The following is a 55,906-nucleotide window of genomic DNA, read 5'->3' on the forward strand; positions in this document are numbered from 1 at the left end:
ATTGTGAATGCCATTAAAGAAAACGGGTATGAAATCGGGAGCCATGGCTTCAAGCACGATAATTACAGCACACTCACCGATGAGGAAATACGCAAGCAGATTTCTTCGGCACATACTATTTTAACCGCAATGACCGGACAAGAACCCAAATTAATACGGATGCCTAACGGGGATTTTGACAAAAGAGTGCTCGGTATAGCCCAAAGTCTTAACTACACGGTGATCCAGTGGGATACCGACTCCAGGGATTGGAAGAATATCGGCGTCGACAAAATTGTGGACCGCGTCGTCTCCAAAGCGCATCCGGGAGACATCGTGCTAATGCACGCCAGTGACTCTGTGAAACAAACCCATGAAGCACTCCCTCTCATCATCAAGGAACTTCGTAATAAAGGGTATGAGTTCGTTACGGTAACCGATCTGCTTCAACAGGGCAGCACCCAAGGCACTGAGGTTCGTGATCACGCATCATTGCAAAAGAGCATCGAGGATGCCGGCGGACTATAGAGCCCTGTAATTGAATAATGCTTAACAAAAAAAGAGCTAAGGTGTTAGCTCTTTTTTTCGTCTTGTGTAACTTTATGAAGCGTCAGAATTTGGTATGCATTACAGATCAGCAATGGTACCACCATAAAGATTGTGGCATTGCTGACTCCAATTTGCAGTACACCGATAATCTCCACAATGGAAATCGCCATCATAAAGAAGAGGGTAGGAATCCATGCATTAGCATTTGTACTCTTCACTTTGAGATAAGCAACAACAACGGCAATCACCAAAATGGAAATACCCAAAATCAAATCTTGCTGCAAGCTAGTGGATCCGCCCACAAAGGTACGGAAGAACATCAGCTCCAGCAAGGCAAGAACGGCCAACACAATCTGAATGTATTGCCAAGTCTTCCTGCGGAATATGCCTATCCCCATATAATTCAAAGTCAGGTATGCAAAAAAGCCCATCTGGGAATATACGCTCACCAGTGCCCCAGAGCCCAACAAAATCAGCGGGTATATTAATAAATCGGCCATTCCCGTGAATTCGATCGCGCCATTAAACAACTGTAGGATCAGACCTACGATTAATGCCGCCACTGCCCCAACGAGCAGCGTTTTCAAAAACAATTTAGACCACTTTCGTAAGCTCAACTAACTTCCACCCCCACAGATCATTATTTTACCAACGTTCACAATAAAAAACCATTCTGAATCCGACATATTTCTGCAAATCCATCACATACTATGCGAAGAAACGTAAGAAAAACATCTGTCGGCGTACTTTCACATAAGACAAACCCGCATGCAGAGGATGTTTTTTTTACGATTATCGAATTTGTTCGGCTTCGCTGAAAACTTATAAATTCAATGATTTTGAAAAAAGGAGGACAACGGTAATGAAATGGCCGTTATTTCGTTTATGTATTATCGTCTTCGTTGCTGCCGTGATGCTTACCGCATGTGGTACAGAACAAAGCTCGTCCCCGCAGCTCGGATATAAAGAAATCAAATCCATGGTGGTCGACATTCTGAAAACCGACGAAGGTAAAAAAGCGGTAGAGGAAGCGATTAGCAGCGGATCCGGTTCCTCCGGTGGTGGCGGCTCGATGGGGATGCGGATGATGTCCGCCCAATCAGGGGATCAAATTCGGGTGGCTGTTAAGGATACACTGGTGTCGGAGGAGTATAAAAAAGAAATTGAAAAGATTATGACCGATCCGAAATTCGCTGGTGATTTTGCCAAAGCCATCAATTCCGAGAGCAAGCAGCTGCATATGCAGCTCATCAAGGACCCGACGTATCAAAAATCGATTCAGGATATGTTAAAGTCTCCCGATGTAATGAAATCGTTTCTTGAATTGACCAATACCCCGGACTATCGCAAACAGTCCATGACCGTGATGCAGGAAGCTATGCAGAATCCGCTTTTCCGCATGGAGGTAATGGAACTGCTCAAAACGGTTGTGAAAGACGAACTTCAGCCTAAAGTGGAGAAGAAAAAACAAGGCGAGGGAAAAGGACAAGAAGAGCAAGGCGGTGGTGGTGACGGTGGCGGCGGTGGCGACGGCGGTGGCGGTAATGAAGAAGGCAGTGGCAGCTAGGCCATTTTTCACAAACAAAACAAGCTCCCTACACAGGGAGCTTCTTTCATAATATATGGACCTCGTCTAAACGGATTCCCCAAGCTTGGCTGCAATTCTTGCAGCTATCTCATCGTAGATCCCTGCGCTCTCGGTACCTGCCTTATACACAGATGGGGAGAAATCCGGCTCTGAAGGGTGGTTATCCGGCGCTCCTAATGGAAGCTGCGCGAGGAGCTCGGTATGAAGCGTCTCGGCGAGCTTCCCTCCGCCTCCACGACCAAATACATAATCCTTCTCCCCGCCATGGGAGCAGACATAATAGGACATATTCTCCACGACGCCCAAGATTTCATGATCGGTCTGCAAGGCCATGGCACCCGCTCTGGCAGCAACAAAAGCCGCCGTAGCATGCGGGGTGGTTACAATGATCTCTTTACTCTGAGGAATCATCTGATGCACGTCAAGAGCTACATCGCCTGTTCCTGGCGGGAGGTCAAGCAGCATGTAGTCCAGATCCCCCCAAGCGACATCCGTGAAGAATTGACGCAGCATTTTGCCAAGCATCGGTCCGCGCCAAATCACCGGACTATTCTCGCGGATGAAGAAGCCCATGGACATTACCTTGACACCAAAACGCTCAACCGGATGGATGACGCCCTCTTCGCTTACGGATGGCCCCTCTTCAATGCCCATCATGTCCGGTACGCTGAAGCCGTAAATATCCGCGTCAATCAAACCGACCTTCTTGCCTTGGCGTGCCAAAGCTGCAGCTAGATTCACTGTAACAGTGGATTTACCGACGCCGCCTTTGCCGCTTGCAATCGCAATGAAATGAACGCCGGACTGCTCGCTAAGAAGCGTATTCTGCTCCATGCCGGCAGCATGCCCTTTTGTCAGCTTCTCGCGATCGTTAGCTTCCTCCTGGGCTGCTCCGCTAACGGCATTGTCTAGAGGACGCATGCGGATATGGATATCCTCCGCCCCCATAGCTTCAAGAATTTCTCTGATCTGCGCTTCCAGGGAAGCGCGTACATCTTCACTACTGTACGTCACGGATAATCGGACCGTGCGTTCCTTTACAACAATATCTCGAATACGCTGGAGCTCCATCAGGCTCTTCCCGGTTTCGGGATCGCGTAAAGGCTGGAGTATCTCTTGTACCGTTTCTCTAGTCAGCATATAAGCACCTCTGCTCTATGTAATGGAATAGACAATGTTTCGATATTTCCTGTCCATTATACCATTACTCTGCAGCTTGTGACGACTCGCTGGCGGACTCTCCGGAGGTATACCGCAAAATGCCATTATATACGGAAGCTGCGACCTTTCTTTGATACTTCTCATCACGCAGCAATTCGGATTCCTCGGGATGGGACAAGAAACCGACCTCTACCAGTGCAGATGGCATGCGTAGGGCTTGAAGCAAAAATACTTTGTCATCCGTTTTGGCCAGACGCTGCGTATTCTCCAGGTTATGTCTGATTTCAGCCTGAATCAATTCGGCGAGTTTTTTACTCTCCCCGTTATTCGGAGGAAAAAAGGTCTGCGCCCCTCTCCATCGATTAGATGGAATACTGTTCAGATGCATGCTGATAAACAGATCCGCTTTACTATCCTCGATCATCCGTACACGTTGTTTGAGGTCTTCCGTTTTCCGCTTGGAATACCCCTTTGTGCTTTCTGCAGCCAGGTCGTAATCTCCTTCTCTTGTCATAATGACGAGCGCACCTGCCTGCTGCAAATAATCACGCAAATACAAGGTGATGGCCAGGTTTACATCCTTCTCTATAACACCTTGTCGGCTTACCGCCCCGCCATCTGGCCCGCCATGTCCTGCATCAAGGGCAATGACTTTACCGGCAAGCGGTAAACTCCAGGTATTCGACGTTTTGGCAGAGGGGATTTCGTATGTCACAACGATAATGAGCAGTGCCAGAAGCACAGCTCCAATCAGGGTCTGCTTAATTCTCTTCAACGATATCCACAACGTAACCTTATCCGTTCTCCGCCTGGACATAACAAAACCACCTCGTCCCATGAGTTGTTCTACTCCATCATATGGGACAAGGTGGCTAATTATGCCTTGGTTATACCGTAATCTGCTCTTTCATCCCTTCGATCAGTACTTGCGCGACTTCCGGGCGCGTAAATTCCGGCGGCGGACACTGCCCTTCGCGAAGCAAGCCACGGACCTTCGTACCGGATAAAGTCAAATGATCTTCCTTAGGATGCGGGCATGTTTTGCTTGAGGCCATGTTTCCACAAGTGGTGCAGAAGAAGCTGTGCTCGAAGAACAGCGGGGTAATACCCAACTCTTCTGCAGTGAAATTTTTAAAAATTTCCTGTGCCTCATAGGTGCCGTAGTAGTCACCGACTCCTGCGTGATCCCGCCCCACGATAAAATGGGTGCATCCATAGTTTTTACGAACCATGGCATGGAATATGGCTTCCCTAGGACCCGCGTAACGCATGGCAGCCGGAAATACGCCCAGGAAGGTGCGATCGGCGGGATAGTAGTTCTCCAACAAGATCAGATAGCTCTTCATTCGCACATTGGCAGGAACGTCATCCGATTTGGTCTCTCCTACAAGCGGATTGAGGAACAGTGCATCTACGATTTCCATTGCACTCTTCTGAATATATTCATGTGCACGGTGAACCGGATTACGTGTCTGAAAGCCTACAACCGTATTCCAGCCCTTGGCTTTGAACTGTTCGCGAGTCTCTGCCGGATCAAAATAAAACTCGCCAAACCGTTCCGGTTGTGGACGATTCAGTACTTGGATCGGTCCGCCTACATAGGTCGAAGGACGTTCAAAGAGCTTCTTCACGCCTGGATGCTCCGGATCATCCGTCTTAAATACTTGAACAGCCTCGACTTGCTGATCCACCTGGTAGACGCTCTCTACATCGATAACGCCATAGACGACACCATCTTCTTCGCCTACAAGTGCCGCCTTCTCGCCGACGACAAGTTTAGCCGCTGTAAACTCATCAACAGCCAGTGTAACCGGTATGCTCCAGACCGTACCGTCCGATAAACGCATAGAGGAAACCACAGACTTGTAATCCTGCTCGTTCAAAAATCCTTGCAATGGCGAAAATGCCCCGACCCCGATCAAATCCAGGTCCGAGATGCTCCAAGCGTTTACAGGGATCTTATGAAGAGTGTCGACCTGTTTCAATAAATCTTCACGCTCTGCTCCTTGGGCTACCCGCTGTACCAGCGTGCCGCCATGAGGGAGTATGGCTGTCATGAATAATTCCTCCTTCTTATGCTGTAACTGTACGATCTTAAGTCAATCATGATTGGTTTATTTATGAAGTCCGCATTCCGTCTTCTCATGGCCTGACCAGCGTCCAGCACGTGGATCTTCTCCTGGCATCACCTGTCGTGTGCAATATTCGCAGCCAATACTCGGATAATTCTGATCATGCAGCGGGTTGTAGATGATATCGTTAGCTCGGATGTAGTTCCACACATCCTCGCTAGTCCAGCCTGCGATCGGATTGAACTTCACCAACCCGAACTTGGTATCGTACTCAATCTTCTTCGAATTAGCTCGGGTAGGCGCTTGATCTCTTCGTATCCCTGTAATCCAAGCCTCATATTGAGACAGAATCCGAGTCAATGGTTCTACCTTTCGGATGTTGCAGCACTCAGTGGGGTTGACGCTCCATAATGCTTCACCATGCTGAGCCGCTTGCTCTTCCGGCGTAATGAGCGGAGAGACCCGCACGAATTCCAGGCCGTAACGTTCGGCCATACGATCCCGCGTTTCGTATGTTTCTGTGAAATGAAAATCGGTATCCAGGTAAAAAATATCCGTCGACGGGCTAATCTTTTGAATCATATCCACCAATACCACATCTTCTGCTCCAAAGCTGCAAGCAAACGTTATATTGGGAAATGTCTTGATCGCAAATGCGATGACTTCCTCAGCTGATGCATGCTCAAGCTCTTCTGCTTGCACTCGGATCAATTCCTCTTTCTCCAGCAAATTCATGATTGGATGCCTCCCCCGATATTAATCCCGATAATCCTACTGAAATAATATGAATTAAATACAGTATAAAACATTCCTAATAAATGTCAACCATCAAATCGATACCATGAAAAACGAAAAAACCCTTCCTGCATAAGCAGAAAGGGTCTTCTGTCTCTTCGATTTCCAAACATTTTGACAAATACCAATCTTAGTCTGTTGTTGCCACCGATACCTCTTTAACTTTAGTAGCAGCTCCGGCACTTTTCCCTTCCGAATCCTCGGGTTTGGGAGCAGGTGTCTGATTCGACGTCCGCAGCGGAATCTCCTTCAAGAAGAATACGAGCAGCAATGCAACGACGAGCACTAACGTGCCTGTGAGAAACACCATCGATAATGTATTTCCAAGTGCATCGCGGATACTGTCGATCATTTGCACGAATAAAGGCTGTACATCAGCAGGAAGACTTGCCTGCGTCTGCTCGATCAGCGGTTTATTCATCAGTGTCTGTGGATTAGCGAAGGAGAGCATCTTCTGGGCTAGCTGCGGATCCACAGCGCTAAAATCCGGTGCATTAGCCGACTGAAGAGATTCCTTCAGGTTCTTCGTCAGGTTATTCGACATAACCGTACCCATAACCGCGATCCCGATTGTACCGCCAAGATTACGGAACAATTGGGATGAAGCCGTTGCTACACCAAGCTCATTGTGGGGTACCGCATTCTGCGTAGCCAGCGAAAATACAGGCATACCTAAACCAAGACCAATACCGAAAATAATGGTACTAACCACAGTGAGCCAGATGTTGTCCATGAACACCATAATTCCCATGCCGACCATCATAATTGGAACTCCAAGAAGTGCGTAACGTTTATACTTACCACTCTTAGCAATAAGCTGACCTGCTACGGCACTCGTACCCATCATGAAAATCGACATAGGTATAGTTACATATCCCGCATAGGTTGGTGAAATGCCAAGTACACCTTGAACGTAGAAGGAAATATAAATCATGGCGCCCATCAGACCGAAGTTCATAAAAAATCCAATCAGATTGGAAACTGTAACGACACTATTTTTGAACAAACTAAGCGGCAGTACCGGTTCCTTCGCTTTCATCTCAACAAGGATAAAGATGAGGGCTGATACGACCGAAGCCGCTATGAGGCCGATAATTTGCGGTGATCCCCAAGGATATTCCGTACCTGCCCAAGAGAAGGCGAGCAGTAAAGGAACGATAGACGTTGTAAGGAACAGGGAACCCAGATAGTCAATGGACTGACCAGGTTTGCGCTCGACCTTGGGAAATAACGTCCAGATCATGATAAAGGCTACTACACCCAGCGGCAGGAAGATCCAGAATAACCAACGCCATTCGATATTATCGACCAGGTAGCCGCCCAGCGTAGGACCAAGGACACTGGAGAAACCGAATACCGCTGTCATCAGCCCCATCCACTTGCCACGTTCCCGCGGTGGGAACAAGTCACCGACCGACATAAATGCGGTTGACTGAATAATACCGGCACCAATACCTTGAATACCACGATAAATAATGAATTGGTACACGTCTGTTGATGTACCCGTTAGGAAAGCCCCTAACATGAAAAATAATATACCTATCAAAATAAACGGCTTACGTCCGAACATGTCGGACAGCTTACCTACCAGTATGGTTGCGATCGTTGATGTTAACAAATAAATATTGATGGTCCATGTGTAATAATCCATGCCATCCAGAATGGCGATAATCCGCGGCATTGCGGTGCTCGTTATCGTCTGGTTAATGGCTGCGAAGAACATCGCAGCCATGATTGCTATCATAATTGAAACTTTACGTTTAAGCGTTAAATGCTCCATGCTATATGCTCCACCTCTACCCTTTGTTGTGATTGTCTTTATCTAGGTTTGACAGCATCAAGGAGAAGATTCTTCTCAAATGCCGAATGTCTTCCTCAGCGAGGATATTAAAAAAACCCTGAATCATTTCCTTCTGATCCTTCTTCACTTTCCTAATTACATCCAGACCCGGTTCCAAGAGTGTAATGTTGACAACTCTCCGGTCATCCTCAGCACGCTCTTTCTGTAAGTATCCTTCCGCAACCAATTTGTCTGTTAGACCAGTTATAGCCGGCGGTGTCAAAGACAAAGCTTCGGCAAGCTCCGATACCTTCAGAGGCCCCCTCAGCTTTAATACATACAGCACCTGAAATTGAGGAAAGCTTAAATTGTATTTCCCGGCACTCGACTTGTTCCACTCTTGAGAAATGTTCTTCAGCAGTGCCCGGAACATCGACGACACCTTGAAAATCTCTTCATTGCGATCCAACCATATCCCCCCTTCTCTGCTTCTGTGCTCCGAAAATTACTTATTTAATTAATGTTTAAATATTAATTATTTAAGTTGTTAATTAATTCGCAATTAATAATATATCTCTATTTACATATGAAGTCAAGTGGTTAACGATGTAAGTTCATCCATATGTTCATCCTTCTATCCGCAGGTTGTGCACATGGTGTGCACAACCTGTTCAATTGTGGCGACCGAATTCCACATGTGTTGTCAATGATGTGCATATCTTTGTGGACAAACTACGTTCGGATAGCATAAAAAAGCCCTTGACCATAATGGCCAAGGGCTTGGTAAATCGTAAATATTAACGTTTGGAGAACTGAGGAGCGCGACGAGCCGCTTTAAGACCGTATTTTTTACGTTCTTTCATACGTGGGTCACGAGTCAGGAATCCAGCTCTTTTCAGAGAAGGACGGAATTCTGGATCTGCTTTCAGAAGAGCACGGGAGATACCGTGACGGATTGCTCCAGCTTGACCGGAGATACCGCCACCGTGAGCGATGACAAGCACGTCATATTTGCCCAGTGTTTCTGTCAGATTCAAAGGTTGTTTAACGATCAGTTTGAGTGTTTCCAAACCGAAATATTCATTAATATCACGTTTATTGATGACAATGCGTCCTTCACCCGGTACGAGGCGTACACGTGCTACCGAGTGTTTACGACGACCTGTCCCATAGTATTGTACTTGTGCCATGAAACTGTCCTCCTTTTTAATTAACCGCGAAGTTCGTAAACTTCTGGTTTTTGTGCTTCATGTGGATGTGCTGTGCCTGCATATGCTTTCAGTCTCAGCTTCATTTTCTCGCCCATGCGAGTTTTAGGAAGCATGCCGTGAACCGCGCTTTCGATTACACGCTCTGGGAATTTCGCAATCAGGTCTTGAGCTGTAGTTACTTTCAATCCACCTGGATGCATGGAGTGACGATAGTATTTTTTGTTCTCCATCTTTTTGCCAGTGAGGTGGATTTTCTCGGAGTTGATAACAACCACGAAATCCCCTGTGTCAACATGTGGAGTGAATTGAGGCTTATGTTTGCCGCGGATCAGAGCCGCAACTTCACTTGCCAAACGGCCAAGCGTCTTGCCTTCGGCATCAACGATGTACCATTTGCGCTCAACTTCATTTGGCTTCGCCATATAGGTGGTACGCATGTATAGTTCCTCCTTGTATTCGTCCGAAAATCATCATTAATTTTCATTATTTATCTTCGTTCATGTTTAAAGCATTGTCATGTTATTGCAGTCTTGCATTCGGCATTTTCTTAACCGGGGCTGTGGGAGAGCCGTTAAGAAAACACAACTTATATAATACAGGATTACGCCCACATCCGCAAGTGTTTTTTGGTTTTCCACCTTACACCATGCGTGTTATTCAAACAAGCCGCCTATCACAGCCATAAGGAATTTCTTCTTTTTGTTGTGATAGCCCTTTCCGTGGTCTGATATCAACGGTCATTGAGATTAATCGTTTCCGGTGATATCATACTCCACTTCCCATAACATCAGGCCCTTGCCCATGGCTGTTGGACCGGCTGCTGCCCGGTTTTTGGCTTCCAGTATGACCAACATGTCATCCGGATGGCGCTTGCCTTCCCCTACCTCAATCAACGTCCCCATAATGATCCGAACCATATGCTGCAGAAACCCGTTCCCTGATACGTACGTATGAATGACTCCTTGATCTCTCGTACCCGGACGGCACATGGACGTGTCCTTCTCGATCCAAGCATCAAAAATAGTACGAACGTGGGACGGCTTCGTCGACTTCCGTGACGCAAACGTTGTATAGTCATGCGTTCCGATCAGATGAGAAAGTCCCTGCTCCATCGCTGCGATATCCAGTTTCCCATGATGGTGGATCTGGTACCGCCGGTTGAATAGATCCGGATATTGGTTTGCATTGATGGTAAAACGATAGGTTTTGCGTTTCGCTGCGTGGCGGGAATGGAATTCCATGGGTACCTCCATCGCATCCGAAACCACGATATCTTCCGGCAGCCAGGTGTTTAATGCCATACACCAACGCTCGACGGGAATTGGAGAAGCAGTGTAGAAATTGAATACTTGGGCACGAGCATGCACCCCAGCATCTGTCCGGCCAGAAGCCGTAATCTTGAGCTGTTCACCAGACAAACGGCGGATCGCTTCCTCCAAATAATCCTGAATCGTGTGGCCACCGGGCTGGGTCTGAAAGCCGTTATAATCGGTACCGTCGTAACTGACCTTCATCAGAAGATTACGCATTGCTGACCTCCTGAGTGCTTTCATCGAAAAACACTGCGCCAACGAAAGCCTGTACACATTATAAGAAAAACTTCTATCGACGTACTTTCACAGATGACAGACCGCATTTAGCGGAAGTTTTTCTTGCGATAACAGGAAGTCACAAGCTTCGAAGTTTATACTTTCTGATATCTTAAGAAAACCTCTATCGGGGATTTTACTGATAACTTATAATTCTATATCCATCAAAAAAGAGCCCCATAGGAGCTCCTTTTCATCATGTTAAGCCGAACCCTTCGAGTCAGCCACATGACTAGAAGGTCCCCGTTATTATTGCCCATGGAGTAGTCGAGACGAGTCGAACCAGATGATCGACTATATCTCGCACCACTTCCCGTTCATGGCTCTAAGAATAAACATCTACAGAGCCGGGCATACATAACTACAGTCACTTCAATGGAACAAAGCTAATTTACGCGCGATCTACCAGTTCCAAGTAAACCATTGGAGCTGCGTCACCACGACGAGGACCCAATTTCAGGATACGAGTGTATCCGCCTGGACGCTCGGAGTAACGAGGAGCGATTTCGGAGAACAATTTTTGGATTGCATCTTGTTCACCGTCTACTGTTTCACGACGCACGAATGCAGCTACTTGACGACGAGCGTGAAGATCACCTTTTTTTGCTTTTGTGATCAACTTCTCAGCGATCGAACGAACTTCTTTCGCCTTGGCTTCAGTCGTTTGAATGCGCTCATATAAGAAAAGGTCGGTTACCAGGTCACGGAACAACGCTTTACGCGCACTGGAATCGCGGCCCAACTTTTGGTATGCCATGTGTTTTTCCCTCCTTTGCTAAGCTAAGCCGAATCTATGCTATTCTTCCGTACGAAGTCCCAGGCCCAACTCTTCAAGCTTCTCTTGAACTTCCTCCAAGGATTTGCGTCCGAGGTTCCGAACTTTCATCATATCCTCTTCGGTTTTCGTGGTCAGCTCCTGTACCGTATTAATGCCGGCACGTTTCAAGCAGTTGTAGGAACGAACGGAAAGATCCAGCTCTTCGATCGTCATTTCAAGTACTTTTTCTTTCTTGTCTTCTTCTTTCTCAACCATGATCTCTGCATCCTTCGCTTCGTCGGTCAGACCTACGAAGAGGAACAGATGCTCAGTCAAGATTTTCGCGCCGAGACTAACAGCTTCTTCCGGGCGGATGCTGCCATCCGTCCAAATTTCAAGCGTCAGTTTATCGTAGTTGGTTACTTGACCAACACGCGTATTTTCCACGCCGTAGTTAACACGGCTAATCGGAGTATAGATCGAATCGACGGGAATGACGCCGATAGGCTGGTCATCGCGTTTGTTCCGATCCGCCTGGACATAGCCACGACCGCGACTGGCAAAAATACGCATATGAAGTCTTGCACCAGGGCCGAGCGTTGCAATATGAAGATCTGGATTCAGAATCTCCACATCACTATCCGCACGGATGTCACCAGCAGTAACAACCCCTTCACCCTCCGCATCAATCTCGAACACTTTCTCTTCATCGGAATGAATTTTCAGAGACAAAGCTTTCAGGTTCAGGATGACCTCGGTCACGTCTTCCATGACACCCGGAATCGTGGAAAATTCATGCAGTACGCCATCGATTTGAATCGATGTGACTGCTGCGCCCGGTAGTGAGGATAACAAGATGCGGCGAAGCGAGTTCCCCAGCGTCGTGCCATACCCTCTCTCCAGAGGCTCAACTACGAATTTCCCATAGGTTCCATCTTCATTGACATCAACGGTCTCAATTTTCGGCTTTTCGATTTCAATCACGCAAGTACCCCTCCTTCAAACGTCGCTCCTATATGAAACTGTCATCTTATCCAGTAATCCATGTAGTAGTATGCCTAAACAACCATTATTAGCAGATTGCAACGGATTTATACCACATTAACAGGATGACTTCATTATACGCGACGACGTTTTGGTGGGCGGCATCCGTTATGTGGAATTGGTGTAACGTCTTTGATCAGGTTTACTTCGAGACCTGCTGCTTGCAGAGAACGAATTGCTGCTTCACGACCAGCACCAGGACCTTTAACCATTACTTCCACCGCTTTCATACCGTGTTCCATAGCCGCTTTGGCAGCTGATTCAGCAGCCATTTGCGCAGCGAACGGGGTCGACTTACGGGAACCTTTAAATCCAAGGCCGCCGGAGCTTGCCCAAGAAATCGCGTTTCCGTGAGGATCCGTAATCGTTACGATTGTATTGTTGAATGTGGAGCGGATATGAGCCACGCCACTTTCAATATTTTTGCGGTCACGACGTTTAGTACGTACGACTTTTTTTGGTTTAGCCATTGTCTATTATCCCCCTTTCTTATTTCTTCTTGTTCGCTACGGTACGACGAGGACCTTTACGTGTACGAGCATTCGTTTTAGTACGTTGACCACGAACAGGCAATCCACGACGGTGACGAATACCGCGGTAGCAGCCGATCTCCGTGAGACGTTTAATATTTAAGGAAATTTCACGACGCAGGTCACCTTCTACCTTAACCATACCGTCGATCGTTTCGCGCAATTTACTGACTTCATCTTCTGTCAAATCACGGACACGAGTGTCTGCATTGATTCCAGTTTCTTTCAATACTTTCTGGGAAGTCGTTTTACCGATTCCGAAAATGTAAGTCAAGGCGATCTCAACGCGTTTGTCACGTGGTAAATCCACACCAGCTATACGAGCCATTTTACGCTACACCCCCTTCTTTAACCTTGTTTTTGTTTGTGTTTCGGATTTTCACAGATAACCATTACGTTCCCTTTGCGGCGAATGACTTTGCATTTTTCGCAAATAGGCTTTACAGAAGGTCTTACCTTCATGCTAATTACCTCCTCCAAGTTTTACGTTGTAAAACCAGCTTCGAAACTAAAGTAGTTTGTTACCGCTGCTGAGTTTTACGTCAGTAAAACCGCTTCGCAGCTTTCCTTGATTCCCCAGGGGAACCTTAAATCTATTTACGGTACGTGATACGACCTTTGGTCAAATCATACGGCGAGAGTTGTACAACCACTTTGTCTCCTGTAAGGATACGGATAAAGTGCATCCGCAACTTTCCGGAAACATGAGCGAGAATCTGATGACCATTCTCCAGCTCGACTTTAAAGGTAGCATTCGGCAACGGCTCAATGACCGTTCCTTCGACTTCAATGACATCTTCTTTAGCCACAGTTAGTCTCCTTTCTGATCTGCTTTGGATTTATCGGATACAAACCGGTCCAGTGCGAAACGCAGTTTACCGTTTGTAACCCGACCGCTTTCTTGCAAACTGTTTACCACTTCACTGCTAATGTAGGATTGAGGTTCAAGATGAAGAACGTTCTTCTTCTTGGCCCCGTCAAACTTGCGTTTGTCCCCATCCGCGATCCACACGAACCTGCTGTCCTCAATCGAAACGATAACGGCATACTGTCCGGCATCTCTGCCTTTCAGTATCTTAACAATCTGACCGGGTTGAAGCGTGAGTTCATTATTCAATTTCATCACCCTATTCCGGCAGCTTCGTCAAAATTTCCATGCCATCCGGCGTGACTGCTACCGTATGCTCGAAGTGAGCACATAGTGAGCCGTCTACCGTTACAACCGTCCAGTTGTCTTCCAGCGTCTTGACATTTCGCTTACCCGCGTTGACCATCGGCTCGATCGCGAGCACCATGCCCGGTTTGAGTCTTGGTCCACGGTCAGGGATGCCATAGTTCGGAATTTGCGGATCCTCATGCAGTTCGGTACCCACACCATGACCAACGTACTCCCGGACGACAGAGAAACCTGCATCCTCGATATGACGCTGTATGGCATGAGAGATTGTAAACAAGCGGACATCGGGTTTGATTAGCGCAAGTCCAGCATAGAGCGATCCTTCCGTTACGTCCAGCAGACGCTGGGCCTCTTCGGAAATCTCTCCTACCGCGTAGGTCCATGCCGAGTCACCATGGTAACCCTGGTACTGTGCACCGATATCAAACGTAACGATATCACCCTCGATTAATTTGCGTTTGCCTGGAAATCCATGCACCAATTCTTCGTTGACTGATGCGCAAATGCTGGAAGGAAATCCGTTGTAGCCTTTAAAAGATGGCACAGCGCCTTGGCTTCGAATGAACTTGTCGGCCATAAGGTCAAGTTCCCCGGTCGTAATGCCCGGTTCTACATGAGCGGCAAGGAGTTTGTGGCATTCTGCCACGATCCTTCCTGCTTCTCTCATCAAGCTCAGTTCCGTTTCGGATTTACAAATGATCATTATACTTAACCTCTCAGTATAGACGCAATTTGTGATGAAACCGCGTCGATTTCCTGATCACCATCGATTTGACGCAAAAGACCTTTGTTCTCATAAAACGTGAGGAGTGGTGCTGTTTTGTTGATATATTCGTCTAAACGAATGCCGACGCTCTCTTCGTTATCATCGGAGCGCTGGTACAATTCGCCGCCGCATTTATCACAAATGCCTTCCTGTTTAGGAGGATTAAAGATCACATGATAAGTCGAACCACAGTTTTTGCAAATCCGGCGGCCAGTAAGGCGAGCCAGAAGCTTTTCCCGATCAACTTTCAGGTTGATGACGTGATCGAGACCAGTATTCAAGCGGGCGAGAATGTCATCCAGCGCTTCCGCTTGCGAAAGGGTTCTTGGAAAACCGTCCAATAAAAAACCTTTTTCGCAATCGGACTGCTGTAGACGCTCTTCCACAATACCAATCGTTACGTCATCCGGTACCAGCAGACCTTGATCCATGAATTCCTTCGCTTTAATCCCGATGGGAGTTCCTTGTTTGATCGCGAGACGAAATGCATCGCCCGTTGAAATGTGAGGAATACCGAATTCATTCACGATGTTTTCTGCTTGCGTCCCTTTTCCTGCCCCAGGAGGACCCATGAATAAGATGTTCACCTTACGTCACTCCCTCCCCTTGATTGACTAGCAAGAACAACACAATAGGCGCCGGGAAGCGATACAGACCACTCGCCGGAACCTATCGCCTATTTATTGATAAAACCTTTGTAGTGACGTTTGATCAGTTGGCTTTCGATCTGCTTCATCGTATCCAGTGCAACACCGACGACGATCAAGAGTGAAGTACCACCGATCTGAACCGTACGCGGAAGACCTGCAAGTGATCCAAAGAACACCGGAAGTACGGAGATCACGGCCAGGAACAACGCTCCTGTCATGGTCAGACGGGTCATAACCCGAGTCAGATACTTCTCGGTAGCTTTACCAGGACGAATGCCCGGAACATAGCCGCCGTTCTTCTTCATATTATCAGCCATTTGGTTCGGATTCATCTGCACGAAGGTGTAGAAGAACGTGAAACCAATGATCATGAGCACATACAGTACCATTCCAAGCGGGCTGTCATAAGCCAGGTTCGCCGTAATCCACTTCGCCCAATTCATGTGTGCCCAGAAGCTGGCTAGGATAACCGGGAATTGCAGCAATGACATCGCAAAGATTACCGGGATAACGCCTGCACCGTTAATCTTGAGTGGAATGTGTGTGTTCTGTCCGCCGTACATTTTGTTTCCTACAACACGCTTCGCGTATTGAACCGGAATTTTACGGATACCTTGCTGAATGAATACAACACCGGTAATGATCAAAATCAAAATCAGAAGGATGATAACACCCTTCAGAATGTTCATAAACAATTGACCATCCTGAATGAAATTCGATTCAATCGTTGTCCGAATGTGCATTGGAATACCAGCAGCGATACCACCAAAGATTATGATCGAAATACCGTTACCGATTCCGCGTTCCGTAATCTGTTCGCCGAGCCACATCAAGAATGATGTACCTGCGGTAAGCACTATTGCGATCACGACAAAGTCGATAGTGGTTGCTCCAGGCACCATATCCATGCCATACAGGCGGTTAAACCCGACAGACATACCGAACGCCTGAATCAATCCCAATATTACCGTACCATAACGAGTAATTTGAGCCAACTGCTTCTTCCCGTGTTCCCCTTGTTTGTTCCATTCCGCAAACTTTGGAATGACGTCCATCGACAACAACTGCACGATAATGGACGAAGTAATATATGGAAATATCGAAAGGGCGAAGATCGAAAACTGCGATAGTGCGCCCCCCGAGAACGTGTTAAGAAGACCGAACAACTCATTGCCTGCCTGATTCGTCTGGGTAAAAACATCTTTGTTAACGCCGGGAACTGGAACAAATGATCCAATACGGAAGATGATCAGAACGAATAAGGTGAACAAAATACGCTTGCGAAGGTCATCCACACGCCATATATTTTTCAGGGTCTTAAACATTAGATCACCTCGGTTTTACCGCCGGCAGCCTCGATCTTCTCTACCGCAGATTGAGAAAACTTATTAGCTTTTACAGTCAAAGAAACGGTAACTTCACCGTTGCCAAGAATTTTGATTCCGCTCTTTGTATTGTTAACAATACCGCTCTCAACCAAAACTTCTGGAGTCACTTCAGTACCTGCTGCAAAGCTGTTAAGTTCTTCGATGTTCACAATCGCGTACTCTTTCCGAGTTGGGTTTACGAAACCGCGCTTCGGAAGACGACGGTACAATGGGTTCTGTCCACCTTCGAAACCTGGACGTACACCACCGCCGGAACGAGAGTTTTGTCCTTTGTGACCGCGACCCGATGTTTTACCCGTACCACTACTAGTACCGCGTCCAACGCGCTTGCGCTCTTTGCGGGATCCAGGTGCTGGGCTCAGCTCATGTAACTTCATCGTTCGTTGCACCTCCTTAATATGTCCGGGAATACGTTGCCCGGGATTAACCTTCGATTTCTTTAACAGAAACCAGGTGATTTACTTTCTTGATCATTCCGCGAATTGCAGCATTGTCGCTTTGAACCACGGAATGGTTGAGTTTACGAAGTCCGAGTGTTTTCACGGTTGCACGCTGATCCTCTGGACGACCAATCACGCTGCGTACGAGGGTGATTTCAAGTTTAGCCATGAGATTCCCTCCTTAACCCAACAGCTCTTCGACGGATTTGCCGCGAAGCTTGGCAACATCTTCAACACGCTTCAGGCGGGACAATCCCTCCAAAGTCGCATTGACCATGTTCATGGAGTTCGAAGAACCTAGAGATTTTGTCAAAATGTCGCCTACGCCAGCCAGTTCAAGTACTGCACGAACCGGTCCGCCAGCGATAACTCCAGTACCTTCAGATGCCGGCTTCAACAATACTCGGCCTGCTCCGAAGTGACCTGTTACGAGGTGAGGAATAGTTGTTCCAACAAGTGGAATGTGAATCAGGTTTTTCTTAGCATCTTCAATACCTTTGCGGATTGCATCCGGTACTTCGCCTGCTTTACCGATACCTGCTCCTACCCAACCTTTGCCATCACCGACAACTACCAGTGCGCTAAAGCTAAAGCGACGTCCGCCTTTTACAACTTTAGCAACGCGGTTAATGTTTACTACTCTTTCAGTCAGTTCTAAAGTGTTAGGATCTACACGCAAGTCGTTTACCTCCTTTTGAAAATATCTTAGAATTCAAGGCCTGCCTCGCGAGCTGCCTCTGCAAGTGCTTGAATACGTCCATGATACAAGTATCCACCGCGATCGAATACGATCACTTTGTAACCTTTGTCTGCAGCACGTTTTGCAACGAGTTCGCCGACTTTACGAGCGGATTCAACGCTTCCGCCGTTCTTGATATCAGTAGCCAATTCTTTATCCAACGTAGAAGCTGATGCCAAAGTCACGCCAGCCACATCGTCGATCAATTGAGCATAGATGTGTTTCGAAGAACGGAACACGTTCAGACGTGGACGTTCTGCTGTGCCTTGGATTTTCTTACGGACACGCAGGTGTCTTTTCAGACGAGCTTTGTTCTTGTCTTGTTTCGTGATCATGTTTCCATTTCCTCCCTTCAGTTTTGCCTTAAGAGCTTCGCTTTTAGACGCATCGGGTAAGTATGGGAGAAGAAGTAAGTTATCCACCAGGTGAGACCCCGGTTAGCTAACTTATTTCTTCTTACCAGCTTTACCTTCCTTACGGATAATGCGTTCACCTTCGTATTTAATACCTTTACCTTTGTATGGCTCAGGCTCACGTACGGAACGGATCTTAGCTGCGTATGCACCTACGCGCTCTTTATCGATACCGCGAACGGTGATTTTTGTGTTTGTTGGTACTTCGAATTCGATACCAGCTTCCGGTGTAATTTCAACTGGGTGGGAGTAACCCACGTTCAGAACGATTTTATCTCCGGTTTTGCTTGCACGGTACCCGACACCTACCAACTCAAGGTTTTTCGAGAATCCTTCAGTTACACCGTTGACCATATTTGAGACAACGCTGCGGGTCGTGCCGTGAAGAGAGCGATGTGTTTTGTTGTCGGAAGGACGAACAACATTGATCTCGTTGTTTTCTACTGTAATTTGCATGTCTTTATGCAGTTCACGAGTCAAGGTACCTTTAGGTCCTTTTACAGTGATTACAGTGTTATCCAGTGTGACTTCCACACCGTTAGGAATAGCAATTGGTTTACGACCAATACGGGACATTCATTACACCTCCTATCTTGTGACGTTGATTACCATACGTAGCAGAGAACTTCTCCGCCAGCTTTGGATTGACGAGCTTCTTTGTCGGTCATAACTCCCTTAGACGTGGAGATGATCGCAATACCCAAACCACCAAGTACGCGAGGTACTTCGTTGCTCTTCGTGTAAACGCGAAGACCTGGTTTGCTGATTCTTTTCAGACCTGTGATTACACGTTCGTTGTTGGAACCATATTTCAGGAATACACGAATGATCCCTTGTTTATTGTCTTCCACAAACTCTGCATCACGGATGAAGCCTTCACGCTTCAAAATGTCAGCGATTTGTTTTTTAATCGTCGAAGCAGGCATTTCTACTGTTTCGTGGCGAACCGTGTTCGCGTTACGAATACGAGTTAGCATATCTGCAATTGGATCGGACATAGTCATGTAGGATAAACCTCCTTCCCGTTTATAAACTTCTTACCAGCTTGCTTTTTTCACGCCAGGAATCTGGCCTTTATAAGCTAATTCACGGAAACAAATTCTGCAAATTTTAAACTTCTGCAGTACCGAATGTGGGCGACCACAACGTTCACAACGGGTATATGCCCGTACTTTATATTTCGGTGTACGTTGTTGTTTAACTTTCATCGAAGTTTTTGCCACTTAGCCTGACACCTCCTAAATAGTTTCGGAGAAAAGGACAACCGTCTTATTTCGCGAAAGGCATGCCCAGTTGAGCAAGCAGTTCACGGGATTCTTCGTCGGTTTTAGCAGTCGTTACGATAACGATGTCCATACCGCGAACTTTATCCACTTTGTCATACTCAATTTCAGGGAAAATGAGTTGCTCTTTCAGACCGAGCGTATAGTTACCGCGTCCGTCAAATGCTTTCGTGGACACGCCTTGAAAGTCACGTACACGTGGAAGTGTAACGTTGAACAGCTTGTCGAGGAAGTAGTACATACGCTCACCGCGCAGTGTTACCTTCACACCGATAGGCATGTTCTCACGCAGTTTGAATCCCGCGATGGATTTCTTCGCACGGGTGATAACCGGTTTTTGACCAGCAATCAGCTGCATGTCGTTCACAGCGGAATCAAGCACCTTCGAGTTAGCTACAGCGTCACCTACACCCATGTTGACGACAACCTTCTCGATTTTTGGTACTTGCATTACTGTCTTATAGCTAAACTTCTGCATCAGAGCAGGAGTTACTTCGTTCAAAAAACGTTCTTTCATTCTTGCTGCCATGATTCAAGGACCTCCTTTCTAAACCGTCTTATTTATCGATAACTTCTCCGGATCTTTTTGCTACGCGAACTTTTTTACCGTTGTCCAGTACTTTGTAACCGATACGGGTTACTTTTCCGCTCTTCGGATCAACGTGCATAACGTTCGATACATGGATCGGAGCTTCCTTCTCGATGATACCGCCTTGTGGGTTCATTTGGTTTGGCTTCTGGTGCTTCTTGATCATGTTCACACCTTCAACCAAAACACGATTTTCACGAGGGTACGCTGCGATGACACGGCCTTTTTTGCCTTTGTCTTTACCGCTGATGACGATAACAGTATCATCCTTTTTCACGTGCAGTTTGTTGCTATGGGATTCCAGATCTTTTTTCACTTTAGGCATTCGTTACACCTCCTATGACTAGCCAGTTCAACTATTTATCGGGTTCCCGAAAAGTTACGTCACTTTTTGGGGTGTTATTTAGATTACTTCCGGAGCCAAGGAAACGATTTTCATGTAGTCTCTTTCGCGAAGTTCGCGAGCAACTGGTCCGAAAATACGAGTTCCGCGTGGGCTTCTGTCGTCTTTAACAACAACAGCTGCATTCTCGTCAAATGAGATGTAGGATCCGTCTTTACGACGTACAGAACGTTTCGTACGAACGACTACCGCTCTTACTACATCACCCTTTTTGACAACGCCGCCTGGTGTTGCTTGTTTGACGGAACATACGATCAAATCACCGATTTGAGCTGTACGACGACCAGTACCACCCAATACGCGGATACACATCAGTTCCTTCGCACCGGAGTTGTCAGCAACAGCTAAACGTGTAAATGGTTGAATCATTTAAATTTCCTCCTTCCATCAAAAACTGATCATATCTTAGATGATAACCGCTTTTTCAACCACTTCTACCAATCTCCAGCGCTTGTCTTTGGAGAGAGGGCGAGTTTCCATGATTTTAACGGTATCTCCGATTTGAGCTTGATTGTTCTCATCATGCGCTTTAAATTTTTTCGTGTATTTAATGCGTTTGTGATACAAGTCATGCTTCTTATAAGTTTCAACAGCTACAACAATGGTTTTATCCATTTTATCGCTGACAACTTTACCAATTTGCACTTTACGAGCATTGCGTTCTTCGCTCATTTGTTAGCCTCCTTCCTGAATTCAGAACAGTGAGTTCCGTTTCATTAACTAATCCCAAGTTCTCTTTCACGGATAACGGTTTTAGCACGAGCTATTTCTTTGCGAACGTCACGGATCCGAGTCGGGTTGTCAAGCTGGCCTGTGGCCAATTGAAAACGGAGGTTAAAGAGTTCCTCTTTAAATCCGGCGATTTTTTGCTCGATTTCTGCAGTGGTTAAGTTGCGCAGTTCATTAGCTTTCATTTGCTTCACCACCCACTTCTTCTCGTTTCACAAACTTCGTTTTAACAGGCAGCTTGTGAGCGGCGAGACGCATCGCTTCGCGGGCGATTTCCTCGGACACGCCTCCAAGTTCAAACATGATCTTGCCTGGTTTTACAACGGCAACCCATTTCTCTACGTTACCTTTACCGCTACCCATCCGCACTTCGAGAGGCTTTTGAGTAATCGGCTTATCTGGGAAAATCTTGATCCATACTTTACCGCCACGACGAATGTAACGAGTCATCGCGATACGAGCAGCTTCGATCTGACGGTTCGTGATCCAGCCTGGTTCTGTAGCTTGCAGACCGAATTCGCCGAAGTTCAGTTCAGTTCCGCCTTTAGCTTGACCTCTCATATGGCCGCGCTGTTGTTTGCGGTGTTTTACACGTTTTGGTACCAACATGATTAGTTGCCTCCTTCCTGAGCAGCTTGTTTCTTAGCCGTAGGAAGAACCTCTCCACGATAGATCCATACTTTCACGCCGATACGGCCGTAAGTCGTATGCGCTTCTGCTGTACCATAGTCGATGTCTGCACGAAGCGTATGAAGTGGAACAGTTCCTTCACTGTAGCCTTCCGTACGAGCAATCTCGGCTCCGCCAAGACGTCCGCTGACCGATGTTTTAATCCCTTTAGCTCCAGAGCGCATAGTTCTTTGAATCGCTTGTTTCAGTGCACGACGGAAAGATACACGACGTTCCAACTGTTGTGCAATGCTTTCAGCAACAAGAATAGCGTCCAGTTCAGGGTTTTTAATTTCAGAAATGTTGATGTGAACTTTTTTACCGCCGGCAATTTTAGTCACTTGTCCGCGCAGTACTTCTACTTCGGAACCACCTTTACCGATAACCATACCAGGCTTCGCAGTGTGGATCGTCACGTTCACACGATTAGCCGCTCTCTCGATTTCGATACGAGATACAGCGGAGTCTTTCAATTTATTTTTCAGGTATTCACGGATTTTCACGTCTTCCAGCAAAAGATCACCGAAGTCTTTGCCTGCATACCATTTGGATTCCCAATCACGGATAATACCGATACGGAGTCCTACTGGATTTACCTTTTGGCCCACACGTTTTCCCTCCTTATTTTTCAGCTACCACCAAAGTAATGTGGCTGGTGCGTTTATTGATCCGGCTTGCACGTCCCATCGCACGCGGGCGGAAACGTTTCATAGTCGGTCCCTGGTTGACATAAGCTTGCGTCACAACCAATTTAGTTACATCCAAAGAGTAGTTATGCTCAGCGTTTGCGATAGCCGAGTTCAAAAGCTTCTCAACAACCGGAGATGCAGCTTTCGGAGTGTGACGAAGAATTGCGATCGCTTCGCCCACTTGCTTACCGCGGATCAAGTCAACAACGAGTTGAGCTTTACGAGGAGCAATACGAATCGATCTAGCATGTGCTTTTGCTTCCATATGTTTAACCTCCTCTCAAACAAAGAGCTTCATTAATTATCTTCTTGTTTTCTTATCATCTTCATGACCTTTGTAAGTACGAGTTGGAGCGAACTCACCCAACTTGTGTCCTACCATGTCCTCTGTTACATATACAGGTACATGTTTACGGCCATCGTATACTCCGAACGTGTGACCGATAAATTGCGGGAAAATAGTGGAGCGGCGGGACCAGGTTTTGATCACAGCCTTTTTGCTTGCGCTGTTCATGTCCTCCACTTTTTTGAGCAGATATCCGTCAATAAAAGGTCCTTTTTTCAAACTACGGCTCATATTGAAATCCTCCCTTCACCAAATTGTCTCGTTACCTTCGAGCCTGTCACGAAGTTATGCACAATCGCGCATTACTTCGTGCGGCGGCGAACGATATATTTGTCAGAAGCTTTACCTTTTTTACGTGTTTTGTAACCAAGGGTTGGTTTACCCCATGGAGACATAGGCGATTTACGTCCGATTGGAGCGCGGCCTTCACCACCACCGTGAGGGTGATCGTTAGGGTTCATTACCACACCACGTACTTCAGGACGTTGTCCAAGCCAGCGGCTACGACCAGCTTTACCGATTTTGATCAACTCATGGTCTTGGTTACCCACAGAACCGATGGTTGCACGGCAAACTTTCAGGATGCGGCGAACTTCACCGGAAGAAAGACGAACAGTTACGTACTTATCTTCTTTACCGAGAAGTTGAGCTTCTGTACCAGCAGCACGAACCAATTGTCCGCCTTTACCTGGTTTCAATTCGATGTTGTGGATAACGGTACCTACCGGAATGTTTTCCAGTGGAAGTGAGTTACCAATCTTGATGTCAGCACCTACTCCAGATACTACTTGGTCTCCAACTTTCAGACCTTTAGGAGCGATGATATAACGCTTTTCACCATCAACATAGTGAATCAGAGCGATGTTGGAAGTACGGTTCGGGTCGTATTCGATTGTAGCAACGCGACCTGGAATGCCGTCTTTATTCCGTTTGAAGTCGATGATACGGTATTTACGCTTGTGTCCGCCGCCATGGTGACGAACTGTAATTTTACCTTGATTGTTACGGCCAGCTGTTTTGCTCAGCGGAGCCAGCAACGATTTCTCCGGCTGATTCGTGGTGATTTCTTCGAAAGTCGACACGGACATGTTGCGTCGAGCCGGGGATGTCGGTTTATACTTTTTAATAGGCACTGAATTTTCCCTCCTTACTTAAGAAATTCTTATTCAACCGATTCAAAGAACTCGAGCGGTTTGCTGTCTGGAGCCAAAGTCACGATCGCCTTTTTCCATTCGGTTGTGTAACCGGAATAACGGCCATAACGCTTTGGTTTAGCAGGGACACGCATCGTATTCACGTTCGATACTTTAACTTTAAAAATAGATTCGACAGCTTGCTTGATCTCGGTCTTGTTAGCGCGGATATCCACTTCAAAAGCATATTTCAGCTCCGCCATGTAGTCAGCCGTACGTTCCGTGATCACCGGGCGCTTGATTATATCGCGTGGGTCTTTCATTACGCGAGCACCTCCTCTACCTTCTGAACTGCTTCCTTCGTAATGATCAGTTGATCGTACGACATTACGTCAAGAACATTAATGCCGTCAGCCGCTACGAATTTCACACCAGGAATATTACGTGCGGAAAGGGCTACATTATCATCATAGCTTGGAGCAACGATCAGAGCTTTACGGCCTATTTTCAGGTTGCTAAGGATGTTAGCAAACTCTTTCGTTTTCGGCGTATTCAGCGTCAATTGATCCAATACGATAATTGCGTTGTCAATCACTTTGGAAGACAATGCGGATTTGATAGCCAAACGACGAACTTTCTTAGGAAGTTTAAACGTGTAGCTGCGCGGAGTTGGTCCAAATACCACACCGCCGCCTTTCCATTGTGGAGAACGGATCGAACCTTGACGAGCACGGCCAGTACCTTTTTGTTTCCAAGGCTTACGTCCGCCGCCGCGTACTTCAGAACGTCCTTTTACTTTGTGGGTACCACGACGAAGGGAAGCGCGCTGCAACAATACTGCACTGTGCAGTACGTGTACGTTCGGCTCGATGCCAAACACAGCTTCATTCAATTCTACTTCGCCAACTTGGCTACCGCTGACATTATAAAGTGCTACTTTAGGCATTCTTTGTTCCTCCTTTCTTTAGGCGATTATTTCTTCACCGTTTCTTTGATTTGAACGAAACCTTTTTTAGGTCCAGGAATGGAGCCTTTAACAAGGATTACGTTACGCTCTGTGTCGACTTTGACAACTTCGAGCTTTTGAATCGTAACTGTCTCATTGCCCATGTGACCTGGCAGGCGTTTTCCTTTAGGAACACGGTTTGCCTGGATCGAACCCATGGAACCTGGTCTACGGTGATAACGGGAACCGTGAGACATTGGTCCGCGGCTTTGGCCCCAACGTTTGATCACACCTTGGAAACCTTTACCTTTGGAAATACCCGTTACGTCAACAAATTCGCCTTCTGCGAAGACATCAGCCTTCAGCTCTTGTCCAACCTCGACACTCGCGAGGTCAACACCGCGAATTTCGCGAACGTAGCGCTTAGGCGCAGTGTTTGCTTTTTTCGCATGGCCTGCTTCTGGTTTGTTAGATCTGTTCTCTTTCTTATCAGAGAAACCGACTTGAATCGCTTCGTATCCGTCGTTTTCCAGATCTTTCTTTTGAAGAACAACACAAGGACCTGCTTCGATAACCGTTACAGGAATTACAACACCCTCAGGGGTAAACACTTGAGTCATTCCGAGCTTTCTACCTAAGATACCTTTCATGTTGACACCTCTTTTCTCTTCTCTAATTCATTATGCAATGCTTACAGTTTGATTTCGATATCTACACCGGACGGCAGGTCCAAGCGCATCAAGGCATCCACAGTTTGTGGAGTCGGGTTCACGATGTCGATCAAGCGTTTATGTGTACGCATTTCGAACTGTTCCCGAGAATCCTTATACTTGTGCACCGCACGGAGAATGGTAATTATTTGTTTCTCAGTTGGAAGCGGGATCGGACCGGATACACCAGCACCCGAACGTTTTGCTGTCTCAACAATTTTCTCAGCGGATTGATCAAGAACTCTGTGGTCGTATGCTTTCAAGCGAATACGAATTTTTTGCTTTGCCATTTTATTCCCTCCTTCTATCGCCCAATTTGGTATCGGACATACTCCGCGAAAATTTTCCAACCACCCACCTCATGGCAAAGGGGCCGGGTGTGTCGGTAACCTCTCACATCATCGCAACGTCGCAGAACAACATTCACTATTATATATAAAAGATAGGCGTATTGCAAGCACTAATTCATAATTAATATGTATTTACATCTTTAACCGAAGGTTGCAGTACTTGGCTAATAGATTTCATCGCTTTTCGCATATCATATTGTAACGCACTCTCTATTCTATATAATAGAAGGTTTCGAATTAAGTAACTGATATCCATCAGAGAATGTAATCAGATTTTATTGGGGCTGATCCCTAAAGAAAAGAGCCTGATCCAAAGGATCAGGCTCTTTTATCAGAACATCACATTGTTGCTCGTTACAATACACTGTTGCTATATTCAAGGCTATTCGTAAGCCTTAATTATTTAATGATGGAAGCAACGGAACCAGCACCTACGGTACGGCCGCCTTCACGAATGGAGAACTTAGTTCCTTCTTCAATCGCGATTGGGTTGATCAGGTTAACCGTTACAGTGATGTTATCACCAGGCATAACCATTTCAGAACCCTCTGGCAAGTTGATCACACCAGTTACGTCCGTAGTACGGAAGTAGAACTGTGGACGGTAGCCAGTGAAGAAAGGCTTATGACGTCCGCCTTCTTCTTTGCTCAGTACGTATACTTGAGCTGTGAACTCTGTGTGTGGTTTAACGGAAGCAGGCTTAGCAAGTACTTGACCGCGCTCGATTTGAGTACGCTCAACACCACGAAGCAATGCACCGATGTTGTCACCAGCTTGTGCGGAATCCAGCAATTTACGGAACATCTCAACGCCCGTAACAACGGATTTCTTAGTTTCTTCAGCGATACCAACAATTTCGATCTCGTCACCAACTTTGATCGTACCACGCTCTACACGACCTGTAGCAACGGTACCACGACCAGTGATGGAGAATACGTCCTCGACAGGCATCAAGAAAGGCTTGTCAGTGTCGCGCTCAGGCAATGGGATGTACTCGTCGATTGTTTTGAACATTTCAACGATTTTTTGTGCCCATTCGCCATCTGGGTTTTGCAGAGCTTCACGAGCGGAACCACGAGTGATCGGAGTGTCGTCGCCTGGGAAGTCATACTCGTTCAGCAGGTCGCGAACTTCCATCTCAACCAATTCCAAGAGCTCTTCGTCTTCAACCATGTCGCATTTGTTCAAGAATACAACGATGTAAGGAACGCCTACTTGGCGGGACAACAGGATGTGCTCGCGAGTTTGCGGCATTGGGCCGTCAGCTGCGGATACAACCAGGATTGCTCCGTCCATTTGAGCTGCACCAGTGATCATGTTTTTAACATAGTCAGCGTGACCTGGGCAGTCAACGTGCGCATAGTGACGAGCGTCAGTTTCATACTCTACGTGGGAAGTAGAGATTGTGATACCGCGTTCGCGCTCTTCTGGAGCTTTGTCGATTTGATCGAAAGACATTGCAGCACCACCGTAAGTTTTGGACAATACAGATGTGATTGCAGCTGTCAAAGTTGTTTTACCATGGTCAACGTGACCGATAGTACCGATGTTAACATGGGGTTTCGTACGTTCGTATTTAGCCTTTGCCATTTGAACAATTCCTCCTTAAGGGGATATATATGTTGGGCCGGAAGCGGAGTTAACGGGATGTTGGTCCCGCCTCCTATCCAGCAGGTAAAACGTTATTACTCTCCGCCTTTGATCTTGGACACAATTTCATCGGAGATATTCTTAGGAACTTCTTCGTAGTGGGAGATTTCCATGGAGAACACACCGCGTCCTTGTGTACCGGAGCGAAGGGTAGTGGAGTAACCGAACATTTCGGAAAGAGGTACTTTCGCACGGATAATTTGAGTACCACCACGGGAGTCCATACCTTCGATACGTCCACGGCGGGAGTTCAGCATACCCATTACGTCGCCCATGTATTCCTCAGGCACGGTAACTTCAACTTTCATAATAGGCTCGAGCAGGACAGGCTTACACTTGTCTTTAGCTGCTTTCAAAGCCATGGAACCGGCGATTTTAAACGCCATTTCATTGGAGTCAACATCATGGTATGAACCGTCGACGATTGTTGCTTTAACGTCAACAAGCGGGAAGCCGGCGAGTACACCGTTCTTCATTTGCTCTTCAATACCTTGTTGAGCTGGACCAATGTATTCTCTTGGTACAGAACCACCGACAACCTTGCTCTCGAATTGATTACCGCTACCTGCTTCCAGAGGTTCGAACTCAACCCATACGTGACCGTATTGACCACGACCACCGGACTGACGAACGAATTTACCTTCAACGCGAGCTGGTTGACGGAATGTTTCGCGGTAAGCTACCTGTGGTTTACCCACGTTGGTTTCTACTTTGAACTCACGACGCATACGGTCGATGATAATGTCCAAGTGAAGCTCACCCATACCTGCCAGGATCGTTTGGCCTGTTTCTTCATCAGTATGTGCACGAAGAGTTGGATCCTCTTCAGTCAACTTACCGAGAGCTACACCCAATTTATCTTGGTCAGCTTTTGTTTTAGGCTCAACTGCGATTTCGATAACCGGATCAGGGAAGTTCATGGACTCCAAGATAACCGGGTCCTTCTCATCACATAGTGTATCACCTGTACCCGTATCTTTCAAACCTACGGCAGCTGCGATATCTCCGGCGAATACTTCGGAAATTTCTTGACGGCTGTTCGCATGCATTTGAAGGATACGACCAATGCGCTCACGCTTACCTTTAGTTGCATTCAGTACGTAAGAGCCGGATTGCAGTACACCGGAATATACGCGGAAGAATGTCAGCTTACCAACATAAGGGTCCGTAGCGATTTTGAATGCCAAAGCCGAGAACGGCTCTTCATCGGAAGAATGCCGGATAGCTTCAGTTCCATCTTCATGGGTACCCTTGATGTCTGGAACATCAGTTGGAGCCGGCAAATAATCGATTACGGCATCAAGCATCAACTGAACGCCTTTGTTACGGTAAGAAGATCCACAGATAACTGGGAAGATCTTAACTTCGACAACACCTTTACGCAGAGCAGCTTTCAACTCAGCTATGGTGATTTCTTCACCTTCAAGATATTTCATTGTCAAGTCTTCGTCAAGTTCTGCTACCTTCTCAACAAGCTCGTTGCGAAGCTCTTCCACTTGATCCTTGAATTCTGCTGGAATTTCGGTTTCTTCGATGTTTTGACCAAGGTCATCCTTATACATAAAGGCTTTTTCCTCGATAACATCGATGATGCCAATGAAATCATTCTCTGCACCGATCGGAAGCTGAATCGCTACCGCGTTCGCTTGCAGACGCTCTCTCATATCTTTAACTACGTTCAAGTAGTCGGCACCGATAATATCCATTTTGTTTACGTATGCGATCCGCGGTACACCGTAACGGTCTGCTTGTCTCCAAACCGTCTCCGACTGAGGTTCTACGCCCTCTTTCGCACTGAATACACCTACTGCCCCATCCAATACACGAAGGGAACGTTCAACTTCTACTGTGAAGTCAACGTGCCCCGGGGTGTCGATAATATTAACGCGGTGACCCTTCCAAGAAGCGGTAGTCGCGGCGGAAGTAATGGTAATTCCGCGCTCCTGCTCTTGCTCCATCCAGTCCATAGTAGCGGAACCCTCATGGGTTTCACCGATTTTATGAGTACGGCCTGTGTAGAACAAAATCCGCTCTGTTGTGGTCGTTTTACCAGCATCAATATGCGCCATGATCCCGATATTACGTGTATTTTTCAAGGAGAACTCTCTTGTCGCCATGCGAATAGTCTCCCTTCAAAATTAAAGTGTAAAATTAGTTGCTGAATCCTACCAACGGTAGTGAGCAAACGCTTTGTTCGCTTCAGCCATTTTGTGTGTATCTTCGCGTTTCTTAACGGAAGCGCCTGTGTTGTTGGAAGCATCGATGATCTCAGCCGCCAAACGCTCTTCCATGGTTTTCTCGCCGCGGTTGCGGGAGTAGTTTACGAGCCAACGTAATCCAAGGGATGTACGTCTCTCTGGTTTAACTTCGATTGGAACCTGGTAGTTAGCACCGCCGACACGACGAGCTTTAACTTCCAATACTGGCATGATGTTCTTGATAGCTGCTTCAAACACTTCCATCGGATCATTACCAGTACGTTCCTTGATGATGTTGAACGAATTGTAAAGGATGCTTTGAGCAACACCTCTTTTACCATCCAACATGATGCGGTTGATCAGACGAGTTACCAGCTTGCTGTTATACACTGGATCTGGCAGCACGTCTCTTTTAGTTACTGGACCTTTGCGTGGCATGGATATCCCCCTTTCTTCAGTCATGAGTCATGTTACGAAAACATGAGCATCAATTAGCTTTTTGCTTTAGGACGCTTCGTGCCGTATTTGGAACGAGCTTGCATCCGGTTGTTTACACCAGCGGTATCAAGTGCGCCGCGAACGATATGGTAACGTACACCCGGAAGGTCTTTTACCCGTCCACCGCGAACCAATACAACACTGTGCTCTTGCAAGTTATGTCCGATACCCGGAATGTAAGCCGTCACCTCAATGCGGTTCGTCAAGCGAACACGAGCATATTTACGAAGTGCGGAGTTCGGTTTTTTCGGCGTCATTGTGCCTACACGAGTGCATACACCGCGTTTTTGCGGAGCGCTCAAGTCGGTCTCCTCACGTTTCAAAGCGTTAAAACCTTTTTGAAGAGCTGGAGATTTCGATTTGTAAACTTTAGCTTGACGGCCCTTGCGAACCAGTTGGTTAATTGTTGGCATGCTAGCCACCCCCTTCCCGTATTTATCATCCTAATTACAACCCCGTTTAAGTCCACAGACCCAGGCGGTTCATAAAAGGACAAATGAAAAGTTTTTGCCGAGAGAAGTAACGCCTTCTCCAACAAAAACGATTTCTCAAATCATGATTTCAAGACAGCTACCATAGCTGCACCAACTTCAATACCGCATGCTTCTCCAAGCTCTATCATCGTGGGTACATAGTTGATATGCACACCATTCTTATCACACTCGGATACGACTTTTGAAATCAAACGTTGGTCGCAATCTTCAGCCACATAAACCTCTGCAGCCAAACCGGATTCAACGGCCTTCATCGTTTGTTTGGTGCCAATCTTGATGTGTGCATCCTGTAATCCTTTATCATTAGACACAAGTCATTCCTCCAAAAGAACAGGGAACAAAGAAACTATTCACGCACCTTTGCTATATTAGCATCTGCCCTAAGCGATGTCAAGCTATTAAATCAGGAAAAAGAAACATTGGGACGGAGAAATTCAGCATCTTACGACGCGAAAATCTCCCCGTCACCTGACTGTCTCTTAATCTATAGAAGCTGTTTCGAGTTCCTGACTTTCGTCATTCACATCGTTTTGTCCCGCGAACTTCACGCTGCGATAACGGTTCATACCCGTTCCCGCAGGGATCAGTTTACCAATGATAACATTCTCTTTCAGACCAAGCAGTTGATCGACTTTACCTTTGATTGCAGCGTCAGTCAACACGCGAGTTGTCTCCTGGAAGGAGGCCGCTGACAAGAACGAATCGGTTTCGAGAGATGCTTTTGTAATCCCGAGGAGAACCGGTTTGGCAACTGCTGGTTCTTTCCCGGAGAGAATAGCGTCTTTATTGGCTGTCTCGTATTCATGCATATCCACGAAGGAGCCTGGCAACAGGTTCGTATCTCCCGCATCAACGATACGGAATTTACGCAGCATCTGTCTGATCATAACTTCAACGTGCTTATCGTTAATTTCTACGCCTTGGTTACGGTATACGCGTTGTACTTCCTGAAGGATGTAGTTCTGCACACCACGGATACCTTTGATGCGAAGCATTTCCTTCGGATCAATGGAACCATCGGTCAGTTCATCCCCGGCTTCAATGTGCTTGCCTTCGCTTACGCGCAGACGGGAACCGTAGGTAACTGCGTAAACCTTAGTTTCAGCTTCACCTTGAATTTCGATTTCACGACGGTCCTTCGTTTCGCGGATTTCTTTAACCACACCATCAATCTCACTAATGGTCGCTTGACCTTTAGGATTACGGGCTTCAAAGAGCTCCTGGATACGCGGAAGACCTTGTGTAATATCATCACCGGCAACGCCGCCTGTGTGGAACGTACGCATCGTGAGCTGTGTTCCCGGTTCGCCGATGGATTGAGCTGCGATAATACCAACCGCTTCACCAATCTCAACATGCTTACCAGTAGCCAGGTTACGACCATAACATTTTTTGCAGACGCCATAACGTGCACGGCAGCTCAAGATGGAACGAATTTGCAGTTTCTCAACACCAGCTGCTACGATTTCCTCAGCTTTGTCGGAATCAATCAATTCGTTGCGATTCACGATGATCTCTTTCGTTTCCGGATGACGAACGGTTTCAAAGGCATAACGTCCCTCAATACGGTCATAGAGATCCTCGATAACTTCTTTACCGTCCTGAATACGGCTAACCGTAAAGCCTTTATCCGTGCTGCACTCATCTTCGCGAACGATAACATCCTGGGCCACGTCAACAAGTCGACGAGTCAAGTAACCGGAGTCAGCGGTACGAAGTGCTGTATCGGCAAGACCTTTACGCGCACCGTGCGTGGACAGGAAGTACTCGAGTACCGTCAGTCCTTCACGGAAGTTCGATTTGATTGGGAGTTCGATGATACGACCCGACGGGTTCGCCATCAGACCCCGCATACCACCGAGCTGAGTGATCTGCGATTTGTTACCCCGCGCTTTGGAATCCACCATGAGCATGATGGAGTTAAAGCGGTCCATCGATTTCATGAGTACATCCGTAATATCGTCTTTGGTCTTGGACCAGATATCGATAACACGGTCATAACGTTCTTCATTCGTAATCAAGCCGCGGCGATATTGGTTCGTTACCACTTTAACCTTCTCGTCGGACTCTTTCAGAATTTCATTCTTCTCGTCAGGTACGATAACGTCGGATACCGCAACGGTTACGCCTGCACGAGTAGAGTATGTGAAACCGATCTGCTTGATTTTATCCAAAATCACAGAGGTTTCGGTTGTATGGTACGTTTCAAAGCAGCGTGCAATGATGGAACCCAGATATTCCTTACCAACAGCACCGCTGATTGGCAGTTCTTGGATCACTTTTTGAATATCTGCACCCTTCTCATATACGAAATACTTCTCAGGCGTACCTTGCAGCAGGTTCGTACGAGTCGCTTCATTGATATAAGGGAAGCTGGCAGGGAAAATCTCGTTAAAGATAATCCGGCCGATCGTCGTAACCAACATCGCATTCTGCTGTTTTTCCGTAAAGCATGTTTTGCCCAGGGCTTTAACCGGAATCGCTACGCGTGCATGCAGACCAGCTGCTTCACGCTGATAAGCGGAAACCGCTTCGTTCACGCTGCCCAGAATCATGCCGGTACCTTTCTCTTCCTTGTTATCCATCGTGAGATAGAAGGAACCCAGTACCATATCCTGAGAAGGCGTAACAACTGGCTTACCGTCTTTCGGGTTCAGAATGTTACCCGATGCCAGCATCAAAAGACGCGCTTCAGCTTGAGCTTCGGCAGACAAAGGAACGTGAACCGCCATTTGGTCACCGTCAAAGTCAGCGTTATATGCTGTACATACGAGCGGATGAAGACGGATCGCATGGCCCTCAACCAGAATCGGTTCAAATGCTTGGATACCGAGTCTGTGAAGCGTCGGTGCACGGTTCAGAAGAACCGGATGCTCTTTAATAACCTCTTCGAGCACATCCCATACTTCTGGACTTACACGTTCTACTTTGCGCTTCGCACTCTTGATATTATGTGCAAGGCCTTTGTTGACCAATTCTTTCATAACGAACGGCTTGAAGAGCTCAAGCGCCATTTTCTTAGGCAGACCGCATTGGTACATTTTCAGGTAAGGACCTACAACGATAACGGAACGACCAGAATAGTCAACCCGTTTACCGAGCAAGTTCTGACGGAAACGTCCTTGTTTACCTTTCAGCATGTGGCTGAGGGATTTAAGCGGACGGTTACCAGGACCTGTGACCGGACGACCGCGACGGCCGTTATCGATCAGTGCATCGACAGCTTCCTGCAGCATGCGCTTCTCGTTCTGTACGATAATATCCGGCGCACCGAGATCCAGCAATCTTTTTAGACGGTTGTTCCGGTTAATAACGCGACGGTACAGATCGTTCAAGTCGGAGGTCGCAAAGCGTCCACCATCAAGTTGAACCATCGGACGAAGCTCCGGTGGAATGACTGGCAGCACATCCATGATCATCCACTCCGGATTGTTGCCGGAGTTACGGAACGCCTCAATCACTTCCAGGCGTTTGATGGCCCGGTTGCGGCGTTGACCCTGTGCAGTGCGCAGTTCTTCTTTAAGGAACTCAAGCTCTTTGTCAACATCGATGTCTTGAAGAAGCTTCTTAACCGCTTCAGCACCCATGCCTGCTTGGAATCCGTAGCCGTACTTTTCTCTGTAGCTGCGGTATTCCTTCTCGGACAACAGCTGCTTCTTCTCCAGCGGTGTATCTCCTGGATCGGTTACAACATAAGATGCGAAGTAAATGATCTCCTCAAGAGATCTTGGGGACATATCCAGAGCCAGACCCATACGGCTTGGAATCCCTTTGAAATACCAAATATGCGATACAGGAGCCGCAAGCTCGATATGGCCCATCCGTTCACGACGGACTTTAGCGCGTGTTACTTCAACGCCACAGCGATCGCAGACTACTCCCTTATAACGGACACGCTTATACTTACCGCAATGACATTCCCAGTCCTTCTGCGGACCGAAAATCCGCTCACAGAACAGGCCTTCTTTCTCCGGCTTCAATGTACGGTAGTTAATCGTTTCAGGCTTCTTCACCTCTCCGCGAGACCAAGAGCGAATTTTTTCCGGTGAAGCAAGACCGATTTTCATGTACTCAAAATTGTTAACGTCCAACAAGGAGCAACCCTCCTCAACCTAGTCCTATTTATGTGCTATACGACCATAACACCACCGCCGACCTATAAGCCGACGGGGGTGAATGATTGACCGTTATTCCACTCCGACTTCAGTGCCTTCCAAGTTAAGGCTCAGTTTATCACCTTGAGCATCGTCTTCGTCATCGAGTTCTTTCATCTCGATTTCCTCTTCATTCTCGCTCAGGATTTTGACATCCATACCGAGAGACTGAAGCTCTTTAATCAATACCTTGAACGATTCAGGAACACCCGGTTCCGGAACGTTCTCGCCCTTGACGATGGATTCGTAGGTTTTCACCCGGCCGACCACGTCATCCGACTTGACGGTAAGAATTTCTTGCAGCGTATAGGCAGCACCGTAAGCTTCAAGTGCCCATACTTCCATCTCACCGAAGCGCTGTCCACCGAACTGAGCTTTACCACCCAGCGGCTGCTGCGTAACGAGTGAGTATGGTCCCGTAGAACGGGCGTGAATTTTATCATCAACCATGTGCGCGAGTTTGATCATATGCATGACGCCGACGGTAACTTCACGTTCAAAACGTTCACCCGTCCGTCCGTCGTACAATACGGTCTTACCATTGCGCTGCATGCCTGCTTCTTCCATCGTATCAAACACGTCATACTCGCTTGCGCCGTCAAATACCGGTGAAGCCACGTGAATGCCGAGCTGGAGCGCGGCCATACCCAAGTGAACCTCGAGCACCTGACCGATGTTCATCCGTGATGGAACCCCTAGAGGGTTCAACACAACTTGAACCGGTGTGCCATCTGGCAGGAACGGCATATCTTCTTCAGGCAAAATACGGGCAACGACACCTTTGTTACCGTGACGTCCGGCCATTTTGTCACCTTCGGAGATTTTACGTTTCTGTGCGATGTAAACGCGAACCAGTTGGTTAACGCCCGGCGGCAATTCGTCACCGTTCTCACGTGTAAACACCTTCACATCCACAATGATCCCGTCACTACCGTGAGGAACGCGCAGCGAGGTATCGCGCACTTCGCGAGCCTTCTCACCAAAGATCGCATGCAGGAGACGCTCTTCCGCCGTCAGTTCGGTTACACCCTTAGGCGTTACCTTACCCACGAGGATGTCTCCGGCGCTGATTTCGGCACCGATGCGGATAATTCCGCGCTCGTCAAGGTTCTTCAGCGCTTCTTCCCCTACGTTAGGAATATCACGCGTAATTTCTTCTGGTCCGAGCTTCGTGTCACGAGCTTCGGATTCGTACTCCTCGATATGAATCGAAGTGTACACGTCCTCTTTGACCAGTTTCTCGGAGAGAAGAATCGCATCCTCGTAGTTGTAACCTTCCCAAGTCATGAACGCCACAACGACGTTGCGGCCCAGTGCCAATTCGCCCATCTCCGTGGATGGACCGTCTGCGAGAATATCACCTTTTTTGATGACATCGCCGCGTTTAACGATTGGACGCTGATTGATGCATGTTCCTTGGTTCGAACGCATAAATTTGTGTAATTTATGTTTAATAAGATCGCCTTTGACTTCTTGTCCGTCGACATTTTCCACACGGCGGACCCAGATTTCATTAGCGGATGAACGTTCAATAATCCCGTCATGTTTGGACACAATACATACACCGGAGTCTTTTGCAGACTTGTGTTCCATTCCAGTTCCGACCAGCGGAGCTTTAGGAATAAGAAGTGGAACAGCCTGCCGCTGCATGTTGGATCCCATCAGCGCGCGGTTGGAGTCATCGTTCTCAAGGAACGGAATGAGCGCCGTCGCTACCGACACTACTTGCTTCGGCGAAACGTCCATGTAATCTACACGGTCGCTCGGCATAGGAAGGATGTTATCGGATTGCTTGTTATAACGGACGATAACCATTTCGTCAGTGAAGGTACCATCTTCGTTAAGCTCGGCGTTCGCCTGGGCAACGATATAGTTATCCTCTTCGTCTGCAGTCAGGTAATCGATTTGGTCCGTTACTTTACCGGTCTTCGGATCCACCCAACGATACGGAGCTTCGATGAAGCCATATTCGTTGATGCGCGCAAATGTCGACAAGGAGTTGATCAGACCGATGTTCGGTCCCTCCGGTGTCTCGATTGGACACATACGGCCATAGTGACTGTGGTGAACGTCCCGCACTTCAAAGCCCGCACGCTCACGCGTCAAACCGCCGGGTCCGAGAGCTGACAGACGACGTTTATGCGTCAGTTCCGCAAGCGGGTTGGTCTGATCCATGAACTGGGACAGCTGGGAGCTGCCGAAGAACTCTTTAATCGATGCGATAACCGGACGTATGTTGATGAGCGCCTGCGGCGTAATCACATTAGCATCCTGAATCGACATTCTTTCACGAACGACACGTTCCATCCGGGACAAACCGATACGGAACTGATTTTGAAGCAATTCGCCTACGGAGCGCAGACGACGGTTACCCAGGTGGTCGATATCATCCGTGTTGCCGATTCCATGCAGCAAGTTGATGAAGTAGCTGATGGAAGAAATGATATCTGCCTGCGTAATATGCTTCACGGATTTATCAATGTTTGCGTTCGCGATGACCTTCACGACTTTTGCATCCTCGATTGGAGAGAATACGTCGATCGTTTGCAGCGGGATATCCTCGCTGTCCATCACGCCGCCGGTAACATGATAATTCTTAAAGCCCACGCTCTTCTCAAGGTAAGGCATGATCTCGTCCAAAAGACGGCGATCTACGGTTTGACCAGCTTCCGCAATGATCTCACCCGTATCGGTGTCTATCAAACTCTCTGCCAAACGTTGATTAAAGAGACGGTTCTTAATATGAAGCTTCTTGTTGATCTTGTAACGACCAACGTTAGCCAAATCATAACGCTTCGGATCGAAGAAACGGGCAACGAGAAGGCTCTTCGCATTCTCCAGTGTTGGCGGCTCGCCCGGACGAAGACGTTCATAGATTTCGATGAGCGCTTTTTCCGTAGAGTCGGTGTTGTCTTTATCCAGCGTATTTTGAATATATTCATCATTGCCCAGAAGATCCAGAATCTCGGCATCTGTACCAAAACCAAGTGCACGTAAAAGTACCGTTACAGGGATTTTACGGGTACGGTCGATCCGGACATAGATAATGTCCTTCGCGTCCATCTCCAGTTCAAGCCAAGCGCCGCGGTTAGGGATAACTGTTGCAGTGTACGTCGTCTTACCGTTTTTATCCACTTTTGTGCTGAAATAGACGCTGGGAGAGCGAACCAACTGGCTGACAATAACCCGTTCGGCACCATTGATAATGAATGTTCCGGTTTCCGTCATTAACGGGAAGTCTCCCATGAACACTTCCTGCTCCTTGACCTCTCCGGTCTCCTTGTTAATGAGCCGGACTTTCACGCGGAGCGGCGCCGCATAAGTAACGTCGCGTTCTTTCGCGTCATCGACGGTGTATTTCGGTTCTCCAAGGCTGTAGTCAATGAACTCTAGTACCAAATTACCTGTGAAATCCTGAATCGGCGAGATGTCCTGGAACATTTCGCGGAGTCCTTCCTCCAAAAACCATTCATAAGATTTTTGTTGGATTTCAATCAGGTTCGGAACTTCGAGTACCTCGTTAATACGAGCATAACTCCGCCGAGTGCGTCGACCATATTGAACAAGATGTCCTGCCAACTTAAACTCACCCCTCATGTCTACTCACTTTAAAAATTTCATTGCGAACCTCTGTTTGTAACACTATAATGGAACATACAGAGGACACTCCCATAAATAGAGAAAAGCCCTTATCGAATACCTTTTCGAAAAAAGAGCAGCTTATCCATGGTTATGATAATCATCTCATATCCTGTAGATTTGCCCAAAATGTACATATTATACGTCAATATGATCGACTTTATGCATCTTTCCACACATTAAGTCTTGACATTTCAGCCAACTAAAGACAAAGAGACCATCCTAATACTGACATTTTATAATAATACCATACCAGCAAACCCAAGTCAACAGCCTAGTCGAACTATTTTAAGAAGATTTAGTCGCTCTGAATATCCGGTATCCTTTATCCTTCGTTACTTCCTCAACCTGATGAAATAAACTCTCCAGTTTCGCTTTCGCTGAAGGTGCGCCTTGCTTCTTCTGAATCACAACCCACAGTTGCCCATTCTCACGCAAATGCTTCCACGATTCTTCGAATATAGCATGTACCGTCTCTTTCCCGGCACGGATCGGCGGATTGGTTAGAACCACGTCAAATTGCTGATCCTGAACCGCGGCAAACAAATCGCTCTCCAAGATGGTCACATTGGATATACCATTACGTTTCGCATTCTCCTTGGCTAATTCGACAGCGCGACTGTTGATGTCGATCATCGTCACATGTCCTTGCGCAGCCATTCTTGCCGCCGACAGACCGATCGGACCATATCCACAGCCTACATCCAACACTTCAACATGCTGGTTAAAATCCATAGCCTCTATTAATACCTTGCTGCCATAATCCACGCCACTCTTAGAGAATACGCCCGCGTCACTGATAAAGTTGAAAGTCTGCCCCCGAAGCTCCGTCTTTAACTCCTTACGGTCATGAGCAATTTCCGGCTGATTCGAGTAATAATGTTGATTCGGCATCATTTCCTCCGTCTTGAATCAAAGTCTACCCGCCTAAGATATTTCACTCTTAAGCGCTCTTATTTCAGTATAACCTTAGTTGCGGAGAATCAGTACCTTGTGGTCTCCCCGCCACAATAACAAACCCCTTGAACAAATATTCAAGGGGTTTGATTCTTGCTGACGTGAATCTCAAGAAGCTAATTACTTAACTTCTACGGATGCGCCTGCTTCTTCCAATTTAGCTTTAACAGCTTCTGCTTCTTCTTTAGCTACTTTTTCTTTCAATGGTTTTGGAGCGTTGTCAACCAGTTCTTTTGCTTCTTTCAAGCCAAGACCTGTGATTTCGCGAACCACTTTGATTACGTTGATTTTGGACGCGCCTGCGCTAGTCAGGATTACGTCGAATTCGGATTGCTCTGCTTCAGCAGCTGCACCAGCGCCACCTACAACAGCTACTGGAGCTGCAGCAGTTACACCAAATTCTTCTTCGATTGCTTTTACAAGATCGTTCAGTTCCAGAACAGACATACCTTTAATTGCTTCCAAGATTTGCTCTTTGCTCATTTAAGTTGAACCTCCATTTATTATTAAGATTTTATAGTTGTTGTTACACAGCTTCAGCAAGACAAAGCTTATGCGCCTTGTTCTTCCTTCTCAGCAACAGCTTTAACTGCAAGCGCGAAGTTGCGCACTGGAGCTTGAAGCACGCTGAGGAGCATGGAGAGGAGACCTTCGCGGGACGGAAGTTCTGCCAGAGCTTTGATTTCGCTCTCTCCGATTACACGGCCTTCTACTACGCCGCCTTTCAATTTCAACGCGTCGTTTTTCTTAGCAAAATCATTAAGGATTTTTGCTGGAGCGACAGCGTCATTGGTACCAAATGCAACAGCTGTTGGACCAGTCAGGACTTCGTCCAGATCAGACAGCTCTGCTGCCGCAGTTGCACGGCGAAGCAGTGTGTTTTTCAGTACTTGGAACTCGACGCCAGCTTCACGAAGCTGTTTACGAAGTTCAGTTACTTGCGCAACGTTCAGTCCGCGATAGTCAGCAACTACTGTCGATACGCTTTCGCGCAGTTTAGCAGCAACGACATCAACCGCTTCTTGTTTCGCTTGGATCACTTTTGCGTTTGCCAATGATTACACCTCCTGGTTGTATTAGTAGCGTAAGAGCACCAGGCTCTCCGCTCTTCCTACGGGCACTAAAAAAGCCTCCGTAGAATCACGAAGGCCTGATGAATCATCATTTGGCCGGTGTAACCGGACAAATTGTTGACGTTCTATCATAACACCTCGGTAGGAAATTAAGCCTGCTTAGGGCACCTACTGTCTACGGTAAGCATATTCAACTTTAAGGGTCAGTCTCGAAGACTCACAACTGTTACATAATATCAAACTTTATTGACCAAAGTCAATGGTAATATTATCTGTAAACGGTTGTGTTCACGCGAGCGCTTGGTCCCATAGTCGAGGAAACAGCGATACCTTTCAGGTAAACACCTTTAGCAGCAGCTGGTTTCGCACGATTCAATGCATCGATGAGAGCTTTGAGGTTCTCATTCAATTGAGCTGCATCGAAAGACACTTTACCGATTGGCGCGTGAATTTGACCTGCTTTGTCCAGACGGTACTCGATTTTACCGGCTTTGATTTCTTGAACAGCCTTAGCAACATCGAATGTAACCGTACCAGCTTTAGGGTTAGGCATCAGGCCTTTACCACCGAGCAGACGGCCAAGTTTACCGACTTCACTCATCATATCAGGTGTAGCTACGCAGACATCAAACTCGAACCAGCCTTGTTGAATTTTGTTGATCATGTCTTGATCGCCAACAAAATCAGCGCCAGCCGCTTCTGCCTCTTTCGCTTTTTCACCTTTTGCAAATACCAGAACGCGTTGTGTTTTACCTGTGCCGTGAGGCAAGACAACAACACCACGAACAGCCTGGTCTTGTTTACGTGGGTCTACACCCAAACGTACAGCCGCTTCAACAGTTTCGTCGAATTTGGCAGTTGCAGCCTTCTTCACAAGCTCTACAGCTTCCAAAGGCTCATAAGTTGCTTCGCTGTCAATCAGCTTCGCAGCTTCAACGTATTTCTTACCGTGTTTAGCCATGTTTGTTTTCCTCCTTTGTGGTGTTAGCGGAAATTCCTCCCACATAATCCGAACCTCGTTCGGTTTCAATCGAGAAACAATTAGTCTTCGATTGTGATACCCATACTACGGGCAGTACCTTCTACCATCTTCATTGCAGCTTCAACAGATGCAGCGTTCAGGTCAGGCATTTTTGTTTCAGCGATTTGACGAACAGCGTCACGCTTAACAGTAGCCACTTTCTTCTTGTTAGGCTCGCCGGATCCTTTTTCGATCTTAGCAGCCACGCGAAGCAGAACAGCAGCCGGTGGAGTTTTAGTGATGAATGTAAAGGAACGATCTTCAAACACCGAAATTTCAACCGGAATGATCAGACCAGCTTGATCAGCAGTACGTGCGTTGAATTCTTTACAGAATGCCATGATGTTGACACCCGCTTGACCCAATGCAGGACCTACTGGAGGAGCCGGATTCGCTTTACCTGCAGGAATCTGCAGTTTCACAATCTTGATAACTTTCTTAGCCATGGTTGACACCTCCTTGCATCAATAGTGGTAGCGGACGCTTTGATACGCCTCCCACAAGAAACCTGAAGAATTAAATCTTCTCCACTTGAGTATAATCCAACTCCAGCGGGGTTTCCCGTCCAAACATGTTGACGTGAACTTTCAACTTGCTCTTTTCAGCCAAAATCTCTTCCACGGAGCCCACAAAATTCGCAAAAGGACCAACCTTGATACGAACGGATTCCTTGATGTCGAATTCGATCTTCGGTTTCGGCTCTTCCATGCCCATATGCTTCAGAATCTGTTCTACTTCTTCTGGAAGCAAAGGCGTCGGTTTAGAACCGGACCCTGTCGAACCAACAAAACCGGTCACTCCTGGTGTATTGCGGACAACATACCAAGAATCATCGGTCTGAATCATTTCGACCAAGACATATCCCGGGTAAACTTTACGCATGACGGTTTTTTTCTTGCCGTCTTTGTTTACGATTTCTTCTTCCATCGGAACAAGAACGCGGAATATTTTGTCCTCCATGCCCATGGACTCGACACGTTTTTCCAAATTGGCTTTGACTTTATTCTCATACCCAGAGTAGGTATGAACTACGTACCATCTTTTTTCCATATCAAGCCACCTGGGACCCTTCTAAATTATCGCTTCGATCACAGCGGAAATGCCGATGTCTACAACCCAAAAATAAATCGTGACAAACACTATGGTGCCGAGAACAATTAAAGTATAGTTCGTCAGTTCTTTACGATTGGGCCAGCGAACTTTTTTAAGTTCCGCCCAGCTTTCAGAGAAAAAGGAAAACAGAGACTTGAAACCACGTTTCACGCCGACTACACCTCCAAAAGAAAACTATCTGGTTTCGCGATGAGGAGTTTGCTCGTTACAGAACTTGCAAAATTTCTTCATCTCCATGCGGTCGGGGTGATTTCGCTTGTTTTTGGTGGTTGTGTAGTTTCTTTGTTTGCAGCTTGTACAAGCCAAAGTGATAATTACCCGCATGATGTGCACCTCCCGAAGACGTCCTTCTTTGTCAGAAGAATCGATATTGATCCTAGTAGAAACAACCTTGTTCTCATCGAAACTCGGTTATTTCTGCGAGATGAATAAAACCGTTGTTCCAAAAACTGTAACAACGATCCATTCATAAAACACGCGAATTTAGGCCTACCTAAAACACTTTATCACAAGGGTAGCGCCATTTCAAGCCTTTTTCTCTCTGATTGTGGGCTGCAATAAATGCCATTGCCAGCTAGACCAGGGAATTCGTCCCCGGAATATTGTAAACACCTCGCTGTAAAAAACTGTGGCGTTTCACAGTCTTTGTCCATCCTGCATAGCATTTAGTCTATATCCAGTATGTTCAATCTTTCAACAGATGAAACACCAAATATTACACATTTTGCTTTTGCGAAAATGGACATCCTTGATTATCGTCCTATCCTGTCTGCCAACTAAAAATAATGGCGACAAAGTATACGGAGATCCTTCGCCGGCCATCCTGATTTAAAAAACGATCAGGCAATTAAAAAAAGGCTCTGATTGAGCCTTCTGCTTCTTATCCGACACTTGCTATTAATTATCCCTGACTTCCAGATAACGTTCAAGCTTGCGCTTTACCCGCTGGAGTGCATTGTCAATCGATTTTACATGACGCCTTAAATCTACCGCAATCTCTTGATAGGATCGACCGTCCAAATAGAGCATCAGGACTTTCCGTTCCAGATCGCTTAAGATTTCTGACATCTTGTCTTCCAGGCCGACAAATTCCTCTTGATTAATAATCAGTTCCTCCGGATCGCTTACCGCAGTGCCACAAATGACATCCAACAGTGTACGGTCCGAATCCTCATCATAAATCGGCTTGTCCAATGAGACATACGAATTGAGCGGAATATGCTTCTGTCTCGTAGCGGTCTTAATTGCCGTAATGATCTGTCTAGTAATGCAGAGCTCGGCAAAGGCCTTGAACGAAGACAGCTTATCCCCTTTAAAATCACGAATTGCCTTGTACAGCCCGATCATGCCTTCCTGGACAATATCTTCCCGGTCAGCACCAATCAGAAAATAGGAGCGGGCTTTAGCACGTACAAAATTCCGGTATTTATTGATCAAATACTCCAGCGCCCCGCTATCACCCTCGCGGACCGCCTCGACAATGTCTTCATCGCTTATCACATCATACCCTGACAACATGACTTCCTTGAGGTCCACACTCAATAGAATCCCTCCGGCCCGGAACGCACGGTAGCCCGTCACTCTCTTGAAATATATGACAAGTATATATGATGTCTACTAGACCGTCAACCACGTTCTACCTAAAATAGACCGATAATAACATTTAATGTAAACTTTTCCGTAGATTCATATACCGTTTTCATTCTCCAAATGAGCCGACCTTTCGTCCCTATTGTGTAAAACAGTTCTATTCCCTTCGCCAGCGCTCGAACATCTGTCTCACATCCGGCGGCAGCTTCCCGTCAAGTGTATTCCGGCTCTTGGTCTGCTCTTTCGTTATTTTCTGCTTCACTTCGCGCTCGCTCTGTTCCACTTCGTTTAGCAATTCCCGGGCGGACAACCTGAGTGCTCCCCGAGCAAAAATCACATGCTGCTCAATTAAATCGCTGGTCGCCACATAAATTTTTCGCCGGCGGTGGCTGAACTCTCCGACTAGTCGTTCAATGCACTCATCTGCGGTTTCTTTTTCCTTAGTAAAAAACACCTGAACCTTGCCTTGCGTGTAGGATTTCCCCAGCCCAGGGACCCGGTATGCGTCAAAAATCACCACGACTCTGAGGCCGGAATACGCCTGGTAATCCGCTAATTTCTCCAGCAGCAGGTCTCGCGCATCATGCATGCTGCTATTGGCGAGCTTCGCAAGATATGGCCAGCCGCCGATCATATTATAACCGTCGACCAGCAGCACATCCCGCCAATCGGCCATCATTGCTAACCTTGAAGGCGGCGACGGCGAAGCACTTCGTACATAACGACACCTGCGGCAACAGAGGCGTTAAGCGAGTTGATTTTTCCGGCCATCGGCAGTTTCACAAGCACATCGCATTTTTCACGGATCAGACGCCCCATTCCTTTACTTTCATTACCGATAACGATAGCAACCGGCCCGTCAAAAACTTCAGTGTCATACAATTCCTGAACAGCATCAACGACCGTCCCGACAACCCACACGCCCATTTCTTTCAGCTGATCGATGGTTTGGCCCAGATTGGTCACTCTGGCTACGGGTACATACTCTACTGCGCCAGCAGATGTTTTGGATACCGTTGCCGTTACTTGTGCGGATCTGCGCTTAGGCAGTATGACGCCATGAGCACCCGTGCAGTCTGCCGTACGGAGAATCGAGCCCAGATTGTGCGGATCCTCGATCTCGTCAAGCAGCAGCAAGAAAGGTGGTTCACCCTTTTCCTCCGCAACCTTCAGCAAATCTTCCACTTCCACATAGGCATACGGTGCCGCTTGGGCAACCACGCCTTGATGCTGTACCCCTGGAACCATCTGATCCAGCTTGCGTTTGTCCACATGCTGAATAACAATGCCCAGTTTCTTCGCTTCCGCGATGATCGGCAGGGTCAGATGTTTTTGCGCATTTTCGGCAATCCATATTTTATTGATCGTACGTCCTGATTTGAGCGCTTCCGTTACGGAGTGCTTACCAGCTACTACTTCCTCTTCTTGCAACATGTAGGTCTCCTCCTGCATATCAGCCGGCGTCCCCTTTGAGAAACACCGGCTGTATCGTTTCAATGTTGATCTCTATTGCCTGACGGTCTATTTAACAGACCCCTCAATAAACTCGATGCTCTTCCCAATGAGCTCGCGGAGACGATCCTGCTCCCCCGTATAATATAAATACCCAACGAGCGTCTCAAATGCCGTTGCATGCCGATATTCGAGCACGTCGGCATTTTTGGGGATGCTGCCTGATTTGGCATTGCGTCCTTGACGCACAACATCGCGTTCTTCTTCCGTCAGCTCCGGATCCAGATAAGCCAATATTCGGCTCTGTGCCTTCGCCGACACAAATCCTGTTGCTGTCCGGTGCAAGTGATGGGGGCGGAGATTCGCTCTTGATATCAAAAACTGCCGCACCGCCACCTCATAAATGGCATCTCCGATATAGGCAAGCACGATGGGCGGGATTAACCGGGCCGGCTTCGACGGCGGAAAATCGAACCAGCCTACCGCGGGATCATGATGCTCAGGCCCGCTCATTTACGCCGCCAGCGCATACCTTGCGCCGTATCCTCAAGCACGATGCCTTCGTCCGCCAGCTTGTCGCGGATTTCATCCGCTCGCGCCCAGTTTTTATTCTTCCGGGCTTCGATACGTTCGGCAATCAGAGCTTCAATCTCCTCATCCAGCAATTCATCCGTGCCTGTATTTACGATGCGCAGCACGCCGTTCATTTCGTTGAAAGCACGCAGCACTTCATGCAGGTCAGCCGCAGGAATCGAGGCTTCCTTCAGCAGCTGATTCGCCTCGCTGGCCCATTGGAACATGGCGGTGATGGCATCCGGCGTGTTGAAATCATCCTGCATTTTCTGGTGGAATTCGACAAGGACGGCCGATATTTTATCCGCAACTTCCTGGCTTACGTTATCGTCCTTCGAACCGATCGCGGTACTCAATCGATGCTCGACATTAGCCGCCGCATTCGCCAGACGTTCCACGCTGTTCTGTGCCTGCTCCATCACCTCATCGCTATAATTCAGCGGGTTGCGGTAGTGGGTGGACAACATGAAATAGCGGACAGCTTCTTTTGTATATTGTTCACGAAGTTCCTTAACCAATACACCATTACCTAGCGATTTCGACATTTTCTCGTTATTGATGCGGATATAACCATTGTGCATCCAATAGTTCGCCAGCGGTTTGCCTGTCAGCGCCTCGGACTGCGCCACTTCGCATTCATGGTGCGGAAACTGGAGGTCTTGACCGCCGCCATGGATATCCAGCGTATCCCCGAGATAACGACGGGCCATGGCGGAGCACTCAATATGCCAGCCCGGGCGGCCGTCGCCCCAAGGGCTGCTCCAGTAGATCTCTCCGGGCTTCGCAGCTTTCCATAGCACGAAGTCCTCCGGGTTTTCTTTCCGCTTATCCACTTCAATCCGGATACCAAATTGCAGCTCATCGAGATTTTGCTGGGACAGCTTGCCGTAATCGTCAAATTTGCGGGTCCGGTAAAAGACATCTCCCCCGTTCTCATAAGCAAAGTCGCGGTCAATGAGCTCCTGGATAAATTCAATAATGCTCTCCATATTGTCCGTTACCCGCGGATTTAATGTCGCTCTCGGTATACCGAGACCGTCCAGATCTTCGTAATAGGCGTTAATAAACTTATCCGCGACCTCCGGAACGGTAGTACCGGTTTGCTCCGCTTTCCGGATCATTTTGTCATCTACATCCGTAAAGTTCACCACGTAATTCACATCATTACCCTGATTCTCAAAATAAGCTCGAACCACGTCGAAAAAGATCATCGGACGGGCATTCCCGATATGGATATAATCGTACACGGTAGGACCGCACACGTAGATCTTTACCTTTCCAGGTTCCTGAGCAACAAACGTTTCTTTCATACGGGTTAACGTGTTATAGATTTGAAGTGCCATAAGGTATCATCTCAATCCTTTCATTCCATCGCTTATTGTTCCTTCACGGCTTGCGGGTTTACTCTTCTTTGGCCGAAGACACAACGACCTCGGATACCATGCCTTTAGGCTGGTTTCGTTTGCTCTCATGAAGCTCCGCCCGGAGCTGATCGATCTCCTTCTGCATTGAACGCAGCATATCCACAATCGGATCGGGCAGATTCGTGTGATCCAGCCGGTCGCGCACCCGCTCCCCGTTCTGTTTCACAATTTTTCCCGGATTGCCGACAACGGTGCTGTTTTGGGGGACTGGTCTTAGTACGACTGCATTGGAACCAATGTTACAGTTATCCCCAATCGTAAAGGAACCTAGCACTTTCGCCCCCGATCCGATGACCACGTTGTTGCCGATGGTCGGGTGCCGCTTGCCTTTCTCCTTACCGGTTCCACCAAGCGTAACCCCTTGGTAGATCACCACGTCATCCCCAATCTCACAGGTCTCTCCAATGACAACCCCCATCCCATGGTCTATGAACAGCCGATGCCCGATACGGGCTCCCGGATGAATCTCAATCCCTGTCATAAACCGGCTGAACTGGGAGATCAACCGGGCCAGCGTATACCATCGCCGCTTAAATAATGCATGAGCTACCCGGTGCGCCCACAGTGCGTGAAGCCCCGAGTAGGTGAATACCACTTCAAAAAGTCCCCGGGCAGCCGGGTCATTCTCGAACACTGTCCGAATATCCGATTTCATCTGTTTAAACATGAACGCTCCCTCTTTCCCCTCTTCCAATCGCGCATGCAACTTGCCATCCATCGTTATTCCTGTAAATAAAAAACGCCCCTGCAGCTTATCGCTGCAGAGGCGCTAGACCGCGGTTCCACTCTGCTTAGAACCGGCACAAGCCTCCTCCCTTCGTCAGGGACGGATTCTACCGATTCTCTTCATGTCATTAACGGCAGACGACCGGCATGATCTAACGATTGTGTTCGCTTCAACCATGCAGCTCACAGGTGCATTTCCGCTGCAGGCGACGGGACAACTCTCAGCCGGCAAATTCAAGTGGTCCTTGTCTTCTGCCGATTGTCCTCTCTGGAACGTGCCTGTTTTACGCGTACTTCTCCTGATCGTAGCTTTTGTACGTTTATATTTGTTGATCTATGTGAAGGAAACAACGCTCTATAGAACGCTGCGCTGACGGATTGTGCTTCCGATCGCTGTTGCCTTCCGATTTCTTTAACGATATCACATAGGTGGAAATCGGAAGACAAAGGCGAACGCTTCGCTTCTACAGCACAATTCCGTCCTCTCCGCTGCTTCTCCGTATGAGTTGTTGCTACCTAACCTAGATCAAAGAATATTTCACTTATAGTTTGGTGTAATTATAACTGATGATATACGGGCTGACAAGGAACGTTTATTCGAAGAAGCGCCCGAATTATGCGCCCTTGATCTGAGAACGCAAACGGTCAAGCACACGATCCTTACCAAGCAGCCAAATCGTCTGGTTCAGGTCCCGGCCATGAGTTTGTCCCGTCAAGGCTACGCGGATCGGCATAAAGAGCTGTTTGCCCTTAAATCCGGTCTCCTTCTGGACTTCCTTGATCAGTGCCGCAATCTTCGGAGCGTTAAACTCATCCGACTGCTCGATCTTCGCAAGGAATGCCGACAATACGGCGGGCACCTGCTCGCCGCCCATCACTTCAATCCCTTCGGAATCCAGCTCCAGATGTGTGCGGAAGAACACTTCCGACAGATCCACGATATCCGAAGCAGCAGTCAACTGCTCCTGATAGAGCGCCACGAGCGCGCGTGCCCATTCCTCTTGCTCGGCCGTAAGCTCGGACGGCAAGCGACTGGCTTTCTGCAAATGCGGAATGGCTAGATCGGCAATCCGATCCGGATCCGCATTCTTGATATACGTGTTGTTCAGATGAGCCAGCTTGTTTGTATCGAATACCGCCGGGCTCTTGGATAATCGATGCTCATCAAAGATCGAGATCAACTGCTCTTGGGAGAACACTTCCTCTTCCCCTTCCGGAGACCAGCCAAGCAGCGAGATGAAGTTGAACAGCGCTTCAGGCAAATAGCCAAGCTGGTCATACTGCTCAATGAACTGAATAATCGATTCATTACGCTTGCTCAGCTTCTTATGATCCTCGCCCACGATCAGGGTCATATGTCCGAACTGAGGCGGCTCCCAGCCAAAGGCTTCATAGATCATCAGCTGACGCGGCGTATTGGAGATATGATCCTCCCCGCGGAGCACATGGCTGATCTTCATCAGATGATCGTCCAAAGCTACAGCGAAATTGTAGGTAGGAATGCCGTCTTTTTTAACGATGACGAAGTCGCCCGTCTCTTTGCTGTTAAACGAAATCGTGCCCTTCACCATATCATCGAACGTGTAGATACGATCTTCTGGAACGCGGAAGCGGATGCTGGCCACACGACCTTCAGCCTCAAGTGCCTGACGCTGCTCTTCCGTCAAATCCCGGTGCTTCCCGGAATAGCGCGGTGTTTCGCCGCGAGCCATCTGCTCTTCCCGCTCCTGCTCCAGCTCTTCCTCCGTGCAATAGCAGCGGTAAGCAAGCCCGCGATCCAGAAGGTCCTGCCAATACTCTTTATAAATATCAAGACGCTCGGTCTGGCGATAAGGTCCGTACTCGCCTCCGACATCCACGCTCTCATCCCAGTCCATACCCAGCCACTTCAAGTATTTCAGCTGGCTTTGCTCTCCGCCTTCTACGTTGCGTTTTACATCTGTATCCTCGATGCGGATAATGAATTTCCCGTTGTTCTTGCGGGCAAATAAATAATTGAATAATGCCGTTCTGGCATTGCCGATATGTAAATGTCCCGTTGGACTCGGTGCATAGCGCACGCGGACTTCTCCGGTCATTGTAACCCCTCCGCTTCCCTATTCTTTCAAGATTCCTCGCTCAAAAAACTCCCTTATTGAACACATACTTCAAGATGATAGCATACCTTTTACGAGGCAGACAACCGATTGCGCGGCGATACCTTCGCCCCTGCCAGCAAACCCGAGCTGCTCGGTGGTGGTCGCCTTCACGTTAACCTGATCCACCTCGGCATCCAGCGCTTTGGCGATCACTTCCGCCATTTGCGGAATATATGGTGCCATCTTCGGCTTCTGTGCAATTATCGTAGAATCGATATTACCAAGTGTATACCCGCGTTCCTTCGCCATGACCCATACCTGTTCCAAAAGCTTCAGGCTGTCGGCGTCTTTAAAGGCAGGATCGTTATCGGGAAAGTGACGACCAATGTCGCCAAGCCCAAGCGCTCCCAAAATCGCGTCCGTTACGGCGTGCAGCAGCACGTCGGCATCGGAGTGCCCGAGAAGCCCCTTGTCATAAGGAATCGTGACGCCTCCGATGATGCACGGCCTTCCTTCTACGAGCTGATGTACGTCAAACCCCTGTCCTACTCGAATCATCCCATGTCCTCTCCCTTACGTTTCTGTAAAAAAGCTGCATATTCCAGATCCTCCGGTGTGGTGATCTTAATATTGCTGTATTTCCCCTCCACCACGGTTACCGGATGTCCTGCTCGCTCCATCAGCATGGCATCGTCAGTGCCTGTAAACCCATCCTTCGCAGCAGCCTCATGTGCAGACAGCAAGTCGGAAAGACGAAAAGCCTGTGGGGTCTGGACGGCCCACAGACTTTGACGGTCGGGGGTGCCTGTAATCAGCCCCTTACCGTTCACCTGTTTAATCGTATCCTTCACGGGGACCCCAAGTACCGAGGCGCCCTCACGGATTGCCGCATCGCGGCAGGCTTCAATTTCCTCTTGCGTTACAAACGGCCTTACGCCGTCATGTATCATTACCCACTCTGAAGAAATTTGCTTGATGCCCTGGTATACGGACTGCTGCCTCTCGCTTCCCCCGGGGATTACAGCGGACACCTTGTTCAAACTGTATTCCTGAATCCAGGATTCGCAGCGAGGGACATCCTCTATCCCCGTCACAAGCACAATTTCCTGCAGCCATGGTATCCGGCTGAATGCTTCAAGCGTATGAACGATAATGGGCTTTCCATTCAGAGCCAAGTACTGCTTGCTCTCCCGGGTGCCCATCCTCGTTCCTTTTCCCGCCGCTACAATAACAGCGCCGAAGTTACTCATCAAGCACCAAACTCCTGTCTCACCCAACACGTCCCAAACGGACGAATAGCGGATATGTATATCCCCATCATACCCCTTTACTGGGCTTTTTCCAACAGTTTTGGTTTCGCGAAGATCATCCGGCCCGCCGAGGTTTGCAGTACGCTGGTAACGAGCACCTCCATCATCGTGCCGATGTACTCGCGACCGCCTTCCACGACGATCATCGTGCCGTCATCCAAATAAGCGACGCCTTGACCATGCTCCTTGCCGTCCTTGATAATCTGTACCAGAATTTCCTCCCCTGGCAGAACCACCGGCTTCACCGCGTTGGCGAGATCATTAATGTTCAGTACCGACACACCCTGCAGCTCACATACCTTATTCAAGTTGAAATCATTCGTGACCACTTTGCCTTGAAGCACTTTGGCCAGTTTCACCAGCTTGCTGTCGACTTCGGATATTTCCTCAAAGTCCCCTTCATAAATGAGCACCTTGACGTCCAGCTCTTTCTGGATTTTGTTCAAAATATCAAGACCCCGCCGGCCGCGATTTCGCTTAAGAAGGTCTGAGGAATCCGCAATATGCTGAAGCTCCTCCAGAACAAACTCAGGTATGACAATCGTTCCTTCGATAAATCCGGTCTTGCAAATATCTGCAATTCTCCCGTCAATGATGACACTCGTATCCAAAATTTTATGTTCCTCTATGCGCCGGCCCTCAGGCTCAGCAGCTTGACTCCACTTGCCCGACATCCATAGAGAAGCCAGTTCATCCTTCTTTTCCAGTCCAATGCGAAACCCGATGTAACCACCGAGCAGCGTAATGCCAACCTGGAGCAGCTGCCCTGCTTGTCCGAGCAAGGACAACCCTGGTGACAGCAATACAGACAGCAGCAGGCCGCTCAACAGTCCGGCAGTACCCGCAGCCAGCTCATTCATCGGAATCCGGGAGAACGAAGAGATCAGGCTGTGCAGCCATCTCGTTACCCGATCCGCTGACAGCACGCCGATCATGCCAAACAATAATCCTCCAAGCACCGCGAAGGCTCCGCTTCCCGCTGCAAATAAACCTTGTCCAAAAATAGGCGAGAGCTCTAAGAAAGACCGTTCCATTGTATGATATAACGTATACCCGCCCCATGCTCCGCATAATACTGTAAATGCTAAAATAGCTTTTTTTACCATGAGCTTCCGCACACCTCCTTTTTATACATAAATATCTTTGCTTCTATTTTCCAGTATGGTCCAATTTATAAAGTCGTAATCGTGCCGACCCATCTTTTTTAAGATAAAAGTTTTCAGTGAATCCAAATGAATTGGATAATCGTAAGAAAAACATCCTCAAATATGCAGTCTATCTTCTGTAAAAGTGCGCCTATTGACGCTTTTTTATCCTATTTCCATATCCCCATATCCTACCGGTTTTGCCTACCCCCATCAGGCTTTGACGTGTACTTACATCAACCTCACAAATGGAATTGACCGCCTTCGGACACCTGAAATTGGTTGAAATCGCCTGAAGTAGTGGAATATAATGAACTCAATTCATAATATCGAGGTGGATGTATAAATGAGCGCTCCTAGTTTACAGGCTTTTCAGGACCAAGTTTCCGAATTGTTGCTCCGTCACCGCAGTCTCTTGGATGTTCTGTCTAAAAATGGTCAAAGCAATGCTTCAGTCAACCGGGCCGTAACCAAGGCCATCACAGAATGCGGATGCATCGAGCTCCACGCCACAAAGCAATCCTTCGATATGGGCGCTGATCTCGAATCAGCCCGGGAATTAGCTGGCACGCACGTCGAAGGCCATCTGTGCGAGAATTGCCGTGAAGCGGTAAGCACCGAGCTTGGCCGCAACCTATTTTATATGTCTGCTCTTGCGAATCTTCTGGACATTCAACTGGATGAGGTTGTTGACAAGGAGTCGCAGAAATGCTCCACATTGGGTATTTTCAACCTGTCGTAAAGCCGCTAACATGAAAACGGTTCGTAACGGCAAGGTACTCCATGCATACAAAAAAAGCATTTATCTCGCTGCGCTAGCAGGGAAATAAATGCTTTTTATTTGGATTATGTCACAAATCTGTCCTATCGGTCAGAGGATTGAAAGGCCTCATCTGATTTGGGATCATCCTTTTTACGACGTTTTTTGCGGTTCAGCCTGCGGAAATTCTGTTGCAAGCCATAACCTGCGTACAGGACCAATGGCAAGAATATCAGCTTGGAGGTCTGCTCTGGTAAGAACACGGCAACCATGACTGCGCCAATGATGACGAGCGGTGTAAATTTAATCGCTGTTTTCGGAATGCCAATCTTCTTGAAGTTCGGATACTTGACTGCGCTAACCATGAGGTAAGAAAGTAGAAGTACGGCAATAATCATATAAGTTGCTGTAATCTCTTCATGAAATAACGCCAAGGTTGCCAGCACGCCTCCCGCAGCGGGGATCGGCAGGCCGATAAAATATCCCGGTATGCCCGGACGAACATTAAATCTTGCAAGACGCAATGCGCCGCACATCGGAAATATGGCGGTCACTGTCCAAGCCAGTGCTGTATTAATATCCGTAAACGCTACGGTATACATAATGAGTGCCGGTGCTACGCCAAATGATATTACATCGGATAATGAGTCAAGTTCCTTGCCGAGCTCGCTTTGGGCATTCAATGCCCGAGCTACCCGACCGTCCAGTCCATCAAGAAGCATGGCAATGATAATCATTATGGCGGCCATACTCGTTCGACCTTCCGTCGCCAAGATGATACCAATCATTCCGAGAAACAGATTACCTAAAGTAAACATATTCGGAATTGATTTCGTCATTTTTTTTATTCACCTCATTAATGTTACGTACGAACATCGATTGTAGGTCTTTTAGATTTGTCTGTCAATAAATACTTGTTCTTGCAATCGTTTCAGGCCTTCTTTAATGGTCCGTGCGCGAACTTCACCAATCCCGTCCACTTCATCAAGTTCATGGATGGAAGCGATCATAATGCTGGATAAATCATGGAACTGGTCGACCAGATTACGTACGATCACATTCGGAAGGCGCGGGATTTTGTTCAAAATCCGGTAACCACGCGGCAGTATTTCTTCCTCTGAAGCAGCGGCGGAAGCCGGATAGCCAAGAAGCCTTACAATATGATGAATGTCCAGCAGTTCCTCATCCGTTGAACGCTTCAACGCAAGAATGATCTCGCGGATCTTCTCCTCGCTGTACTCCCGGGCATAGTCCGCATACAGCAGCCAAGCCTCTTCCTCTATGTTGCTTACAAGCTCATCCATCTGCATGCTGATCAAACGACCTTCGTTGCCGAGCTCGTTGATATAGCGCTTGATCTCCTTCTTGATGCGGAGCACCATCTCGACGCGCTGAATCACATTCACGACTTCCGGAATGGTGACCAATTCTTCAAATTCAGATGCCGAGAGGTTGGTAAGCGATTGATTAAGCACCACTCGGTATCGCTCCAAGGTCTGTATAGCCTGATTCGCCTTGGTTAAGATTACGCCGATTTCCTTCAATGCATACCGCAGCGATCCTTGATACAGCGTAA

The 55,906-nt window shown here is 47.6% G+C and carries 72 protein-coding genes and 1 other annotated feature (2 of these 73 only partly in view); of the genes, 4 read left to right on the plus strand and 68 right to left on the minus strand.

The window, feature by feature from the left end:
- Positions 1-507 carry the 3' portion of a polysaccharide deacetylase family sporulation protein PdaB gene (gene pdaB, locus NYE54_RS30410; protein ID WP_076326205.1) on the plus strand. 297 nt of this gene lie to the left of the window's left edge, so the window shows 507 of its 804 coding nt (coding positions 298-804); its start codon lies off the left edge, out of view; its stop codon occupies positions 505-507.
- Between the two features lie 44 nt (positions 508-551).
- On the opposite strand, the gene NYE54_RS30415 is transcribed toward pdaB, so the two are convergent.
- Positions 552-1,145: a KinB-signaling pathway activation protein gene (locus NYE54_RS30415; RefSeq protein ID WP_076326206.1), complete on the minus strand. Its 594-nt coding sequence runs from the start codon at positions 1,143-1,145 to the stop codon at positions 552-554.
- Positions 1,146-1,390: 245 nt separating this feature from the next.
- On the opposite strand from NYE54_RS30415, the gene gerD reads away from it, so the two are divergent.
- Positions 1,391-2,095: a spore germination lipoprotein GerD gene (gene gerD, locus NYE54_RS30420; protein ID WP_339268295.1), complete on the plus strand. Its 705-nt coding sequence runs from the start codon at positions 1,391-1,393 to the stop codon at positions 2,093-2,095.
- A 66-nt stretch (positions 2,096-2,161) separates the two neighbouring features.
- On the opposite strand, the gene NYE54_RS30425 is transcribed toward gerD, so the two are convergent.
- From NYE54_RS30425 to cysE, 61 genes are all read right to left on the minus strand, one after another.
- Positions 2,162-3,256, minus strand: coding sequence for an Mrp/NBP35 family ATP-binding protein (locus tag NYE54_RS30425; RefSeq protein ID WP_339268297.1), 1,095 nt, complete (start codon positions 3,254-3,256; stop codon positions 2,162-2,164).
- Positions 3,257-3,320: 64 nt separating this feature from the next.
- A complete protein-coding gene (cwlD, locus tag NYE54_RS30430) occupies positions 3,321-4,094 on the minus strand; it encodes an N-acetylmuramoyl-L-alanine amidase CwlD (RefSeq protein WP_339268299.1) in 774 nt (257 codons plus the stop codon).
- 70 nt (positions 4,095-4,164) lie between these two features.
- Positions 4,165-5,334 carry a sulfate adenylyltransferase gene (gene sat / locus NYE54_RS30435; RefSeq protein WP_339268301.1) on the minus strand — a complete coding sequence of 390 codons (1,170 nt, stop codon included), beginning with the start codon at positions 5,332-5,334 and terminating at the stop codon, positions 4,165-4,167.
- 57 nt (positions 5,335-5,391) lie between these two features.
- Positions 5,392-6,084: a phosphoadenylyl-sulfate reductase gene (locus tag NYE54_RS30440; RefSeq protein WP_339268303.1), complete on the minus strand. Its 693-nt coding sequence runs from the start codon at positions 6,082-6,084 to the stop codon at positions 5,392-5,394.
- A gap of 190 nt (positions 6,085-6,274) precedes the next feature.
- Entirely contained in the window at positions 6,275-7,924 is a 1,650-nt protein-coding gene (locus NYE54_RS30445; protein ID WP_339268305.1) for an MDR family MFS transporter, read from the minus strand.
- Positions 7,925-7,940: 16 nt separating this feature from the next.
- Positions 7,941-8,393, minus strand: a complete 453-nt coding sequence (locus NYE54_RS30450; RefSeq protein ID WP_076326213.1) for a MarR family transcriptional regulator — start codon at positions 8,391-8,393, stop codon at positions 7,941-7,943.
- 328 nt (positions 8,394-8,721) lie between these two features.
- On the minus strand, positions 8,722-9,114 hold the full coding sequence (gene rpsI / locus NYE54_RS30455; RefSeq protein WP_006212891.1) for a 30S ribosomal protein S9: 393 nt from the start codon (positions 9,112-9,114) through the stop codon (positions 8,722-8,724).
- A 20-nt stretch (positions 9,115-9,134) separates the two neighbouring features.
- Positions 9,135-9,572 carry a 50S ribosomal protein L13 gene (gene rplM, locus NYE54_RS30460; protein WP_076326214.1) on the minus strand — a complete coding sequence of 146 codons (438 nt, stop codon included), beginning with the start codon at positions 9,570-9,572 and terminating at the stop codon, positions 9,135-9,137.
- 309 nt (positions 9,573-9,881) lie between these two features.
- Positions 9,882-10,664, minus strand: coding sequence for a tRNA pseudouridine(38-40) synthase TruA (truA, locus tag NYE54_RS30465; RefSeq protein ID WP_339268307.1), 783 nt, complete (start codon positions 10,662-10,664; stop codon positions 9,882-9,884).
- A gap of 451 nt (positions 10,665-11,115) precedes the next feature.
- Positions 11,116-11,481, minus strand: a complete 366-nt coding sequence (gene rplQ / locus NYE54_RS30470) for a 50S ribosomal protein L17 (RefSeq protein WP_071221011.1) — start codon at positions 11,479-11,481, stop codon at positions 11,116-11,118.
- 39 nt (positions 11,482-11,520) lie between these two features.
- Positions 11,521-12,465 carry a DNA-directed RNA polymerase subunit alpha gene (locus tag NYE54_RS30475; protein WP_071221012.1) on the minus strand — a complete coding sequence of 315 codons (945 nt, stop codon included), beginning with the start codon at positions 12,463-12,465 and terminating at the stop codon, positions 11,521-11,523.
- A gap of 134 nt (positions 12,466-12,599) precedes the next feature.
- Complete coding sequence (gene rpsK, locus NYE54_RS30480; RefSeq protein WP_006212896.1) at positions 12,600-12,995, minus strand: 30S ribosomal protein S11; 396 nt, start codon at positions 12,993-12,995, stop codon at positions 12,600-12,602.
- Positions 12,996-13,014: 19 nt separating this feature from the next.
- On the minus strand, positions 13,015-13,383 hold the full coding sequence (rpsM, locus tag NYE54_RS30485) for a 30S ribosomal protein S13 (RefSeq protein WP_006212897.1): 369 nt from the start codon (positions 13,381-13,383) through the stop codon (positions 13,015-13,017).
- Positions 13,384-13,403: 20 nt separating this feature from the next.
- Positions 13,404-13,517, minus strand: a complete 114-nt coding sequence (gene rpmJ, locus NYE54_RS30490; RefSeq protein WP_003333770.1) for a 50S ribosomal protein L36 — start codon at positions 13,515-13,517, stop codon at positions 13,404-13,406.
- A 131-nt stretch (positions 13,518-13,648) separates the two neighbouring features.
- Entirely contained in the window at positions 13,649-13,864 is a 216-nt protein-coding gene (gene infA / locus NYE54_RS30495; RefSeq protein ID WP_006212898.1) for a translation initiation factor IF-1, read from the minus strand.
- A gap of 2 nt (positions 13,865-13,866) precedes the next feature.
- Positions 13,867-14,178 (minus strand): KOW domain-containing RNA-binding protein, encoded by a 312-nt coding sequence (locus NYE54_RS30500; RefSeq protein WP_339268310.1) that lies wholly within the window; start codon positions 14,176-14,178, stop codon positions 13,867-13,869.
- Between the two features lie 4 nt (positions 14,179-14,182).
- Complete coding sequence (map, locus tag NYE54_RS30505; RefSeq protein ID WP_076326216.1) at positions 14,183-14,935, minus strand: type I methionyl aminopeptidase; 753 nt, start codon at positions 14,933-14,935, stop codon at positions 14,183-14,185.
- Positions 14,936-14,940: 5 nt separating this feature from the next.
- Positions 14,941-15,585: an adenylate kinase gene (locus NYE54_RS30510; RefSeq protein ID WP_009589204.1), complete on the minus strand. Its 645-nt coding sequence runs from the start codon at positions 15,583-15,585 to the stop codon at positions 14,941-14,943.
- 89 nt (positions 15,586-15,674) lie between these two features.
- Positions 15,675-16,973 (minus strand): preprotein translocase subunit SecY, encoded by a 1,299-nt coding sequence (gene secY / locus NYE54_RS30515; protein ID WP_339268312.1) that lies wholly within the window; start codon positions 16,971-16,973, stop codon positions 15,675-15,677.
- A complete protein-coding gene (gene rplO, locus NYE54_RS30520; protein WP_006212903.1) occupies positions 16,973-17,413 on the minus strand; it encodes a 50S ribosomal protein L15 in 441 nt (146 codons plus the stop codon). The genes secY and rplO overlap by 1 nt, the downstream gene beginning before the upstream one ends.
- 46 nt (positions 17,414-17,459) lie before the next feature.
- Positions 17,460-17,645 (minus strand): 50S ribosomal protein L30, encoded by a 186-nt coding sequence (gene rpmD / locus NYE54_RS30525; protein WP_076326218.1) that lies wholly within the window; start codon positions 17,643-17,645, stop codon positions 17,460-17,462.
- A 12-nt stretch (positions 17,646-17,657) separates the two neighbouring features.
- Positions 17,658-18,155: a 30S ribosomal protein S5 gene (gene rpsE, locus NYE54_RS30530; protein WP_009589212.1), complete on the minus strand. Its 498-nt coding sequence runs from the start codon at positions 18,153-18,155 to the stop codon at positions 17,658-17,660.
- Positions 18,156-18,181: 26 nt separating this feature from the next.
- Complete coding sequence (gene rplR / locus NYE54_RS30535) at positions 18,182-18,550, minus strand: 50S ribosomal protein L18 (protein WP_076326219.1); 369 nt, start codon at positions 18,548-18,550, stop codon at positions 18,182-18,184.
- A 111-nt stretch (positions 18,551-18,661) separates the two neighbouring features.
- On the minus strand, positions 18,662-19,204 hold the full coding sequence (gene rplF / locus NYE54_RS30540) for a 50S ribosomal protein L6 (RefSeq protein WP_076326220.1): 543 nt from the start codon (positions 19,202-19,204) through the stop codon (positions 18,662-18,664).
- Positions 19,205-19,233: 29 nt separating this feature from the next.
- A complete protein-coding gene (gene rpsH, locus NYE54_RS30545; protein WP_006212908.1) occupies positions 19,234-19,632 on the minus strand; it encodes a 30S ribosomal protein S8 in 399 nt (132 codons plus the stop codon).
- A 33-nt stretch (positions 19,633-19,665) separates the two neighbouring features.
- Entirely contained in the window at positions 19,666-19,851 is a 186-nt protein-coding gene (locus NYE54_RS30550) for a type Z 30S ribosomal protein S14 (RefSeq protein WP_074961883.1), read from the minus strand.
- Positions 19,852-19,897: 46 nt separating this feature from the next.
- On the minus strand, positions 19,898-20,440 hold the full coding sequence (gene rplE, locus NYE54_RS30555) for a 50S ribosomal protein L5 (protein ID WP_076326221.1): 543 nt from the start codon (positions 20,438-20,440) through the stop codon (positions 19,898-19,900).
- A 28-nt stretch (positions 20,441-20,468) separates the two neighbouring features.
- Entirely contained in the window at positions 20,469-20,825 is a 357-nt protein-coding gene (rplX, locus tag NYE54_RS30560; protein ID WP_076326222.1) for a 50S ribosomal protein L24, read from the minus strand.
- Positions 20,826-20,903: 78 nt separating this feature from the next.
- The gene (gene rplN, locus NYE54_RS30565) at positions 20,904-21,272 is read right to left on the minus strand and encodes a 50S ribosomal protein L14 (RefSeq protein WP_006212911.1); all 369 of its coding nucleotides are present in this window, start codon (positions 21,270-21,272) and stop codon (positions 20,904-20,906) included.
- Between the two features lie 36 nt (positions 21,273-21,308).
- Complete coding sequence (gene rpsQ / locus NYE54_RS30570) at positions 21,309-21,575, minus strand: 30S ribosomal protein S17 (protein WP_009589223.1); 267 nt, start codon at positions 21,573-21,575, stop codon at positions 21,309-21,311.
- Between the two features lie 44 nt (positions 21,576-21,619).
- Positions 21,620-21,817 carry a 50S ribosomal protein L29 gene (gene rpmC / locus NYE54_RS30575; protein ID WP_007132561.1) on the minus strand — a complete coding sequence of 66 codons (198 nt, stop codon included), beginning with the start codon at positions 21,815-21,817 and terminating at the stop codon, positions 21,620-21,622.
- Complete coding sequence (rplP, locus tag NYE54_RS30580; protein WP_009589221.1) at positions 21,807-22,241, minus strand: 50S ribosomal protein L16; 435 nt, start codon at positions 22,239-22,241, stop codon at positions 21,807-21,809. Before rplP ends, rpmC begins: the two co-directional genes overlap by 11 nt.
- A gap of 2 nt (positions 22,242-22,243) precedes the next feature.
- Positions 22,244-22,909, minus strand: a complete 666-nt coding sequence (gene rpsC / locus NYE54_RS30585) for a 30S ribosomal protein S3 (protein WP_006212915.1) — start codon at positions 22,907-22,909, stop codon at positions 22,244-22,246.
- Between the two features lie 13 nt (positions 22,910-22,922).
- Complete coding sequence (gene rplV / locus NYE54_RS30590) at positions 22,923-23,255, minus strand: 50S ribosomal protein L22 (protein WP_015737624.1); 333 nt, start codon at positions 23,253-23,255, stop codon at positions 22,923-22,925.
- 36 nt (positions 23,256-23,291) lie between these two features.
- Positions 23,292-23,567: a 30S ribosomal protein S19 gene (rpsS, locus tag NYE54_RS30595; protein WP_023964919.1), complete on the minus strand. Its 276-nt coding sequence runs from the start codon at positions 23,565-23,567 to the stop codon at positions 23,292-23,294.
- 71 nt (positions 23,568-23,638) lie between these two features.
- On the minus strand, positions 23,639-24,469 hold the full coding sequence (rplB, locus tag NYE54_RS30600) for a 50S ribosomal protein L2 (protein WP_076326223.1): 831 nt from the start codon (positions 24,467-24,469) through the stop codon (positions 23,639-23,641).
- 29 nt (positions 24,470-24,498) lie between these two features.
- The gene (rplW, locus tag NYE54_RS30605) at positions 24,499-24,792 is read right to left on the minus strand and encodes a 50S ribosomal protein L23 (RefSeq protein WP_006212919.1); all 294 of its coding nucleotides are present in this window, start codon (positions 24,790-24,792) and stop codon (positions 24,499-24,501) included.
- The gene (gene rplD / locus NYE54_RS30610) at positions 24,792-25,415 is read right to left on the minus strand and encodes a 50S ribosomal protein L4 (protein WP_076326224.1); all 624 of its coding nucleotides are present in this window, start codon (positions 25,413-25,415) and stop codon (positions 24,792-24,794) included. The genes rplW and rplD overlap by 1 nt, the downstream gene beginning before the upstream one ends.
- Positions 25,416-25,441: 26 nt before the next feature.
- Positions 25,442-26,065: a 50S ribosomal protein L3 gene (gene rplC / locus NYE54_RS30615; protein ID WP_076326225.1), complete on the minus strand. Its 624-nt coding sequence runs from the start codon at positions 26,063-26,065 to the stop codon at positions 25,442-25,444.
- 41 nt (positions 26,066-26,106) lie between these two features.
- Positions 26,107-26,415 (minus strand): 30S ribosomal protein S10, encoded by a 309-nt coding sequence (gene rpsJ / locus NYE54_RS30620; RefSeq protein WP_006212922.1) that lies wholly within the window; start codon positions 26,413-26,415, stop codon positions 26,107-26,109.
- A gap of 459 nt (positions 26,416-26,874) precedes the next feature.
- Positions 26,875-28,065 (minus strand): elongation factor Tu, encoded by a 1,191-nt coding sequence (tuf, locus tag NYE54_RS30625; protein WP_076326226.1) that lies wholly within the window; start codon positions 28,063-28,065, stop codon positions 26,875-26,877.
- Between the two features lie 95 nt (positions 28,066-28,160).
- The gene (gene fusA, locus NYE54_RS30630) at positions 28,161-30,242 is read right to left on the minus strand and encodes an elongation factor G (RefSeq protein WP_339268319.1); all 2,082 of its coding nucleotides are present in this window, start codon (positions 30,240-30,242) and stop codon (positions 28,161-28,163) included.
- Positions 30,243-30,290: 48 nt separating this feature from the next.
- Complete coding sequence (gene rpsG / locus NYE54_RS30635; protein WP_006212929.1) at positions 30,291-30,761, minus strand: 30S ribosomal protein S7; 471 nt, start codon at positions 30,759-30,761, stop codon at positions 30,291-30,293.
- Positions 30,762-30,814: 53 nt separating this feature from the next.
- On the minus strand, positions 30,815-31,234 hold the full coding sequence (gene rpsL, locus NYE54_RS30640) for a 30S ribosomal protein S12 (RefSeq protein ID WP_006212930.1): 420 nt from the start codon (positions 31,232-31,234) through the stop codon (positions 30,815-30,817).
- Positions 31,235-31,374: 140 nt separating this feature from the next.
- Positions 31,375-31,626: a ribosomal L7Ae/L30e/S12e/Gadd45 family protein gene (locus NYE54_RS30645; RefSeq protein ID WP_006212931.1), complete on the minus strand. Its 252-nt coding sequence runs from the start codon at positions 31,624-31,626 to the stop codon at positions 31,375-31,377.
- Between the two features lie 168 nt (positions 31,627-31,794).
- Entirely contained in the window at positions 31,795-35,409 is a 3,615-nt protein-coding gene (gene rpoC / locus NYE54_RS30650; protein WP_076326228.1) for a DNA-directed RNA polymerase subunit beta', read from the minus strand.
- Positions 35,410-35,502: 93 nt separating this feature from the next.
- A complete protein-coding gene (gene rpoB, locus NYE54_RS30655; protein ID WP_339268322.1) occupies positions 35,503-39,048 on the minus strand; it encodes a DNA-directed RNA polymerase subunit beta in 3,546 nt (1,181 codons plus the stop codon).
- 348 nt (positions 39,049-39,396) lie between these two features.
- Positions 39,397-40,002 (minus strand): class I SAM-dependent methyltransferase, encoded by a 606-nt coding sequence (locus tag NYE54_RS30660; protein WP_339268324.1) that lies wholly within the window; start codon positions 40,000-40,002, stop codon positions 39,397-39,399.
- Between the two features lie 183 nt (positions 40,003-40,185).
- Positions 40,186-40,548 (minus strand): 50S ribosomal protein L7/L12, encoded by a 363-nt coding sequence (rplL, locus tag NYE54_RS30665; RefSeq protein ID WP_009591984.1) that lies wholly within the window; start codon positions 40,546-40,548, stop codon positions 40,186-40,188.
- Positions 40,549-40,616: 68 nt separating this feature from the next.
- The gene (gene rplJ / locus NYE54_RS30670) at positions 40,617-41,120 is read right to left on the minus strand and encodes a 50S ribosomal protein L10 (RefSeq protein ID WP_090914113.1); all 504 of its coding nucleotides are present in this window, start codon (positions 41,118-41,120) and stop codon (positions 40,617-40,619) included.
- A gap of 58 nt (positions 41,121-41,178) precedes the next feature.
- Positions 41,179-41,337, minus strand: a sequence feature (ribosomal protein L10 leader region).
- Positions 41,338-41,406: 69 nt separating this feature from the next.
- Positions 41,407-42,099 carry a 50S ribosomal protein L1 gene (rplA, locus tag NYE54_RS30675; protein ID WP_009591966.1) on the minus strand — a complete coding sequence of 231 codons (693 nt, stop codon included), beginning with the start codon at positions 42,097-42,099 and terminating at the stop codon, positions 41,407-41,409.
- Between the two features lie 80 nt (positions 42,100-42,179).
- Complete coding sequence (gene rplK, locus NYE54_RS30680; protein ID WP_076326233.1) at positions 42,180-42,605, minus strand: 50S ribosomal protein L11; 426 nt, start codon at positions 42,603-42,605, stop codon at positions 42,180-42,182.
- A 70-nt stretch (positions 42,606-42,675) separates the two neighbouring features.
- Positions 42,676-43,209, minus strand: coding sequence for a transcription termination/antitermination protein NusG (gene nusG, locus NYE54_RS30685; protein WP_006212939.1), 534 nt, complete (start codon positions 43,207-43,209; stop codon positions 42,676-42,678).
- A gap of 21 nt (positions 43,210-43,230) precedes the next feature.
- Positions 43,231-43,422: a preprotein translocase subunit SecE gene (gene secE / locus NYE54_RS30690; protein ID WP_006212940.1), complete on the minus strand. Its 192-nt coding sequence runs from the start codon at positions 43,420-43,422 to the stop codon at positions 43,231-43,233.
- A gap of 24 nt (positions 43,423-43,446) precedes the next feature.
- Positions 43,447-43,596, minus strand: coding sequence for a 50S ribosomal protein L33 (rpmG, locus tag NYE54_RS30695; protein ID WP_006212941.1), 150 nt, complete (start codon positions 43,594-43,596; stop codon positions 43,447-43,449).
- Between the two features lie 573 nt (positions 43,597-44,169).
- On the minus strand, positions 44,170-44,814 hold the full coding sequence (gene sigH / locus NYE54_RS30700; RefSeq protein WP_006212942.1) for an RNA polymerase sporulation sigma factor SigH: 645 nt from the start codon (positions 44,812-44,814) through the stop codon (positions 44,170-44,172).
- A 205-nt stretch (positions 44,815-45,019) separates the two neighbouring features.
- Positions 45,020-45,538, minus strand: a complete 519-nt coding sequence (locus tag NYE54_RS30705; RefSeq protein WP_076326260.1) for an NYN domain-containing protein — start codon at positions 45,536-45,538, stop codon at positions 45,020-45,022.
- Positions 45,539-45,543: 5 nt separating this feature from the next.
- The gene (rlmB, locus tag NYE54_RS30710) at positions 45,544-46,296 is read right to left on the minus strand and encodes a 23S rRNA (guanosine(2251)-2'-O)-methyltransferase RlmB (protein WP_076326234.1); all 753 of its coding nucleotides are present in this window, start codon (positions 46,294-46,296) and stop codon (positions 45,544-45,546) included.
- 87 nt (positions 46,297-46,383) lie between these two features.
- Complete coding sequence (locus NYE54_RS30715; RefSeq protein WP_339268328.1) at positions 46,384-46,827, minus strand: Mini-ribonuclease 3; 444 nt, start codon at positions 46,825-46,827, stop codon at positions 46,384-46,386.
- A complete protein-coding gene (gene cysS, locus NYE54_RS30720; protein ID WP_098749107.1) occupies positions 46,824-48,230 on the minus strand; it encodes a cysteine--tRNA ligase in 1,407 nt (468 codons plus the stop codon). Before cysS ends, NYE54_RS30715 begins: the two co-directional genes overlap by 4 nt.
- A gap of 58 nt (positions 48,231-48,288) precedes the next feature.
- Positions 48,289-48,978: a serine O-acetyltransferase gene (gene cysE / locus NYE54_RS30725; protein WP_076326261.1), complete on the minus strand. Its 690-nt coding sequence runs from the start codon at positions 48,976-48,978 to the stop codon at positions 48,289-48,291.
- Positions 48,979-49,159: 181 nt separating this feature from the next.
- Between cysE and NYE54_RS30730 the strand changes: the two genes are divergently transcribed.
- Entirely contained in the window at positions 49,160-49,411 is a 252-nt protein-coding gene (locus tag NYE54_RS30730) for a hypothetical protein (protein WP_339268331.1), read from the plus strand.
- A gap of 240 nt (positions 49,412-49,651) precedes the next feature.
- Here NYE54_RS30730 and gltX read toward each other — a convergent pair whose 3' ends face one another.
- The 4 genes from gltX to NYE54_RS30750 form a co-directional block, all read right to left on the minus strand.
- The gene (gltX, locus tag NYE54_RS30735) at positions 49,652-51,115 is read right to left on the minus strand and encodes a glutamate--tRNA ligase (RefSeq protein ID WP_339268333.1); all 1,464 of its coding nucleotides are present in this window, start codon (positions 51,113-51,115) and stop codon (positions 49,652-49,654) included.
- A 69-nt stretch (positions 51,116-51,184) separates the two neighbouring features.
- The gene (gene ispF / locus NYE54_RS30740) at positions 51,185-51,673 is read right to left on the minus strand and encodes a 2-C-methyl-D-erythritol 2,4-cyclodiphosphate synthase (protein WP_339268335.1); all 489 of its coding nucleotides are present in this window, start codon (positions 51,671-51,673) and stop codon (positions 51,185-51,187) included.
- Positions 51,670-52,365 carry a 2-C-methyl-D-erythritol 4-phosphate cytidylyltransferase gene (gene ispD, locus NYE54_RS30745; protein ID WP_339268337.1) on the minus strand — a complete coding sequence of 232 codons (696 nt, stop codon included), beginning with the start codon at positions 52,363-52,365 and terminating at the stop codon, positions 51,670-51,672. Before ispD ends, ispF begins: the two co-directional genes overlap by 4 nt.
- A gap of 77 nt (positions 52,366-52,442) precedes the next feature.
- The gene (locus NYE54_RS30750) at positions 52,443-53,531 is read right to left on the minus strand and encodes a PIN/TRAM domain-containing protein (RefSeq protein ID WP_339268339.1); all 1,089 of its coding nucleotides are present in this window, start codon (positions 53,529-53,531) and stop codon (positions 52,443-52,445) included.
- A 385-nt stretch (positions 53,532-53,916) separates the two neighbouring features.
- On the opposite strand from NYE54_RS30750, the gene NYE54_RS30755 reads away from it, so the two are divergent.
- Positions 53,917-54,312: a DUF1573 domain-containing protein gene (locus NYE54_RS30755; protein WP_076326241.1), complete on the plus strand. Its 396-nt coding sequence runs from the start codon at positions 53,917-53,919 to the stop codon at positions 54,310-54,312.
- A gap of 122 nt (positions 54,313-54,434) precedes the next feature.
- Here NYE54_RS30755 and pssA read toward each other — a convergent pair whose 3' ends face one another.
- Both pssA and disA read right to left on the minus strand, forming a co-directional pair.
- Positions 54,435-55,169: a CDP-diacylglycerol--serine O-phosphatidyltransferase gene (pssA, locus tag NYE54_RS30760; RefSeq protein ID WP_339268341.1), complete on the minus strand. Its 735-nt coding sequence runs from the start codon at positions 55,167-55,169 to the stop codon at positions 54,435-54,437.
- A gap of 51 nt (positions 55,170-55,220) precedes the next feature.
- Positions 55,221-55,906: the 3' portion of a DNA integrity scanning diadenylate cyclase DisA gene (gene disA, locus NYE54_RS30765; RefSeq protein ID WP_076326243.1), read on the minus strand. It continues 391 nt past the right edge of the window; the window shows 686 of its 1,077 coding nt (coding positions 392-1,077); its start codon lies beyond the right edge, outside the window; the stop codon is at positions 55,221-55,223.

This window comes from Paenibacillus sp. FSL K6-1330, assembly GCF_037976825.1.
GTDB lineage: Bacteria > Bacillota > Bacilli > Paenibacillales > Paenibacillaceae > Paenibacillus_AQ.

Excerpts from the sequence above, each read along its gene's own strand:
- cysS (WP_098749107.1), bottom strand. The coding sequence starts at position 48,230 with ATGGCACTTCAAATCTATAACACGTTAACCCGTATGAAAGAAACGTTT.
- rpmJ (WP_003333770.1), bottom strand. The coding sequence starts at position 13,517 with ATGAAGGTAAGACCTTCTGTAAAGCCTATTTGCGAAAAATGCAAAGTC.
- NYE54_RS30730 (WP_339268331.1), top strand. The coding sequence starts at position 49,160 with ATGTCATTAACGGCAGACGACCGGCATGATCTAACGATTGTGTTCGCT.
- pssA (WP_339268341.1), bottom strand. The coding sequence starts at position 55,169 with ATGACGAAATCAATTCCGAATATGTTTACTTTAGGTAATCTGTTTCTC.
- rpsH (WP_006212908.1), bottom strand. The coding sequence starts at position 19,632 with ATGACTATGTCCGATCCAATTGCAGATATGCTAACTCGTATTCGTAAC.
- NYE54_RS30440 (WP_339268303.1), bottom strand. The coding sequence starts at position 6,084 with ATGAATTTGCTGGAGAAAGAGGAATTGATCCGAGTGCAAGCAGAAGAG.
- cwlD (WP_339268299.1), bottom strand. The coding sequence starts at position 4,094 with ATGTCCAGGCGGAGAACGGATAAGGTTACGTTGTGGATATCGTTGAAG.
- rplA (WP_009591966.1), bottom strand. The coding sequence starts at position 42,099 with ATGGCTAAACACGGTAAGAAATACGTTGAAGCTGCGAAGCTGATTGAC.
- NYE54_RS30750 (WP_339268339.1), bottom strand. The coding sequence starts at position 53,531 with ATGGTAAAAAAAGCTATTTTAGCATTTACAGTATTATGCGGAGCATGG.
- rplK (WP_076326233.1), bottom strand. The coding sequence starts at position 42,605 with ATGGCTAAGAAAGTTATCAAGATTGTGAAACTGCAGATTCCTGCAGGT.
- ispF (WP_339268335.1), bottom strand. The coding sequence starts at position 51,673 with ATGATTCGAGTAGGACAGGGGTTTGACGTACATCAGCTCGTAGAAGGA.
- map (WP_076326216.1), bottom strand. The coding sequence starts at position 14,935 with ATGATCATTTGTAAATCCGAAACGGAACTGAGCTTGATGAGAGAAGCA.
- rplN (WP_006212911.1), bottom strand. The coding sequence starts at position 21,272 with ATGATTCAACCATTTACACGTTTAGCTGTTGCTGACAACTCCGGTGCG.
- rpsK (WP_006212896.1), bottom strand. The coding sequence starts at position 12,995 with ATGGCTAAACCAAAAAAAGTCGTACGTACTAAACGTCGTGACCGCAAA.
- rplO (WP_006212903.1), bottom strand. The coding sequence starts at position 17,413 with ATGAAGTTACATGAGCTGAGCCCAGCACCTGGATCCCGCAAAGAGCGC.
- rpmG (WP_006212941.1), bottom strand. The coding sequence starts at position 43,596 with ATGCGGGTAATTATCACTTTGGCTTGTACAAGCTGCAAACAAAGAAAC.
- truA (WP_339268307.1), bottom strand. The coding sequence starts at position 10,664 with ATGCGTAATCTTCTGATGAAGGTCAGTTACGACGGTACCGATTATAAC.
- sat (WP_339268301.1), bottom strand. The coding sequence starts at position 5,334 with ATGACAGCCATACTCCCTCATGGCGGCACGCTGGTACAGCGGGTAGCC.
- rpsS (WP_023964919.1), bottom strand. The coding sequence starts at position 23,567 with ATGAGCCGTAGTTTGAAAAAAGGACCTTTTATTGACGGATATCTGCTC.
- rpsG (WP_006212929.1), bottom strand. The coding sequence starts at position 30,761 with ATGCCACGCAAAGGTCCAGTAACTAAAAGAGACGTGCTGCCAGATCCA.
- nusG (WP_006212939.1), bottom strand. The coding sequence starts at position 43,209 with ATGGAAAAAAGATGGTACGTAGTTCATACCTACTCTGGGTATGAGAAT.
- rpsQ (WP_009589223.1), bottom strand. The coding sequence starts at position 21,575 with ATGAGCGAAGAACGCAATGCTCGTAAAGTGCAAATTGGTAAAGTTGTC.
- cysE (WP_076326261.1), bottom strand. The coding sequence starts at position 48,978 with ATGTTTAAACAGATGAAATCGGATATTCGGACAGTGTTCGAGAATGAC.
- NYE54_RS30425 (WP_339268297.1), bottom strand. The coding sequence starts at position 3,256 with ATGCTGACTAGAGAAACGGTACAAGAGATACTCCAGCCTTTACGCGAT.
- rplE (WP_076326221.1), bottom strand. The coding sequence starts at position 20,440 with ATGGCAGCAAGAATGAAAGAACGTTTTTTGAACGAAGTAACTCCTGCT.
- rplV (WP_015737624.1), bottom strand. The coding sequence starts at position 23,255 with ATGGAAGCAAAAGCACATGCTAGATCGATTCGTATTGCTCCTCGTAAA.
- fusA (WP_339268319.1), bottom strand. The coding sequence starts at position 30,242 with ATGGCGACAAGAGAGTTCTCCTTGAAAAATACACGTAATATCGGGATC.
- rpsI (WP_006212891.1), bottom strand. The coding sequence starts at position 9,114 with ATGGCACAAGTACAATACTATGGGACAGGTCGTCGTAAACACTCGGTA.
- NYE54_RS30755 (WP_076326241.1), top strand. The coding sequence starts at position 53,917 with ATGAGCGCTCCTAGTTTACAGGCTTTTCAGGACCAAGTTTCCGAATTG.
- NYE54_RS30660 (WP_339268324.1), bottom strand. The coding sequence starts at position 40,002 with ATGCCGAATCAACATTATTACTCGAATCAGCCGGAAATTGCTCATGAC.
- gltX (WP_339268333.1), bottom strand. The coding sequence starts at position 51,115 with ATGACCGGAGAAGTCCGCGTGCGCTATGCACCGAGTCCAACGGGACAT.
- rplM (WP_076326214.1), bottom strand. The coding sequence starts at position 9,572 with ATGCGTACCACCTATATGGCGAAGCCAAATGAAGTTGAGCGCAAATGG.
- tuf (WP_076326226.1), bottom strand. The coding sequence starts at position 28,065 with ATGGCAAAGGCTAAATACGAACGTACGAAACCCCATGTTAACATCGGT.
- ispD (WP_339268337.1), bottom strand. The coding sequence starts at position 52,365 with ATGAGTAACTTCGGCGCTGTTATTGTAGCGGCGGGAAAAGGAACGAGG.
- NYE54_RS30705 (WP_076326260.1), bottom strand. The coding sequence starts at position 45,538 with ATGGCCGATTGGCGGGATGTGCTGCTGGTCGACGGTTATAATATGATC.
- rplP (WP_009589221.1), bottom strand. The coding sequence starts at position 22,241 with ATGTTGGTACCAAAACGTGTAAAACACCGCAAACAACAGCGCGGCCAT.
- rplL (WP_009591984.1), bottom strand. The coding sequence starts at position 40,548 with ATGAGCAAAGAGCAAATCTTGGAAGCAATTAAAGGTATGTCTGTTCTG.
- rplD (WP_076326224.1), bottom strand. The coding sequence starts at position 25,415 with ATGCCTAAAGTAGCACTTTATAATGTCAGCGGTAGCCAAGTTGGCGAA.
- rlmB (WP_076326234.1), bottom strand. The coding sequence starts at position 46,296 with ATGTTGCAAGAAGAGGAAGTAGTAGCTGGTAAGCACTCCGTAACGGAA.
- rplW (WP_006212919.1), bottom strand. The coding sequence starts at position 24,792 with ATGAAAGACCCACGCGATATAATCAAGCGCCCGGTGATCACGGAACGT.
- rpmC (WP_007132561.1), bottom strand. The coding sequence starts at position 21,817 with ATGAAAGCTAATGAACTGCGCAACTTAACCACTGCAGAAATCGAGCAA.
- rpsM (WP_006212897.1), bottom strand. The coding sequence starts at position 13,383 with ATGGCTCGTATAGCTGGTGTGGATTTACCACGTGACAAACGCGTTGAG.
- rpsL (WP_006212930.1), bottom strand. The coding sequence starts at position 31,234 with ATGCCAACAATTAACCAACTGGTTCGCAAGGGCCGTCAAGCTAAAGTT.
- rplQ (WP_071221011.1), bottom strand. The coding sequence starts at position 11,481 with ATGGCATACCAAAAGTTGGGCCGCGATTCCAGTGCGCGTAAAGCGTTG.
- secY (WP_339268312.1), bottom strand. The coding sequence starts at position 16,973 with ATGTTTAAGACCCTGAAAAATATATGGCGTGTGGATGACCTTCGCAAG.
- NYE54_RS30445 (WP_339268305.1), bottom strand. The coding sequence starts at position 7,924 with ATGGAGCATTTAACGCTTAAACGTAAAGTTTCAATTATGATAGCAATC.
- rplF (WP_076326220.1), bottom strand. The coding sequence starts at position 19,204 with ATGTCCCGTATTGGTCGTAAACCAATTGCTATTCCTAACGGTGTGGAA.
- rpsJ (WP_006212922.1), bottom strand. The coding sequence starts at position 26,415 with ATGGCAAAGCAAAAAATTCGTATTCGCTTGAAAGCATACGACCACAGA.
- rplC (WP_076326225.1), bottom strand. The coding sequence starts at position 26,065 with ATGAAAGGTATCTTAGGTAGAAAGCTCGGAATGACTCAAGTGTTTACC.
- NYE54_RS30500 (WP_339268310.1), bottom strand. The coding sequence starts at position 14,178 with ATGAAATTGAATAATGAACTCACGCTTCAACCCGGTCAGATTGTTAAG.
- gerD (WP_339268295.1), top strand. The coding sequence starts at position 1,391 with ATGAAATGGCCGTTATTTCGTTTATGTATTATCGTCTTCGTTGCTGCC.
- rplR (WP_076326219.1), bottom strand. The coding sequence starts at position 18,550 with ATGATCACGAAACAAGACAAGAACAAAGCTCGTCTGAAAAGACACCTG.
- NYE54_RS30715 (WP_339268328.1), bottom strand. The coding sequence starts at position 46,827 with ATGAGCGGGCCTGAGCATCATGATCCCGCGGTAGGCTGGTTCGATTTT.
- rplX (WP_076326222.1), bottom strand. The coding sequence starts at position 20,825 with ATGCCTAAAGTGAAAAAAGATCTGGAATCCCATAGCAACAAACTGCAC.
- rpmD (WP_076326218.1), bottom strand. The coding sequence starts at position 17,645 with ATGGCTAAACTTGAAATCACCCTCGTACGCAGCGTGATTGGTCGTCCA.